The sequence below is a fragment of the Acetobacter sp. DsW_54 genome, assembly GCF_002153575.1.
GTDB lineage: Bacteria > Pseudomonadota > Alphaproteobacteria > Acetobacterales > Acetobacteraceae > Acetobacter > Acetobacter fabarum.
In genome coordinates, this window is record NZ_JOPD01000032.1 from 1 (window position 1) to 40,454 (window position 40,454).

The 40,454-nt window shown below is 59.4% G+C and carries 33 protein-coding genes, 1 tRNA gene, 1 pseudogene and 1 riboswitch; of the genes and pseudogenes, 26 read left to right on the top strand and 9 right to left on the bottom strand.

What is annotated here, in order from left to right:
• Positions 1 to 200 (bottom strand): annotated as a pseudogene (locus HK20_RS12880) (carbohydrate porin); the annotation flags it as partial.
• 130 nt (positions 201 to 330) lie between these two features.
• Positions 331 to 553: riboswitch (cobalamin riboswitch) on the bottom strand.
• A gap of 166 nt (positions 554 to 719) precedes the next feature.
• Here HK20_RS12880 and HK20_RS10855 point away from each other — a divergent pair.
• From HK20_RS10855 to HK20_RS10865, 3 genes are all read left to right on the top strand, one after another.
• A complete protein-coding gene (locus HK20_RS10855) occupies positions 720 to 1,670 on the top strand; it encodes a LysR substrate-binding domain-containing protein (RefSeq protein ID WP_086647106.1) in 951 nt (316 codons plus the stop codon).
• Positions 1,671 to 1,844: 174 nt separating this feature from the next.
• Entirely contained in the window at positions 1,845 to 3,131 is a 1,287-nt protein-coding gene (gabT, locus tag HK20_RS10860) for a 4-aminobutyrate--2-oxoglutarate transaminase (protein ID WP_086647082.1), read from the top strand.
• 418 nt (positions 3,132 to 3,549) lie between these two features.
• The gene (locus HK20_RS10865; protein ID WP_086647083.1) at positions 3,550 to 3,846 is read left to right on the top strand and encodes a hypothetical protein; all 297 of its coding nucleotides are present in this window, start codon (positions 3,550 to 3,552) and stop codon (positions 3,844 to 3,846) included.
• A gap of 102 nt (positions 3,847 to 3,948) precedes the next feature.
• On the opposite strand, the gene HK20_RS10870 is transcribed toward HK20_RS10865, so the two are convergent.
• Together HK20_RS10870 and ruvX are read right to left on the bottom strand one after the other, a co-directional pair.
• A complete protein-coding gene (locus HK20_RS10870) occupies positions 3,949 to 4,437 on the bottom strand; it encodes an endoglucanase (RefSeq protein ID WP_233129189.1) in 489 nt (162 codons plus the stop codon).
• An 89-nt stretch (positions 4,438 to 4,526) separates the two neighbouring features.
• Positions 4,527 to 5,006 (bottom strand): Holliday junction resolvase RuvX, encoded by a 480-nt coding sequence (ruvX, locus tag HK20_RS10875; protein ID WP_086647107.1) that lies wholly within the window; start codon positions 5,004 to 5,006, stop codon positions 4,527 to 4,529.
• A 79-nt stretch (positions 5,007 to 5,085) separates the two neighbouring features.
• Between ruvX and gatC the strand changes: the two genes are divergently transcribed.
• The 5 genes from gatC to HK20_RS10900 all read left to right on the top strand — a co-directional run bounded on the left by gatC (position 5,086) and on the right by HK20_RS10900 (position 9,565).
• Positions 5,086 to 5,373, top strand: coding sequence for an Asp-tRNA(Asn)/Glu-tRNA(Gln) amidotransferase subunit GatC (gene gatC, locus HK20_RS10880; RefSeq protein WP_025828657.1), 288 nt, complete (start codon positions 5,086 to 5,088; stop codon positions 5,371 to 5,373).
• Positions 5,373 to 6,860 carry an Asp-tRNA(Asn)/Glu-tRNA(Gln) amidotransferase subunit GatA gene (gatA, locus tag HK20_RS10885; protein ID WP_086647084.1) on the top strand — a complete coding sequence of 496 codons (1,488 nt, stop codon included), beginning with the start codon at positions 5,373 to 5,375 and terminating at the stop codon, positions 6,858 to 6,860. The genes gatC and gatA overlap by 1 nt, the downstream gene beginning before the upstream one ends.
• Positions 6,857 to 8,311, top strand: a complete 1,455-nt coding sequence (gatB, locus tag HK20_RS10890; RefSeq protein ID WP_086647085.1) for an Asp-tRNA(Asn)/Glu-tRNA(Gln) amidotransferase subunit GatB — start codon at positions 6,857 to 6,859, stop codon at positions 8,309 to 8,311. Before gatA ends, gatB begins: the two co-directional genes overlap by 4 nt.
• Positions 8,312 to 8,418: 107 nt before the next feature.
• Positions 8,419 to 8,511, top strand: a tRNA-Ser gene (locus HK20_RS10895).
• Positions 8,512 to 8,755: 244 nt separating this feature from the next.
• Positions 8,756 to 9,565, top strand: coding sequence for a phosphatase PAP2 family protein (locus tag HK20_RS10900; RefSeq protein WP_158093062.1), 810 nt, complete (start codon positions 8,756 to 8,758; stop codon positions 9,563 to 9,565).
• A 39-nt stretch (positions 9,566 to 9,604) separates the two neighbouring features.
• Here HK20_RS10900 and HK20_RS10905 read toward each other — a convergent pair whose 3' ends face one another.
• The gene (locus tag HK20_RS10905) at positions 9,605 to 11,398 is read right to left on the bottom strand and encodes an ABC transporter ATP-binding protein (protein ID WP_086647087.1); all 1,794 of its coding nucleotides are present in this window, start codon (positions 11,396 to 11,398) and stop codon (positions 9,605 to 9,607) included.
• A 435-nt stretch (positions 11,399 to 11,833) separates the two neighbouring features.
• On the opposite strand from HK20_RS10905, the gene nth reads away from it, so the two are divergent.
• Entirely contained in the window at positions 11,834 to 12,499 is a 666-nt protein-coding gene (gene nth / locus HK20_RS10910) for an endonuclease III (RefSeq protein WP_086647108.1), read from the top strand.
• Between the two features lie 105 nt (positions 12,500 to 12,604).
• Here nth and hemH read toward each other — a convergent pair whose 3' ends face one another.
• Together hemH and mutY are read right to left on the bottom strand one after the other, a co-directional pair.
• Complete coding sequence (gene hemH / locus HK20_RS10915) at positions 12,605 to 13,645, bottom strand: ferrochelatase (RefSeq protein ID WP_086647088.1); 1,041 nt, start codon at positions 13,643 to 13,645, stop codon at positions 12,605 to 12,607.
• An 80-nt stretch (positions 13,646 to 13,725) separates the two neighbouring features.
• Entirely contained in the window at positions 13,726 to 14,793 is a 1,068-nt protein-coding gene (gene mutY, locus HK20_RS10920) for an A/G-specific adenine glycosylase (protein WP_086647089.1), read from the bottom strand.
• Between the two features lie 10 nt (positions 14,794 to 14,803).
• On the opposite strand from mutY, the gene HK20_RS10925 reads away from it, so the two are divergent.
• The 12 genes from HK20_RS10925 to HK20_RS10980 all read left to right on the top strand — a co-directional run bounded on the left by HK20_RS10925 (position 14,804) and on the right by HK20_RS10980 (position 32,157).
• Complete coding sequence (locus HK20_RS10925) at positions 14,804 to 15,355, top strand: DUF721 domain-containing protein (protein ID WP_086647090.1); 552 nt, start codon at positions 14,804 to 14,806, stop codon at positions 15,353 to 15,355.
• 165 nt (positions 15,356 to 15,520) lie between these two features.
• Positions 15,521 to 15,745: a hypothetical protein gene (locus HK20_RS10930; RefSeq protein WP_086647109.1), complete on the top strand. Its 225-nt coding sequence runs from the start codon at positions 15,521 to 15,523 to the stop codon at positions 15,743 to 15,745.
• 71 nt (positions 15,746 to 15,816) lie between these two features.
• Positions 15,817 to 16,914, top strand: a complete 1,098-nt coding sequence (locus tag HK20_RS10935; protein WP_086647110.1) for a lytic transglycosylase domain-containing protein — start codon at positions 15,817 to 15,819, stop codon at positions 16,912 to 16,914.
• A gap of 141 nt (positions 16,915 to 17,055) precedes the next feature.
• A complete protein-coding gene (locus tag HK20_RS10940) occupies positions 17,056 to 19,071 on the top strand; it encodes a BTAD domain-containing putative transcriptional regulator (RefSeq protein ID WP_086647091.1) in 2,016 nt (671 codons plus the stop codon).
• A gap of 178 nt (positions 19,072 to 19,249) precedes the next feature.
• Positions 19,250 to 19,786, top strand: coding sequence for a DUF3576 domain-containing protein (locus HK20_RS10945; RefSeq protein WP_086647111.1), 537 nt, complete (start codon positions 19,250 to 19,252; stop codon positions 19,784 to 19,786).
• Between the two features lie 71 nt (positions 19,787 to 19,857).
• The gene (gene leuS / locus HK20_RS10950; RefSeq protein WP_086647092.1) at positions 19,858 to 22,476 is read left to right on the top strand and encodes a leucine--tRNA ligase; all 2,619 of its coding nucleotides are present in this window, start codon (positions 19,858 to 19,860) and stop codon (positions 22,474 to 22,476) included.
• A complete protein-coding gene (locus HK20_RS10955) occupies positions 22,476 to 23,171 on the top strand; it encodes a hypothetical protein (RefSeq protein ID WP_086647093.1) in 696 nt (231 codons plus the stop codon). The genes leuS and HK20_RS10955 overlap by 1 nt, the downstream gene beginning before the upstream one ends.
• Before the next feature lie 18 nt (positions 23,172 to 23,189).
• Entirely contained in the window at positions 23,190 to 24,203 is a 1,014-nt protein-coding gene (gene holA, locus HK20_RS10960) for a DNA polymerase III subunit delta (protein WP_086647094.1), read from the top strand.
• Between the two features lie 769 nt (positions 24,204 to 24,972).
• Complete coding sequence (locus HK20_RS10965) at positions 24,973 to 25,959, top strand: hypothetical protein (RefSeq protein WP_233129190.1); 987 nt, start codon at positions 24,973 to 24,975, stop codon at positions 25,957 to 25,959.
• 74 nt (positions 25,960 to 26,033) lie between these two features.
• A complete protein-coding gene (locus HK20_RS10970; protein WP_086647096.1) occupies positions 26,034 to 28,763 on the top strand; it encodes an aminotransferase class I/II-fold pyridoxal phosphate-dependent enzyme in 2,730 nt (909 codons plus the stop codon).
• Positions 28,764 to 28,858: 95 nt separating this feature from the next.
• Positions 28,859 to 30,547, top strand: coding sequence for an aspartate-alanine antiporter (gene aspT / locus HK20_RS10975; protein ID WP_086647097.1), 1,689 nt, complete (start codon positions 28,859 to 28,861; stop codon positions 30,545 to 30,547).
• Positions 30,548 to 30,879: 332 nt separating this feature from the next.
• Positions 30,880 to 32,157, top strand: a complete 1,278-nt coding sequence (locus HK20_RS10980) for an MFS transporter (protein ID WP_086647098.1) — start codon at positions 30,880 to 30,882, stop codon at positions 32,155 to 32,157.
• On the opposite strand, the gene HK20_RS10985 is transcribed toward HK20_RS10980, so the two are convergent.
• Complete coding sequence (locus tag HK20_RS10985) at positions 32,154 to 32,816, bottom strand: tetratricopeptide repeat protein (RefSeq protein WP_158093063.1); 663 nt, start codon at positions 32,814 to 32,816, stop codon at positions 32,154 to 32,156. The two genes, HK20_RS10980 and HK20_RS10985, sit on opposite strands and share 4 nt — an antisense overlap.
• Before the next feature lie 76 nt (positions 32,817 to 32,892).
• Positions 32,893 to 35,196, bottom strand: a complete 2,304-nt coding sequence (locus tag HK20_RS10990) for a TonB-dependent siderophore receptor (protein WP_086647100.1) — start codon at positions 35,194 to 35,196, stop codon at positions 32,893 to 32,895.
• A gap of 469 nt (positions 35,197 to 35,665) precedes the next feature.
• On the opposite strand from HK20_RS10990, the gene exbB reads away from it, so the two are divergent.
• From exbB to HK20_RS11010, 4 genes are all read left to right on the top strand, one after another.
• Positions 35,666 to 36,406, top strand: coding sequence for a tonB-system energizer ExbB (exbB, locus tag HK20_RS10995; RefSeq protein WP_086647101.1), 741 nt, complete (start codon positions 35,666 to 35,668; stop codon positions 36,404 to 36,406).
• A gap of 15 nt (positions 36,407 to 36,421) precedes the next feature.
• Complete coding sequence (gene exbD, locus HK20_RS11000; RefSeq protein WP_086647102.1) at positions 36,422 to 36,859, top strand: TonB system transport protein ExbD; 438 nt, start codon at positions 36,422 to 36,424, stop codon at positions 36,857 to 36,859.
• Positions 36,856 to 37,698, top strand: coding sequence for an energy transducer TonB (locus HK20_RS11005; RefSeq protein WP_086647103.1), 843 nt, complete (start codon positions 36,856 to 36,858; stop codon positions 37,696 to 37,698). Before exbD ends, HK20_RS11005 begins: the two co-directional genes overlap by 4 nt.
• Before the next feature lie 117 nt (positions 37,699 to 37,815).
• Complete coding sequence (locus HK20_RS11010; RefSeq protein WP_086647104.1) at positions 37,816 to 38,424, top strand: superoxide dismutase; 609 nt, start codon at positions 37,816 to 37,818, stop codon at positions 38,422 to 38,424.
• A 29-nt stretch (positions 38,425 to 38,453) separates the two neighbouring features.
• On the opposite strand, the gene HK20_RS11015 is transcribed toward HK20_RS11010, so the two are convergent.
• Positions 38,454 to 39,521, bottom strand: coding sequence for a nitronate monooxygenase family protein (locus HK20_RS11015; protein WP_086647112.1), 1,068 nt, complete (start codon positions 39,519 to 39,521; stop codon positions 38,454 to 38,456).
• Between the two features lie 260 nt (positions 39,522 to 39,781).
• Between HK20_RS11015 and HK20_RS11020 the strand changes: the two genes are divergently transcribed.
• Positions 39,782 to 40,153 carry an HdeA/HdeB family chaperone gene (locus tag HK20_RS11020; protein WP_086647105.1) on the top strand — a complete coding sequence of 124 codons (372 nt, stop codon included), beginning with the start codon at positions 39,782 to 39,784 and terminating at the stop codon, positions 40,151 to 40,153.
• The last annotated feature ends 301 nt before the right edge of the window (positions 40,154 to 40,454 follow it).

The following is a 40,454-nucleotide window of genomic DNA, read 5'->3' on the forward strand; positions in this document are numbered from 1 at the left end:
ATGCTGTCACGCACCGTGGCAGGGTCAACCTCGGACACCAGAGGGCCGGAATTGCCCAGACGCCGACGGTCCTGCTCCAGCTGCGTCTCCGCATTCTGCGCAAATGCGGCTGCGGGCAAAAGCACACCAGCGACACCTACGGACTGGCACAAAAGCGCCAGACGCCAGCGCATACGGGCTGTTTTTTGTAAAAAAATCATGGAATCAAGCCTGTTTTCCCCACCCCGGAGCGGGGCGTGCTGTTGAATGAAATGCGCGTATGGGAAAAAGGGCCGTCAGGGATAAAGTAGCATGGTCGAGCATCCATCTCCGGCACCCCCGTCCGGCGATCAAGGCATGAGCGGCAACGGCAGGTCTCCTGACTTGCGGATCAACGCATCGGGCCCAACCTTCCCGGTTGCGGGGCAACCAGTGGCAGCGATGCACAACACCGCTCGGGCCAGATACTCTCCGCCTACAGTTGCGGGGGCAGTCGCCGACTGATCTCCCACAGGGGAGAATACGGCATTCCCTTTTATTCCGCTTGCGCGGGACCGTTGGCTATAATGAACTGCGCAATAGCCTATATTTTAACCGATTTGCAACGCAAAAACCCCACCCGCGCCCCATACCGCCCCAACATGGCCAGAGGCAAACATGGGGCGGGTGCTTGCTTTTTGGGCCATTTACCCTCCAATGGCGGGCCAGCCACCCCGGACATGACCCAGCACACCAGACCCATGGACCCACGCTACCGTATTCCCCCCCTGTCCGCCCTGAACGCCTTTGTCGCCTTCGCCCGCACGGGTGGCATCCGGCGGGCGGCCACGGAGCTGCGCGTGGACCACGCCGCCATCAGCCGCCATATCCGCGACCTTGAACTCTCCCTGGGCATCACCCTGCGCGACAAGACCACTGGCGGGCTCACCCAGGCAGGCCAGACCTATTACGACCGCATAGCCCCCCTGCTGGACGGTTTGGCCACGGCCACGGCAGATATGCGCAACCGCGTAGCCCCCCTGACCGTGACCTGCGTGCACGGGTTTGCCTACCACTGGCTACTGCCCCGGCTTTACGCCTTTCGCAAACTGCACCCGCATATGGAGGTGCAGCTCCGCTCGGTGGATGCCAGTGCGGCCTTCCACATCAGCGGTGTGGAATCCACCAACCATGCCCAGATCGGCTATGTGCGCGATGGCAGCACAACACCAGAACCACGCACCATCCGGCATATGGCCATTGCCCGCCCGCCGGTTTTTCCCGTCGCATCTCCCCAGTGCATTCAGGCCCTTGGCGGCCAGCCCCACACAACCGAAGACCTGCTGGACGCCCCCCTGCTGCATGAGGAGGACGATACGGAATGGCGGCGCTGGTTTGCAGCACAAGGGGTTCAGGCCGCCACCATCCCCACCGCAGGCAGGTTATGGCAGGCCCATATTACGTTGGCCGCCGCCCGCGCGGGGGAGGGTATAGCCCTTGGCAACCCGTTTTTGCTTGGTGATGACCTGCTTAGCGGGCGGCTGGTGCGCGTGCAGCCCACACAAACCCCGCTCAAGGCCACACCGCTGGGGGCCTACGTGCTGCGCGCCTCCGAACAGATGTGGGAAAAACCCTCCCTGCGCACCTTCCGCACATGGCTGATGGAACAGGTTGCGCAGGAGGCGGACACCCCCCTGCCCCCTCCGGCGTAAACTGCCAGAAGAACGGGTCTGGCGCCGAAGGATCGGGTGTTGATTTTTCATCACCACCCACGCACCAAAAAAGCGCCTCCCCGCGTGCAATAAAACCACTTACGGAACGAACATGTTTGTCCCGCCCCAAACACGGGCCGGACCATATGACCGCCAACCGGAGCCAAACCTGACATGAGCACCACCAACAAAGACCTGCTGGCCCGCCGTAACAACGCCGTGCCGCGCGGGGTTTCCACCTCCACCCCCGTTTTTGCCGACCGGGCCGAAAACGCGGAGCTGTGGGATGTGGAAGGCCGCCGCTACGTTGACTTTGCAGGCGGTATTGCCGTACTGAACGTGGGCCACCGCCACCCCAAGGTGATGGCTGCGGTGGCAAAGCAGCTCGAACGCTTTACACACACGGCGTTTCAGGTTTCGGCTTACGAATCCTACATTGAACTGGCCGAAAAGCTGAACGCGCGCGCGCCCTTCTCCGGCCCGGCCAAGACCATTTTCTTCACCACGGGTGGGGAAGCAACCGAAAACGCGGTCAAGATCGCCCGTGCCGCTACCGGCCGTAATGGCGTGATCGCCTTTTGTGGCGGGTTCCATGGCCGCACGCTGCTAGCTTCGGCCATGACCGGCAAGGTACTGCCCTACAAGGCACCTTTTGGCACGCTGCCGGGCGAAGTGTACCACGTCCCCTTCCCCGACCATGACATTACGGTGGAAGACAGCCTGAAAATGCTGCACTTCCTGTTTGCTGCCGATATTGCCCCGAGCAATGTGGCCGCCATTATTATTGAACCCGTGCAGGGCGAAGGCGGGTTCCGTGTGGCCCCCACAGCACTGCTCAAGCACCTGCGCGCCCTGTGCGACCAGCACGGCATTAAACTGATTGCCGATGAAGTGCAGAGCGGCTTTGGCCGTACCGGCAAGCTGTTTGGCATTGAGCACTCCGGCGTGGAACCGGACCTGATCTCCGTTGCCAAATCCCTTGCAGGCGGCATGCCGCTCTCTGGCGTGATTGGCCGCGCAGACCTGATGGACAGCGTGCCCCCCGGCGGGCTGGGCGGCACCTATGCCGGTGCACCGCTGGCCTGCGCCGCAGCCCTTGCCGTGCTGGACGTGATTGACGAGGAAAAACTGCTCGACCGCGCCAACGCCATGGGCGAACGCCTGAAGGCACGCATTACCGCATGGCACAAGCGCACGGACATGCTGCCCATCAGCATGCCGCGCGGTCTGGGCGCCATGATCGCCTTTGACGCTCTTGAACGCCACGCAGGTGTGGAACAGCGGGCAGGCTTTGCCTCCAAGCTCTGCGCCAAGGCATGCGAAAAAGGGCTGATTCTGCTGGCTTGCGGCGTGCAGGGTGCAACCATCCGCATTCTGACCCCCCTGACCGCATCTGACGCGCTGCTTGATGAAGGGCTGGACATTATTGAACAGATCCTGATCGAAGAAGCCAAAGCCTGATCAGCTCCCCTTACGGGGCTGAACCTGCGGCAAAAGGCGGCTCTCCTTCCCCCACGGGGGCGGGGGAGTCGCCTTTTCTGTATGTCCGGTCACGGGCGGTTGCCTGCACGGGTCAGGCCGGGGGTCATAGTCAGGCCATGATTCCCCATTAGGTTAAAAAAGAATTTAAACCGATGGGGGTCACGCGCATGACCGCGTTTGCAGCCTACTGGCAGGCCGTAAAAACAGGGCTGGGCACGCTCCGCTCCGCGCACCGTACCTTCTGGCGGGTCCGTAACGCGGACCGTTAACGCACGGCCCGCACTCCGCCCTTAATGCTCCGCAGGGCAGGCATGGCGGATAAAGATTGACATCCCTTTCTCCCCGGATCGACAATACCCCGAGTTTTTAAAACCATCTGATAAGCGAGGCATCCCTTATGTCTTCTTCCATTTCAAATCTGAGCGGCAGCAGTGCTGTGAGCAGCCTGTTTGGCACGTCGTCCTCCTCCAGCACGGCTTCTGGCTCTTCCGCTTCGGGGAGCGGCAGCAGCAGCTCCTCCTCTTCTTCCTCTTCCACCACCACAAGCCAGACATTTAATGCCGATGGGTCCATTACAACCATCGTCAAGGATGCCAGCGGGGACATCCTTTCCAAAACCACAACGGGTGGTTCTTCCGGTTCGGCCTCCGATTCCGCACAGAACGACACCAGCGTGCTGGACACCTTCGCCTGATACGGGGCGGGCAGTTCCGGCCTGCCGTGCAGAGCCCATAAAAAAACCCCGCCCTTTCCATTCCGGAGGGCGGGGTTTTTTACAGGCCAGAGTTATCCGGCCTTATTTTTTGTCATCATCCGTAAAGCCGTTACGGATATCGTGCCCGACGGCGGTGCTGGTGTTGCCGATTTTCTGGCCCGTGCGTTCGCCCCACTTGCCTACGTCATGCGCTGCATCGGTGGTGCCGGTTTTGGTTTTGTCCCACGCTTTTTCGGTCCCGGACTTGGTCTTGTCCCAGACCTTTTCCGTGCCAGATTTGGTTTTATCCCATGCCTTGTCCGTACCGGCTTTGGTCTTGTCCCAAGCCTTGTCGGTGCCAGCCTTGGTTTTGTCCCAGGCTTCGGTTGTGCCTTCTTTTGTCTTGTCCCATGCCTCGGTCGTACCGGACTTGGTTTTATCCCACGCCTTTTCCGTTCCCTGACGGGTGGAGTTCCATGCTTTTGTCAGAGCACCATCTTCCGCATGCACAGGGGCTGCGGGCAGGCTTACAGCAAATACGGCGGCACCCACCATGGTCATTAAAGCGGTAGCAAACGACTGCTTGGTCATTGGGTATTCCTTCTCAAATATCTTGTAACGTCTCTTGTATGCCTAGGTTTGCGGGCCATTTGTGGCAAATGTAAGCCCCTAATCTGGAATCAGAAAGGCGTGATGGCGCTGGGCATGCTGTCCAGCGCTGCCTGCAAAATATAGGCAGCGGCCAGTTTATCCACCGCTTCCGCCCGCTTGGCGCGGGACAGATCGGCCTCCTGTATGAGCATCCGGTTAACCGCGGAGGAGGACAGGCGCTCGTCCCACAGGCAGGTGGGCAGGCCGGTCTGGGCCGACAGGTCCATAGCCCAGTCCCGGCTGGCCTGCGCCGCCGGACCAAACGACCCGTCGAGCGAGAGAGGCACCCCCACAACCAGCCCCGCCACCCCATGCTCCTGCGCAACAGCACGGATAAAGGTAGCCATCTGCCCCAGCTTGCCGCGCTTTACGGTCTGGAAGGGGGAGGCCACCATGCGGGACACATCGGACAGCGCCAGCCCCACCTGTTTGCGCCCGGGGTCTATGCCCAGAAGGCGGGCATGTCTGGGCAGGGTGGCAGCTAATTGGGGAAGAGTGAGAAGAGTCATGCCCATGGTATGTTGCCTTCCGCGTGATTATGCTAGGTGCAATTCTCTATTCAGACTGAAGAAAGAGGGGCCCACTCTCATGTCGCTAGACCTTGCGACCACCCGACGCATCGCAAAACTGGCCCGTATAGGGCTTGAGGAAAACGAGCTGGAGGCCACGCGCCAGAAGCTTAATGGCATTCTGGGCTGGATTGACCAGCTTGCCGAAGTGGATGTTACCGGTGTGCCGCCCATGGTGGGAACAGAAACCGAAACCCTGCGCCAGCGTGAAGACAAGGTGACCGACGGCAACTGCCGCGATGCCCTGCTGGCCTGCGCGCCCGAAACATCTGGCCCCTTTTATACCGTACCCAAGGTGGTGGAATAATGCTGACCGGTCTAACCCTAACCGAAGCCCGCGCCGGGCTTGCCGCCCGCAAGTTTTCCGCGCGGGAGCTGGCACAGGCTCACCTGGACGCCATTGGCCGCCTGAACACCGCCCTTAACGCCTACATTACCGTTCTGCCCGAAGCCGACGTACTGGCCAGTGCTGACGCCGCAGATGCCCGCTACGCAGCCGGCACGGCCGGTATTATGGACGGCCTGCCCATTGGCGTAAAAGACCTGTTCTGCACCAAGGGCGTGCGCACCACGGCTGCAAGCAAGATGCTGGCCGACTTTGTGCCCCCCTATGAGAGCACGGTCACCGCCAATCTGCTGAATGCAGGCGCAGTGTTCCTTGGCAAGACCAATCTGGACGAGTTTGCCATGGGCTCGGCCAACATCAATTCCGCCTTTGGCCCGGCCACAAACCCGTGGAAGCGCAAAGGGGACGAGGCCACCGCCCTTGTGCCCGGTGGCTCCTCCGGCGGGTCCTCCGCTGCGGTTGCCGCAGGCATGGCGCTGGCCGCAACGGGCACGGATACAGGCGGCTCCATCCGCCAGCCCGCAGCCTATTGCGGTATTGTTGGCCTTAAACCCACCTACGGCCGGTGCAGCCGCTGGGGCACCATTGCCTTTGCCAGCTCGCTCGATCAGGCTGGCCCCATGACCCGCAGCGTGGCCGATGCCGGGCTGATGCTGGAAGCCATGGCAGGTTTTGACGCCAAGGACAGCACAAGCTCCAACCGCCCCGTGCCCGCATTCCACAAAGCCGTGGGCAAAAGCGTTAAGGGCCTGCGCGTAGGCATTCCCGCAGAATACCGCGCACCCGGCCTTCCGGCCGAAATTGTGGCCATGTGGGAACAGGGCATTGCATGGCTGAAGGCCGCAGGCTGCGAAGTGGTGGATGTCTCCCTCCCCCATACGCGCTACGGGCTGACCACCTACTACATTATTGCCCCGGCTGAATGCTCCTCCAACCTTGCACGGTATGATGGCATCCGCTTTGGCCTGCGCAAGGACGCCCCCTCGCTGGATGGTGTGTATGAAGCCACCCGTGCCGCAGGCTTTGGGCAGGAAGTGCGCAACCGTATTCTGATGGGCACGTATGTTCTGTCCGCCGGATATTACGATGCGTATTACCTGAAGGCACAGAAGGTCCGCACCCTGATCAAGCGTGACTTTGAAAACGCGTTTGAAAACGTGGACGTGCTGCTGACCCCCACCGCCCCGTCCGCCGCCTTTGCACAGGGCGAAAACATGGACGACCCGGTGCAGATGTACCTCAACGACATCTTTACCGTGCCCGCCAGCATGGCCGGCGTGCCCGCACTTTCCGTTCCCGTAGGGCTGAACGATGCCGGGCTGCCGCTGGGGCTACAGGTTATTGGCAAGCATTTTGATGAAGAAACCGTGCTGTCCATTGGCGGCGCGCTGGAAGCGGCGGCAGGCTTTACGCACACGCCATCCGTCCATGCGGGAGCAGGCGCATGAGCTACACGATTGAAGGCCGCACCGGCACGTGGGAAATTGTGGTCGGGCTGGAAGTCCACGCACAGGTTATCAGCCATTCCAAGCTGTTCTCCGGTGCGTCCACCACCTTTGGGGGGGACCCCAACACACAGGTCAGTCTGGTGGATGCCGCATTCCCCGGCATGCTGCCCGTCATCAACCACGAATGTGTGGCGCAGGCCATTCGCACAGGGCTGGGGCTTAACGCGCAGATCAACCTGTTCAGCCGGTTTGACCGCAAGAACTACTTCTACGCCGATCTGCCGCAGGGCTACCAGATCAGCCAGTTCGAGCACCCCATTGTGGGCAAGGGCACCATCAGCATCGAACTGCAAAACGGGGATGTGCGCGAAATTGGCATTACCCGCCTGCACCTTGAGCAGGATGCGGGGAAGCTGCTGCATGATCAGGACCCCACAAAGTCCTTTGTGGACCTTAACCGCTCCGGCGTGGCGCTGATGGAAATCGTGAGCGAGCCTGACATCCGTGAGCCCGAAGAAGCCGGGGCCTACCTGCGCAAGCTGCGCCAGATTCTGCGTTACCTCGGCACCTGCGATGGCAACATGGAAGAAGGCTCCATGCGTGCTGACGTCAACGTATCGGTCCGCAAGGCGGGGGAACCCTTCCGCACGCGCTGCGAGATCAAGAACGTCAACTCCATCCGCTTTGTCATGCAGGCCATTGAGGTGGAAGCCGCCCGCCAGGTGGAAATCTGGGAAAACGGGGGCGAGGTGGACCAGGAAACCCGCCTGTTCGACCCCGCCCGGGGCGAAACCCGGACCATGCGCTCCAAGGAAGATGCGCATGACTACCGCTACTTCCCCGACCCCGACCTGCTGCCGCTGGTGCTGGAACAGGCATGGGTGGACGAACTGGCCACCAAACTGCCCGAACTGCCCGATGCCAAACGCGCGCGCTTTCAGGCCGAATACGGCATTGCCTTTTACGATGCCGGGGTGCTGATAGCCGAGCAGGCCGTAGCCGACTATTACGAGGCCGTGGCCCGTGGGCGGGACGGCAAGCTGGCAGCTACGTGGGTTATGGGCGACCTGTTTGCCGCCCTCAACCGCACCAGCAACGCGATTGAGACCAGCCCAGTCAGTGCTGATGCACTAGGCAAGATGCTGGACCTGATTGCGGACAAGACCATTAACGGCAAAATTGCCAAGGAGGTCTTTGAAGACATGGTGGAAACGGGTGAAAGCCCCGATGCCATCGTGGAAAAGAAGGGCCTGCGGCAGGTTACCGATACGGGTGCGATTGATGCGGCCATTACCGCCGTGCTGGAAAAACACCCCGACAAACTGGCCGAATACCGCTCCGGCAAAGATAAGCTGTTCGGCTTTTTTGTGGGGCAGGTCATGAAGGAAACCAAGGGCAAGGCCAACCCGGCCATGGTGAACGAAGCCCTGAAGACCCATCTGGACGCGTAAAAACGACCAGATAAAAAATAACACCAAATTACGCATCAGGGGGTTTGACGGAACGCGCCAAACCCCCTAAAAGCAGCGATGCAAACGTCGTGTCTGCACTCTTCGGCGGAGGGGTGGCCGAGAGGCTGAAGGCGGCGGTTTGCTAAACCGTTATACGATGTCAAGTCGTATCGAGGGTTCGAATCCCTTCCCCTCCGCCAAAGCCTTCCTGAAATCACATTTATTCTGCTGCAACGTTACTGCAGACCATAAACGTATGGTCTTGCTTAACCTGTCTGTGTTGGGCGGCAACGACAATGTATGCCCGCAGGTCGGCCTGATAGATTGGATTTTTCTGGCCTGCGACCTGTAGGCTCCGGCCTTTTTATGCCATTCAGGCTAGACTATAACACAATGGCATAGTTTAGATTCTGAATGTTTCTTATTCCATTCCTTATTCTGGTCATGGCGCTGACAGATATTGCAGGCTGCCACTTTGCCGGACTTGATTTTACCGGCTTTGCAAGACCTTTTCTTATTTGTCTTGTTTCTGCTCCCATCGCAATTTTTTATTCCTTTCTGCGACCTAGCAAAATTATTGTAGAAGCTATTCTTTATGTTCAGGCGTGGATTCTTTTTTCCTTATTGGGATCCATCCAGACCTACCTTGCTTGCACGGTAGGGGGGCCAACGATCGATAAAACCCTCATCACTCTAGACCGTCTTGCCGGGTTTGACTGGCCCGCCTGTTTTAGCTTCGTACGGTCTCATTCCATTTTATATAATTTTCTTGCCCTGTTTTACGGCACTCTTCTTGTTCAGATTGTTATCAACATTCTTATATTTTCTTTTTATGGGGACCAAAAAAGAAATAGAAGAATGCTATTGTCTGCTATTGCCGCGATATTTATTTCCAGTTTTATCGTGATAGTTTTTCCATCACTCGGACCATTTTATGCATTCGGATATTACAGCAAAGGTGTGCCGGGAAGTGAATATGTTTATACTTTTCTAGCACTTAGAGACAGCGTGGCACCCCATACATTCTCGCTCGACCACATGGAGGGCCTGTATAGCTTTCCATCTTACCATATTGTTCTTGCTATTATTTTTACTTATTACAACCGCGGGTTACGCAGTTTTTACCCTTTTGCTGCCGTAAATTGCATTATGGCCATATCCACAATTCCCGTAGGTGGGCATTACCTGATGGATGTCCTGAGTGGCGCTCTTGTGGCCTGTGTGGCCATTCCCCTAGCTAATAAACTTGCCTGAAATGACGAGCGCACACCTCATGTCATCCGGTTTTTCATTCTACAGACTTTGCAGGTTATAGAGCCGCTGGTACAGCCCGCCCTCCTGCTGGACCAGTTGCGCATGGGTGCCGTCCTCCACAATCTGGCCGTGTTCAAACACGAGTATGCGGTCCAGCCCTACAACGGTGGAAAGGCGGTGTGCTACAATCAGCACCGTGCGGCCTTCCATCAGCCGTTCCATGGCCTCCTGCACCAGAGCTTCGGATGCGGAATCCAGACTGGCCGTGGCTTCATCCAGCACCAGAATACGGGCATCGGCCAAAAAGGCGCGGGCTATGGCCACACGCTGGCGCTCCCCGCCTGAGAGCTTGATGCCCCGCTCACCCACCAGAGTTGCGTAGCCTTCGGGCAGGCGTTCTATAAAATCTGCCGCATTGGCCAGACGGGCCGCCTGCACAATCTGTTCGGGCGTGGCATCCGGCCTGCCATAGGCAATATTCTCGGCCAGCGAGCGATGGAACAGAACAGGCTCCTGCGGCACAAGGGCAATCTGGCGGCGCAGGTCGGCCTGACGCACGCTCTGCGTATCCACACCATCAACCAGCACACGGCCGCTATTTTGAGCATATAATCGCAAAAGCAGCTTGGTAAATGTGGACTTCCCCGACCCCGAAGGCCCGACCAGCCCCACCCGGCTCCCCGGTGCAATATGCACTGACAGGTCGGTAAAAAGGGGTGTCTGCTGCCCCGGATACTGGAATGTCACGTGTTCGAACGCGATTTCCCCATATGTTACATGCAGCGCAACCGGCTGTGCGGGGTCTGCCACCCCTGCGGGGGTGCGCCAGAGCAGAAGCAGTTCTTCCATCTCGTTCACCGAACGTTGCACAACGGAAACCTGCTGCCCGATCTCCCGCAGGTAGCCCTGCACCAGAAAGGTCATGGTCAGCACATAGGCTACATCTCCCGGCCCTGCCCGGCCCTTGCACCACAGCCAGATAGCCGCAGCCGCCAGAGACAGACGCATGACCACCACGGCAGCGGCCTGAATATTGGCGCTATCCGTGCCGCGTATCCACATCCGCGCGGTTGCGGTGCGCCACTGGTCCAGTATCCGGGCCAGATGGGCTTCCTCCCGCGTTTCGGCCCCGAATGCCTTGACCACGGCGTTGCAGGTCATTGCATCGGCAAGGGCTGCGCCGACCTTGCTGTCCCCCGCATTGGCAGCCTGTGCGGAAGGCGCCACATAATACAGCGTCAAGGTGCAGGACAGCGCCACAAACAGCACCGACAGAACACCAAGCAGCACCCCCATGGCAGGCCAGTGCCAGCCCAGCACAAGGGTTGTCAGCACCAGCAGGCAGAACTCGGGCAGCAGCATGAGCAGGAGCGTGTCGTCCAGCATGTCCACCGCCCACATCCCACGGGTGAGCCGCCTGACCGTGGAGCCTGCAAAGGTGTTGGCGTGCCAGTCGGTGCTCAGGCGCTGCACATGCGCAAACGATTCCGTGCCGATTTTCTGCATGACCCGCGTGGTCAGCCGCGTAATACCCAGATAGGCGTAGCGTTTGGCCAGCACGCTGCCAAAGCCGCAGGCGGCAAGGGCTGCCAGCATCCACAGCGCATCTTCCAGCCGGGTGGGCTGGCTGGCGGGTTCGGCCACATCGGCCACAAGCCGGCCTGCGGCAAGGGGCATGAGCACATCGGCCAGCGTAGCCAGCAGCACCGTGCCCACAGTAACCGCCAGAGGCCGGGGAAAAGCCAGCCACAGGCGCATGACAAAGCCCAGCACATCCACAAACAAAGACGTTTTGCGCGCGACAGAGGCTGTGCTGGAAGCAGAAGTGACCATGGACCCAAAAACCCGAAAAAAAGCGTGTGCACCCACGCCAACAGCACAGGTGTTTAGCCTGTAGCGTGATGGCGCGATATTGCGCAAACCCGCTACGGCTGGAAAAATGGCCGCCCCAGCCCATTTGCAACAAGCAGCCCCATGCCCCCCAAAGCCCCCCGCAAGACCACCCATAACAGGGTCAGCACACAGCCAGCCCCAAAGCAGGATGCCCCCGTGCGACGTACCGTCGGGCAAAAGGCCCCTCTGCCGGGCCATACGCCTGAACCTGCACCGGCAGAAGGCACACCGGCACAGGCCACACTGGCGCCACAGGCCAGCGGCAGGCGCACGGCAAAACCGGCCAGCACCCCGCGTGCCCGCAAACCGGCCCCCGGAACCACAGCCAAACCCCGCGCCAAAGCCCAGACTGCGCCCCAGACCGCCTTGCGGGACATGACAAAGGCGGAGGTACAGCAATTCCTGACCGACCTGTCCCGCGCATGGCCCGATGCCCAGACGGAACTGCACTACACCACACCCTTTACGCTGCTGGTGGCTGTTGTGCTGTCTGCTCAGGCGACCGATGCCTCGGTCAACCGCGTAACCCCGGCCCTGTTTGCCGCAGCCCCCACCCCGCAGGCCATGGCCGCACTGGGGGACGAGCAGGTGGGCCAGTTGATCCGCACCATCGGGCTATGGCGCAACAAGGCCAAAAACGTTGTGGAACTCTCCCGCCAGTTGCTGGCCGAGCATGACGGGCAGATCCCCCACACGCGGGAGGCGCTGGAAAAACTGGCCGGTGTTGGCCGCAAAACCGCCAATGTGGTGCTGAATGTGGCCTTTAACCAACCCACAGTACCCGTGGATACGCATGTGTTCCGGCTGGCCAACCGCTCGGGCCTTGGCCGTGGCCGTACGGTAGAGGCGGTGGAAAAAAAGCTGGAAGCGCGTATCCCGCTCCCCATGGTGCGCGACTCCCACCACTGGCTTATTCTGCAAGGGCGGTACGTGTGCAAGGCGCGCAAGCCCGAGTGCTGGCGGTGCGCGGCACAACAGAGCTGCCTGTTCCCCGACAAGACCCCTCTGCCACGCCCCAAAACCCCACGCGCCACGCCATAACGCGAAAGCCCCACCTGCACGGCTAGCCCGTGCGGAGAACCCCGCAGCCACGCCCGGCAAACCACCACACCCCGGCCTTGGCAGGGGCGCGGGGGCAAACCCTCGCTACAGCCAGCCCTGTAGTTCGCGCCGGACCAGTTTTTCCAGCAGGCTGATGCTGGCAGGGCTGTCGTTCAGGCAGGGGACAAGAGTAAAGGACTCGCCGCCCGCCTTCATGAACTCCTCGCGCACTTCGTGGCCGATTTCATCCAGTGTTTCCAGGCAGTCTGCCATAAAGCAGGGGGTTACCACCGCAATACGCTTGATGCCCTTTGCAGGCAGGCCCGCAATAAAGGGTGCGGTGTAGGGTTCCAGCCATTTGGTTGGCCCAAAGCGGGACTGGAAGGTCATGGGCAGGGTGGCTTCATCCATCCCCAGTTCGGCACGCAGGGCGGCCACGGTGCGGGTGCATTCCGCCAGATACGAATCGCCCTTATCCACATACTGGCGCGGCAGCCCGTGGAAGGAGGCCACCACCATCTGGAACGGCTGCTCCGCGTGTATCTGCTCCTCGCGGATGGAGGAGGCCACGGCGGTAATAAAATCCGGATCATCGGGGAAGGAGGGCACCGTGCGGATGGCAGGCTGGTTGCGCAGCTTCATCAACACCCGGAAGAGCTGGTCATTGGCGGTGGCCGTGGTGGTTGCACTGTACTGCGGGTACAGGGGCAGGCACACAATGCGGTCACACCCCTGCTCCATAAGCGAGCGGAGCGCCTGCGCCACACTGGGGCGGCCATAGCGCATGCCCCATGCCACCGGCACGCCATCGGCCTCGAACTGTCTGGCCAGTTTTTCACCCTGATGGCGGGTGTAGGTGCGCAACGGGCTTTCATTCCGTTCGGCATCCCACACACGGGCATAGGCGCGGCCACTGCGCGTGGGACGGGTGGTGAGAATAACGCCCTGAAGCAGAGGCTGCCAGAACAGGGGCGAGCCCTCGATCACCCGGCGGTCGGACAGGAACTCGGACAGGTAGCGGCGCACGGCGCGGTACCCCGTGCCTTCGGGCGTGCCAAGGTTAAGCAGCAGCACACCCGGCCTGCCATATGGAGGCTGGCCCTGAGCGGGCAGATGGGCCTGTGGCGGAATATGGTGGAAAACCATGCAACCTCTTTTTTCTTTTTTACGGCCCGACCCGCACGGGCCGCCCTACCGGGTGCTGTGCGCCAGAACACTCCGTCTTTTCATGCACGATGCAGGAAGTTGTACCCTGTTGACATACATTTTTGCATAATTGATGGCAGCGATGCGGTTTTGGTCTGTGCCGCAGGCAACAAAAACCCCTCCCCCACATCCTGATTGGAAAAGCGCTCCACCTGCGCGGCATACACAACCACGTTCAGCGTAAAATGCGTAAACACGTGTTTGACCGCGCCCGCATTGCTCCACTGCGCGGCAACGGGGGCATGGGCCAGTGCTTCGGCCTCAGTCCATGGTGTTGCGCGCCATTCGGTGCCGGGCAGTTCGGTCATGGCGGCCAGCAGGCCTGTCTCGGGGCGTTTGCGGAGCAGCACGTTCCCGGCCCGGTCCATGACCATAAAATGCACACCATACCGCACGGGGCGTTCGGCCTTGGGGGCCTTGCGCGGCAAGGTGGCCGCCGTACCCTGTGCATACCCTTCGCACACACCCTGCCACGGGCATAACCCGCACGCAGGCTGGCGGGGGGAACACAAAGAAGACCCCAGATCAAACAAAGCCTGTGCAAAATCGGACGGCCGGGTCCGGGCCGGGGCATCCGTATTCAGCCCGCTGGCCAGTTGCGCCAGCGTTTTACGGGCAGCCGGCAGCGGGTCCTGCACATTGTACAGGCGCGCCGTAACACGCTCCACATTGCCATCCACCGGCACAACCGGCACGCCAAAGGCTATGGCCGCCACGGCGGCAGCCGTGTAGGCTCCAATGCCGGGCAGGGCGCGCAACCCCTCTACCGTGCGGGGGAAGCTCCCAAGGGCCGCAACGGCCTGTGCGCAGGCATGCAGGTTGCGCGCGCGGGAGTAGTAACCAAGCCCGGCCCAGGCGGCCAGCACATCATCCCTTGGGGCACTGGCCAGTGCCTGAACTGTTGGAAATCTTTCCACAAATCTGAGATAATATGGCCCGACAGCCTTGACCGTTGTCTGCTGAAGCATGATCTCGCTCAACCAGACACGATACGGGTCTGGTGCTTCCCCCTCCGTGCACCGCCATGGCAGGGTGCGGCGGTGTCGGTCGTACCAGTGCAGCAGGGCGTGGGCGGGTGGCGTAATCACGGAGGCTGTTATGGCGAAGGAACTTCATTCGGGCAAGGCGGGTACCCCCGCACGGCAGGCCAGCACCCCCCGCAAGCCCGCCGCACGCACGCGCGCAAAGGAAGAAGCACCACCACAGCCCCCCCGCCGTGTGATGCAGGCCCGCACCCTGGGCGCCCTGCTCCCCAATGTAACAGCGCCCGCCTTCCGCCGCCGCTCCCCCACAGGGGCCATGCTGTTTGCCCGCTGGGCCGATGTTGTTGGCCCGGCCCATGCGGCTGTTACCTCCCCGCGCAAACTGAGCGCCGCCACGCTGACCGTGGCCTGCACCGGCCCCGCCGCCATGGAACTGCAACATCAGAGCGACATGCTTGTGGCGCGGATCAACACATGGTGCGGGGAGCCACTGGTTGCCCGGCTGCGCTTTGTGCAGGACCCCACGGCAGGCACACGCCGCAGGTTGCCCCCCCGCAGGGAAGCCACCCCCACCTGCACCCTGCCCGACATGGGTGATGAGTCGCTGCGCATGGCGCTGGAACGGCTGGGCACGGAAATTTTACAAAGCCCGATAAAAAAAAACTAACAAATATAACGGGTTATTTCTTTTATTGTCATGGTTTTATGACAAAACCGCTTAGCGCTTGAAATTGACACATTGTGGGTGTTCTAAGGCCCCGCACCCGATGCGCAGTGGCGCACCTGTGCAACAGTCAAGAGCAGAGCAGCCTAACTAACAGGATTTATGATTATGTTGCGTAAACCCGGCACCACGCCAGGGATTACTACCCCAGCCGCCCTGAAAACACTGCGGCAGCATGGGCCAGAAACCCTGTCTGATCTCCAGTTTCTGGAAAACTGGACAACCCGGCCGTGCTACACCGCAGCCAGCGTGCTGCGTGCAGGCCAGATCCGCCGCACAAACCCGGCCCTTATGAACGACATAACCGCAGGCATGCGCCAGCACGGCAAATAGCATCCGGCAGGGCGTACCCCGGCCAGCATGACCATTTGCATCTGCCCGCCTGAACGGGCACCATGCGTGCCATGCTGCCACGTGTTTTTACCTGTGCGGACCAGCGCATCTGGCGCAGGGCCTTCTCCCTTATCGCTCTAGGCGGGCTGGCTGTGCTGTCCGCCTGCGCGGGGCCGGGTAAAACATCGTATAATGCGCCGGGGTCGGCCCTTAATCCGTGGGGGCCTTATATTCACGAAGCCTCGGACCGGTTTTCCGTTCCCCAGTCCTGGATCCGCGCTGTGATGCAGCAGGAATCGGGCGGGCACCAGTACATGAACGGGCACCTTACCCGTTCCGTGCATGGTGCGGTCGGGCTTATGCAGATCAAGCCAGATACATACGCCCAGCTTGCGCAGCGTTACCGCCTTGGCTCCGACCCCTATAACCCGCACGACAATATTATGGCCGGGACCGGCTATATTCGCGAATTATACGACCACTTTGGCTCCCCCGACTTTTTGGGCGCGTACAATTGCGGGCCACAATGCATGGAAAACCACCGCTCACGCGGGGCTCCCCTGCCCGGTTACGCCCGCACCTACATGGCGGCCATTACCCCCCACCTGAACGACCCCGTGCCCCCCAGCACCCTGCCTGTGCAAACCGAGCCCAACCTGGCACCGCAGCAGATTGCCCCCGTGCAGGTGGTCCAGAACACCGCCCAGCCCTATGGCCCGGCCAGCGCGCCACCGCTGGAGGATGAGACACTCCCCCCACCCTCCGCCGGAGCGGACAGCCCTGCCCAGCAGGATGACAGCTCCACCATGCAGCTTGCAGGCGACTCCACCCCGCAGCCCGCAGGCTACCAGCCCGCCGCTTACCGGAGCGTGAGTTCCACCCCTCTGGCCGGTCCGGGTATTGTCTGGCGTTCTGCGGGAAGTGGGGGCAATGCCATTATCCAGATCGGGGCTTTTTCCACCCCGGCACGGGCCATGCATGCCATTGCACTGGCACGGCAATCCTCCCCCGCACTCAGCCATGCCCTTAACCGGGTGGAAAAGGTAACGCCCACAGGCCGGGCACCGGTATGGCGCACCCGGCTGGCGGGGCTTCCCTCCGGGCAGACAGACACCATATGTTCTGCCCTGCGCCAGCAGGGGCTTTCATGTATTGCCATAACGCCCTAGAATATTACACCACTGTTAAATTTACTGTTTGCTAAAACCTTCTTTTTACAGGGAAATACAAAAGCATTTTTTTCTGACCGGCAGGAATAACTTTAATGTTCGTGATCGGTGTCTTACTGGTAATTAACGGACCTTCTGCCCATGCACGCATCCCCCGACACCACAGGCGCACCACCAGACAACCCTTTGCTCCATATTTTTCTGCTCGGGCATATGCGCGTCCTGTCCAGTACGGGGCTTTCCCTTTTACCTACGGGCACCAAAACCAAGGCGCTGCTGGCCATTCTGGCACTTTCCAACCGGCGGCCCGTGGCCCGCACCCGGCTGGCCGAGCTGTTATGGAGCAAGCGCGCCCCAGAGCAGGCGCGCGCCTCCCTACGGCAGGAAATCCACAGGCTGATGGATGTCCTCCACCCCCTTGGGCCGGAGGTGCTGGACGTTCAGCGCCACACACTGGCCATACGCCCCAACCTGACCGATATTGATACCGAGCGCGTATTCCGCGCCACGCCACAAACGGTCATGGACCTGCCCGACCCCCTGCCCCCGCTGCTGGAAGACCTGAGCGCGGTTGACCCCGGCTTTGCCACATGGCTGGAGGAAGAACGCAACCGCCTGCTCGACTACAAGACCGCACAGCTCGAAGCCCTGCTGGCCAGCACAACCGAGCCTGCCACAGTTATGGCAGCAACCCGCAGGCTGCTCCGCCTGAACCCGCTGAACGAAGGCGCATGGCGCGCACATATTCAGGCCGCCATGTACAGCAAGGAGGAAGGTACCGCCCTGCTGGGGGCCGAAAACTGCCTGCGCACATTCCGCCACACCATTGCCACCACACCGGGGCAGGAAACCATGCGCCTGATTGCAAAGGTGCGTGCCACACACCAGCAGAACACGCAGGGGGCCCAAAGCACGCTCCCTCCGCTGCCCCATGCCTCTTCCGCGCTCTCCCGCTCCCCTGTGGCGGATGACCCGCTGCGCATGCTCAGGGCCACGGTGTTTCTGGCCTGCCCCACAGCCGGCAGCACGCCAGAAAGTGTGGCTCTGGCCGAGCGGTTCCGTGATGAGCTGGGGCTGGATATTGCCATGCACGGCGTGCTGGACATAAGCGTGCAGACCGAGTGCTTTGCCGCAACGCCCTTCCAGTCGCTCCCCAGCCGCGGGCAGTGGGATTTTCTGATCGGGATTACCATAACCGGGGTATGCGAGGGCAAAAGCACTTGCCTGTTACAGGCGTTTGACACCCGGCTGAACGACACAATCGTATGGGGCCACAGGATAAGCCTGACCCTCACAACCCTACGCGCCCTGTCCAACCGGTTTGCCTCGGTGCTTATTCTCAGCCTGTTCAAGGCGGAAGCGCGCAGGCTGGCCAGCGTACCCGTGGCGGCCCTTTCCCCCTTCGGGATGGGCCTGCGTGCCTTAACCTTAAGCATGCGCGCCGACCCACGCCTGTATGACACGATAGAACGGCTGATGGCGGAAGCGGAACAACGCGCGCCTGAAAACCAGTTTCTGTTTTTTGTGCATGCGCACTACCTGCTCATCCGCATGTATGATGAATGGCACATGCCCGTGGCTGACTACATTCAGCCCATGGTCACCATGCTCAAGCAGAACTTCACCCTGTTCCCCAGCAACATTGCCACCCGCTACCTGCTGACCGCTGGCCTGTTTTACGCCAACCAGCCGGATGAGGCGCGCTTTCTGCTGGCCCAGATGCACGCAGCCCTGCCCACCGATTCCCCCGCAAGCATGCTGGCCCTGCCCGATGGGCTGGACGCCCTGTGCCGGGGAGACGCCGTAACCGCGGCCCGCATTTACACGTCATTTTTTGGCATGGCCCCCAGTGTGCCGCTTTTTAGCGCCCCTGATCAGGAATTTATTCTGTCGTGCTTTTTAGCCGACCAGTACGAGGAAACCCTGCTCCACGCCCGCGGCATTCTGGCCACCTCGCCCGACCGTTCGGCCATTCTGGTCCCCGCCCTTGCGGCGGCCAACATGCTGGGGCACCAGTCTTTAGCGCAGGATTACCGCCAGCGGCTGCACCGTTTGCACACCCCGCTCTGCGCTTCGGCCATAGAAGGGCACTATGCTTATCTGCCCGCGCACCTGCGCCAGAAACTCTGCCACGCACTGCACCTGACCCTGCCCTGAGCACGCGCCCCACCACCACCACCAGAGCAGACAGGCCACGCAGACGCTTGGCGGAAAAGAGTTGAAAGGATATGAAGACGGACAGGACCACCTGTGCCGCCAGCCAGACCTGACTTCTTTTTTATCCGGCGGACCGGGAAAGACGGATACCCACGTGCCAAGGAGCCACATCAACGCCATGCTTCGCCGTCTCATGCCCAGCCATGCCGCTGCCAGCCGCCCCCATCCCATGCTGCTCCTTAAATGGATGAGCGCCGCAACAGCCGTTGCGGGGATCTGCCTGTTAAGCGGCTGCTCCAGCTCCGACCGGACCCGGACCGGCCTTGCCGCCCCACACAACCACCTGCTGGCCGAAGATCGCGGGGCCTCTGGCGGGGAAGCCAGCCTTAAAGGCGGCGTAAATGCCTATCTGTGGCGCGCAGCACTGGACACACTCTCCTTCATGCCCGTGGCTACGGCCGATGCGGAAGGCGGGATTATCCTGACAGACTGGTACACGCCCCCCGCCACGCATGACGAACGGTTCAAGATTACCGCCTTTGTGCTGGACCGCCGCCTGCGCTCCGATGCGCTGCGCCTGAGCGTGTTCCGCCAGCTCAAGCAGGACGGAACATGGGTGGATACTCCCCCCGCCCCCAATACCGCGTCCGACATTGCCACGCGCATTCTCTCCCGCGCGCGCAAACTCCGCGCCGATAACGGCAATCAGGACTGACTCACCCGGCTCTGGCCACGGTGTTCGTCCTTATTTTTTCCTTATAGCCTGCAAGCGTAGATTCTCATTCCATGCCCCAGCCTTCCAGCCCATCCCCCTCCTATGACTTCAACGCAGTCGAGCCAAAATGGCAGAAGGCGTGGGAAAAAGCCGATATTTTTACCGTTCCGGATGTCCCCCCGGCGGACAAGCCCAAATACTATGTGCTGGAAATGTTCCCCTACCCATCGGGGCAGCTCCACATGGGGCATGTGCGCAACTACGCACTGGGCGATGTGATTGCCCGCTACAAGCGCGCCCGTGGCTTTGCCGTGCTGCACCCCATGGGGTGGGATGCCTTTGGCCTGCCAGCCGAAAACGCAGCGCGCGAACGCGGCGTGCACCCGCAGGAATGGACGCTCAACAACATTGCCGCCATGCGCGCCACCCTGCAGCGGCTCGGCTTCTCCCTCAACTGGGACCGTGAAATTGCAACCTGCCTGCCCGACTACTACGGCAAGCAGCAGAAGCTGTTCCTCGACTTTATGCAGGCCGGGCTGGTTGAACGGCGCGAAAGCTGGGTCAACTGGGACCCGGTGGACCAGACCGTTCTGGCCAACGAACAGGTGGTGGATGGCAAGGGCTGGCGCTCTGGCGCACCGATTGAAAAGAAAAAACTCTCCCAGTGGTTCCTGCGCATTACCGACTTTGCCCAGGACCTGCTGGACGGGCTGAAAACGCTCGACCGCTGGCCCGAGCGCGTGCGCACCATGCAGGAACGCTGGATTGGCCGCTCCGAAGGGGCCAAGCTCACCTTCTCGCTGCATGAACCCCCCACGGGGCTGGATACCAACCTGAACGCGGTGGAAGTGTTTACCACCCGCCCGGATACGCTGTTTGGCATGTCCTTTCTGGCCATTGCCCCGGACCACCCGCTGGCCCAGTGGGTTGCCGAGCGCAACCCGCAGGCTGCGGAGTTTGTGGCTGAATGCCGCCGCCTTGGCACCTCGGTCGAAGCGGTGGAAACAGCCGAAAAACGCGGGTTTGACACGGGCCTGCGCGTGAACCACCCGTTCATGGACAAGAGCTTTCCCATCTGGATCGCCAATTTTGTGCTGATGGACTACGGCACGGGTGCGCTGTTCGGCTGCCCGTCGGGGGACCAGCGCGACCTGGACTTTGCCCACAAATACAACCTGCCCGTAACCCCCGTGGTGCTGCCAGAAGGCAAGGATCAGGCAGACTTTGCCATTACCGAACACGCCTTTACCGGCGATGGCACCATGATCAACTCCGGTTTTCTGGACGGGCAGAGCACCGAACAGGCCCGCAAATCCGCCATTGCACGTTTGCAGGACCTTGGCGTGGGCCAAGGTGTTGTCAACTGGCGGCTGCGCGACTGGGGCATTTCGCGCCAGCGGTACTGGGGCTGCCCCATACCGGTCATTCATTGCGACACCTGCGGCGCGGTGCCGGTGCCCGACGAGCAGCTCCCCGTCAAACTGCCCGAGGATGTCACCTTTGACAAACCGGGCAACCCGCTGGACCACCACCCCACGTGGAAGCACACCACCTGCCCATGTTGCGGCAAGCCCGCCACGCGTGAGACCGATACGTTTGACACGTTCGTGGACAGCTCGTGGTATTTTGCCCGCTTTACGGCCCCCCATGCCGCAGCCCCCACCGTGCGGGATGCCGCCGATGGCTGGCTGGCCGTGGACCAGTATATTGGCGGGATTGAACACGCCATTCTGCACCTACTTTACGCACGCTTCTTTACCCGCGCCATGCACCGCACCGGCAACCTGAACGTGGACGAGCCATTTGCAGGCCTGTTTACCCAGGGCATGGTCAGCCACGAAAGCTACAAGGATAGCGCAGGCCACTGGCTCTACCCCGAGGAAGTGGAACGCACGCCCGAAGGTGTGGTCAAACGCGGCACCACCGACCCCGTGACCGTGGGCCGGGTGGAAAAAATGTCCAAGTCCAAGCGCAACACGGTTGCCCCCGTGGCTATTATCGAGCGCTTTGGGGCCGATACCGCACGCTGGTTTGTCCTGTCCGACAGCCCACCCGAGCGTGACATGGAATGGACCGAGGCCGGTGTGGCCGGGGCTGCGCGCTTTGCCCAGCGCCTGTTCCGCACGGTTTGTGGCGTTGCCGCCAGCGTGCCCGCCACCACCACCTGCCCCGCTGATATTGACCGCAAGGCCGATACGCTGCGCCGCGCCACGCACCGCACGCTTGCCGCCGTGACCGAAGCGCTGGAAAGCTTTGCCATTAACGTGGCCGTTGCGCGTATTCATGAACTGACCTCCGCTCTGGCGGATGCGGAAAAAGCGGCCAGCGTTGCGGGCATGGACTTTGCCCGGCGCGAAGCAGCGCATAGTCTGTGCCTGCTCTGCGCCCCGATGATGCCGCATCTGGCCGAAGAAATGTTTGCAAGCCTTGAGCCCACCGCTGGGCTTGCGGCAACGCAGGCATGGCCTGCCCCCCAGCCTGACCTGCTGGCGGCAACGCAGGTCACCATAGCGGTGCAGATTCTGGGCAAGCTGCGCGGCACTGTAGAAGCGCTCCCCGATGAGGACCCCGCCGCCGTGCTGGCACGGGCAGAAGCCGAACCCAACGTGGCGCGGCTGCTGGAGGGCAAGCGCATTGTCAAACGCGTGCATGTGCCCAACCGCATTGTTAACTTTGTAACGGCAGGCTGATGACCCGGACCCGCTCCCTTTTTTCTCTCTGCAAGGCCACACTGGCCGCCACAGCCCTTATGGCGGCTCCGCTGCTGCTAAGTGGCTGCGGCTTCAAGCCTTTATACGGGGAGGAAAAAGGCGCGGTTGATGTTACAGCCGAGCTTAAAGATATTTACGTTGCCAATATTCCGCAGCGCTTTGGCCAGCAGATCCGTCTGGCGCTGCAATCCCAGATGGCGGGTGATGGGCCAGAAGACCCGCGCAAATACAAACTGGTGGTCCAGCCCACCATTAGTGGTGAAGCCATTGACATTCATGGCGACAACACCACCGGGCGGACCCGTATGCTTGCCACCGCGCACTGGCAGTTGCTCACCATTGAGCAGACCCCACAGCTGATCACGCAGGGATACGCCCAGACGCTGGATGGGTACACCAACACCTACGAACAGTATTTTGCCCAGACCCTAAACATGGAAAGCACGATGGGCCGCATCGCGCAGGCATTGGGCGAGCAGATTACCCAGCAGGTGGCCACCTGGTTCAAAACCCACGCCACCCCGGCGGATGTGCCCGATAACCAGCCCAAAGCACTCTACCCATCTCCCAACCTTATTCCCGATTCCGATCAGGGCACCCCCATGGAGCAGGAAGGCCCGGACGCCATTCCCAACATGGCCACGGGGCGTGCCCCCATTGATACCAACTTCTAGCCACCGGGCGGGCTGGTCATGAAAATAGACGCCCGCGGCACTGCCCGTGTTCTCAACGACCCCGGAGCGTGGCGCGTGATCCTGCTCCATGGGGAAGATACGGGGCTGATCCGCGAACGGGCCTTACAGGCCACGCACCGGCTGGCCGGCACGCTGGACGACCCGTTCCGCATTGCCCTGCTGGACCGCGAAACCCACAACAGGCTGGAAGAGGAAGCCACGGCTCTCTCCCTTATGGGTGGCCGCCGGGTTGTGCGTGTGCGGGATGCCTCGGACGCGCTGCTCAAACCCGTAGAGCATGTTCTGGCCCAGAACACGGACACACTGGTTATACTGGAAGCTCCGGGCCTTGCCTCCCGCTCCAAGCTGCGCCAGCTCATGGAAAAACTGCCCGTATGCGCCAGCATTGGCTGCTACCCCGAAGAAGGGCGTAATCTGGAATCCTCCATTACCCAGATGCTGGGCGCCCACCACGTACAAATTGACAGCGATGCCCTGCACTGGCTGGCAGGCCGCTTGGGGGCGGACCGTGCGGCAGCCCGCAGCGAGGTGGAAAAACTGGCCCTTTACGCGGGGGACACCGGCACTCTGGCGCTGGAGGACGTGCGCGCCTGCATTGGCGATGCCGGGAGCGTATCGGTTGAAGATGCAGCCTTTGCCGCAACAGAGGGCAACCGGACAGAAACCGATACCGCGCTCGAGCGTGCACTGGCCGAAGGCACTGCCCCCATTGCCATTATCCGCGCCTTTATGGGCCACATGCACCGCCTGCGCAGGGTGCGGGCCGCCATGGCGGCGGGGCAGAGCCGGAGTGACGCGCTTAAAACCCTGCGTCCTCCCGTGTTTTTCAAGCGCACGGCCAGTTTTAGCCGTGCGCTGGAGTTCTGGTCCTTACCAGCGTTAAGCAAAGAGCTGGCAGAGCTACAGGCACTGGAGTTGGCCTGCAAGCAGACCGGGGCCCCCGACCTGCTGCTCTGCCGCCGCCACATTGCAACATTGGCAGCCCGCGCAGCGCTGTACAGCCGCCGCTAGCGCCTGCTTTTCCCCTTGTCCGCTCAGGGGGCATTCAGTATACAAAAGCGGTGTGTCCGCGTAGCTCAGTAGGATAGAGCACAGGATTCCTATTTAATTGGGCACCATAACTGGAAACATTATGGTGAATCCGCTCAAAGTCGGGGAACGCTACGGCCTGCAAGGGCCTTGCCAATCCCGAGCCAAGCCGTTCCACAGGAACGGAAGGTGTAGAGACTGGACGGGCGGTGCCTAAAGGCCTGTTGTTTACAGGTCTATGGTAAAGGGACAGTCCAGCCCACAAACGCTTCGGCAACGCAGCGGCAGTGAAAACTGTAGTGGGATGAATCCTGGGGCCGTGGGTTCGAATCCCGCCGCGGACACCAACACACACTCCCCCTTTCCCGGTCAGCCTGCATGCCCCTGTGCGTTATGCTTTGATCAACGCACGTGCCCTGCCGCATGGCCAGAGGCATACTGCGACCACCCACAAAGTAATGTTTAGTATTAAATAACAAGTTATAAAATACTAAACAAAATACATTTGAAAATATCGTCACAAAAAAGTTATTCTTCCATTCCACCTTGCCGGGTAAAAGAAATAATGCTCTAAAAAAGTCCATTATATCTTAGTCATAGAATGTTTGAGACCATCCAGCATTCTGAAAGGTGACACATGAAACGTGTAGCTGAAAGAATATTGTGTTGCTCTCTTATTTTATTCACAAGTGGCTGTTATAGTATTGGTAGCTATAAGCTCGGAAAAGATCAGGACCAGTATGCAAGTTCCATGATCGAAGCCAGTAAACGGCAGACACTCTCCAACCTTGTGCGCCTGCGTTATGCAGATACACCCGGATTTTTGGACACAACACAGCTTATTTCAGGCTACCAGTTGCAGCGCAGTGGTTTTCTTGGTGTTGCATCAGACACTTTTCCCATTCGCCCCAATGGGGGCATAGCCGCACAGTTGCAGGAAAGCCCGACCTTTACCTTTCAGCCCGTAACGGGTGATGCCTACGCCCATAATTTTTTACGCCCGCTGCCCCCCGCCAGCCTTTTGCCGCTGGCCATGGGCGGGTTGCCTATAGATGTCCTGTTGCGGCTTTCCGTGCAGTCCATTGATCTTTTCAGTAATAACCGTCCATTTTCACGCAATGCGGGGGATATTGATGCCGAGGTTGATGCCCATAGTGCAGATTTTTTCAGCCTTCTGCATGACCTGCGTCTTCTACAGGCAGCGGGCCTGCTGAACATTCAGCTCCAGCAGGCATCTGGCACAAATGGTAAAGAAATTGAAAACAGCCGTGTTTTCATGAGTATTTCATCAACAACAGACCCAAACCTTACAGCCATTGCGGAAAAAACCAAAAAACAGCTTAACTTTTCGCCTAAATATGAGCGGATGGAAGTTGTATATGGTGTCGGCGCCCCCAGTCCGGGGCAGATCAAAATGCTGACCAGAAGCATGCTGAGTATTCTTGGCCAGATTGCCTACCAGATTCAAATCCCTGATGATGAGGTTTCCTCCGGTAATACCCGCAAATCCGTTGATGTGGCGGGCAATAATGGGGCCAAACCCCTGATGAATGTACATTCGGGGCACAAGCAGCCTGATAACGCGTTTGTATCCATTCTGTACGACCATTATTATTACTGGATTGATCGCGGGGATTTTGAAAGCAAACTGGCGTTTACAATTACCCAGATGCTTCTGGAACTGTCCAAAACAACCCTGAACCCCGGAGCCGTGGTGACCATTCCTGTCAACAAATGACAGGACACCCTGCCCCACCCCCCACAAAATAAATCCATTTTTCTTCAGTTTTTTACAAAACAGGAAAAATCTGCATGACCTCCAGCACTCCTTGCGATCAGCCTGTGCGTTCGCTTATCAGCACCACACTGGCAACTCCTGCCCTGCGCGCGGACCGGTGGCTTCTGGTCCTTGATCTGGCCCGCAAATGGTCCACGACCAATGCAGCAGATATTAAAAAAAGTCTTTCCAGTTCATTGGAAAAACTGGATGAGGTTGAACGGTTTTTTGCCTATCCGGGCGCACAACTGCTTGAGCGGCTGAAAAGCTGCCTCAGTGATGACGACAACAAAGCCTTCCTGCGCCTTGCCCAGCGCATTTCCACCACCATTGTCTCGCGCAAATACCACCGCGATGCCTCTGCGTGGAACATGGATGACCATGATGATGAACCCCTTAACCGCCTGCCGCAGGCCATAACGCACCTGAAAAGCACACCTTATTTTGAGGTCCTGAGCGTGGTGCCCCATGCCCGCTCGCGCTGGCCGCTTATTCAGGAAGAAGCGCGTGGTGTGCGCCGTGCGGAAGACGACTTTATTTACCAGCCGGTTATTGTGGGCAACGCACAGGACGCCCTGACAGGGATCCTGCTGAACCCCGATATTGGGGCCGTAGTCCTTTACGAAGGGTTTACCGCGCAAAGCCTGACCGAAAACCCGCTTCTGGCGGCTTTTCAGAGTGTGATCGACTTCTCGACCATTGGGGATGACGAAACACTGGTGTTGCAGCTTGCGCAGGCCATTAAAAAAATCCGTCCGGAAATGGACATCTACCTGCTGAGCGACAGAAATATCGAAACACTGGCAGGCAAGCCCGAGAGCCGGTTTTTCAACCGTATTTTCTACCAGATGGAAGAACCTCTGGAACTGCACCTGTCCATTCTGGAAGGCATACGCAACCGGTATAAAACGCCGTTTTTTGACAACCTCAAACGCTATGCCCAGCGCCCCATTGCCACCTTCCATGCCCTGCCCATAGCCCGCGGCAAGTCGGTCTTTACGTCCAACTGGATCAGCGACATGGGCGAGTTTTACGGCCCCAACCTGTTTTTGGCCGAAAGCTCCGCCACCACCGGCGGGCTGGACAGCCTGCTGGAGCCGACAGGTAATATCAAGGATGCGCAGGCCATGGCGGCGCAGGCTTTTGGGGCCGACCACGCCTTTTTTGTAACCAACGGCACGTCCACCAGCAACAAGATGGTGCTTCAGGCCCTGCTGGCACCGGGCGACATTGTTATTCTGGACCGCAACTGCCACAAATCCCACCATTACGGGTGCGTGCTGGCAGGCGCACAGCCTTATTATGTGGAGGCCTTCCCGCTGGTGGAATACTCCATGTATGGGGGTGTGCCGCTGCGCACGATCAAGCAGGCCCTGCTGGCCCTTAAAGCGCATGGTGATCTGGCCCGCGTAAAAATGGTGGACCTGACCAACTGCACGTTTGACGGCCATGTGTACGACACCCGCCGGGTTATGGAAGAATGCCTTGCCATTAAACCCGACCTGATCTTTTTGTGGGACGAGGCCTGGTTTGGCTTTGCCCACTGGTCACCCCTGCTGCGCCAGCGCACGGCCATGGGCGCCGCTGCGGCCCTGACCGAATCCCTCACCCGGCCAGAGGCCCAGCAGGCATGGGACAAACAGGCCAGCACACTGGGCAACGCCCCTGATGATGAAACCCTGCTGAACACACGCCTTGTGCCCGACCCGCGTGCGGTGCGGCTGCGGGTGTACCAGACCAACTCGGTGCATAAATCCATGTCCGCGTTGCGGCAGGGCTCCATTGTGCTGGTCAAGGATGTGGACTTCGAACATGTGGAGTCCCAGTTCCATGAGGCCGTGTTTACGCACGCCTCCACCAGCCCCAACCTCCAGATTATTGCATCACTGGATGTTGCGCGCCGCCAGATGCAGCTTGAAGGTTACGGGCTGGTCAGCAACGCCTTGCAGATCGCGCTGGAAATTCGCAAACAGGTCAACAGTCACAAGCTGATTTCCAAATACTTCCGGGTGCTCAACAGTGCGGAAATGATCCCCGGAGCGTTCCGCCAGTCCGGGCTGACGGATTACAATGACCCCAGCATAAGCTGGGACAAGGCTCTACAGTCCATCAAGACCGATGAGTTCCTGCTTGACCCCACACGCATGACCCTGTCTTGCGGGGCGGCGGGCTTTGACGGCACGACATTCAAGAACATTCTGGCCGACAAGTTCAATATCCAGCTCAACAAAACGTCACGCAACAGCGTTCTGCTTCAGTCCAACATCAACAACACCCGCTCCGACATTGCCCTGCTGATCCGGGTTCTGGTGGACATTGCCACCGACATTGACAAGAAAATTGCCGATAACGACGAAGGGTATCAGAAAACGTTTGAAAACAGGGTGCACGCGCTGGTGGATGACCTGCCCGAGCTGCCCAACTTCAGTCATTTTGATGACCGCTACCGCGACCAGCCCAAAGCCCCCACCCTGCACGGGGACATCCGCCGCGCGTTCTATGATGCGTATAATGAAGCCGAGTGCGAATACATACCGCTCGACAGCCCAGAAATTGCCAAACGCCTGCAATCTGGTCCGGCTCTTGTTTCCGCCAACTTTGTTATTCCCTACCCTCCGGGTTTTCCCATCATGGTGCCGGGGCAGGTTATTACGCAGGGCATTGTGGATTTCATGCGCAAGCTGGATGTGAAGGAAATCCACGGCTTTAACAAAGCTCTGGGCCTCAAGCTGCTCAAGCGTGTTCCCGGCAAAAACAAAGGCTGATCCCCCTAACCTGCCCGCTCCCGCACCTTACGTGCGGGAGCATGGTTTTTTGCACAGGCTCTGCAAGGCGCACTTGCGGGTAAAGGAGCTTACACATGACAGTGCACTGGATTGCAGAGACGCTACGCGCCTCTCCGGAGCTCGCAATCTTTCTGACACTGGCGATCGGCTTCTGGGTCGGGTCGCTCAAGTTCGGCAGTTTCAGCCTTGGGGCCGTTACGGGCACGCTGCTGGCCGGGGTGCTGGTCGGGCAGTTGGGCATTGCCATTTCGCCTCAGGTTAAGTCCGTCTTTTTTATCATGTTCCTGTTTGCCGTAGGCTTTGGCGTTGGCCCGCAATTTGTGCGCGGCATTGCCAATGACGGTTTGCCACAGGCTATTTTTGCCATCATCATTTCCGCCCTGTGTCTGGTGTGTGTGTATGTGGCGGCTATTGTCTCGGGCTATGGGCCGGGTATGGCGGAAGGGCTTTTGGCCGGTTCGCAAACCATTTCCGCCTCCATTGGTCTGGCGACCGATGCCATAAACCGCAGCGGGCTACCAACAGAGCAGATTCAGGCTGAACTGAACGCCATACCCGTTGCCTACGCGGTCACCTACCTGTTTGGCACGGTGGGCACGGGCTGGATGCTGGCATTTCTGGGGCCCAAGCTCCTGCGCATCAATCTGGCGCAGGAGTGTGAGCGCTATGAGCGCGAGATGAACATCCGCCCCGTAAACGAGAATGCCGATACCGCATGGCACAACTATATTATTCGTGCTTACAGGCTAAAAACCACCGGCCTGATTGCCGGCAAAACCGTAGCGGAAGCAGAACAAGCGCAGGATACACGCATTTTTCTTGAAAACCTGCGCCGGGACGGAAGGATTATTCCCTTCACGCCCACAACCCTGCTGCGTGAGGGCGATATTGTTGCCGTATCCGGCCCGCATGATGCACTGGTTTACTGGTCCAACCATGCCGAAGAAGTGGCTGACCAGGAACTGATTGAAATACCGGTGGAAACGGTGGATGTGGTGGTTACCAGCAAGCAGCTTGGCGGCCAGCGCCTTGTTGACCTGTCCACCGCCCCGTATGCGCGTGGCATTTACATTAACGCCATCCGCCGTGGCTCCATGAATGTGGAAATACCCGTTCTCTCCCAGACGGCCATCAACCGTGGGGATATTATCAACATTACCGGCAGCCGCAGGCACGTGGCCGACGTGATCGCGAATGTGGGTTATGCCGACCGCCCAACCAATGCCACCAGCATGGTACTGGTAGGGGGCGGTATTTTTGTAGGGGGGCTTCTGGGCTCGCTTGTGCTGCCTGTTGGCGGCGTGCCCATTACCCTGTCCTCCTCCGGTGGGGCGCTGATCGCGGGGCTGGTGCTGGGCTGGCTGCGTGGTGTTACCCCAAAGCTGGGGAACGTGCCTTCAGCCTCCGTATGGTTCATGAACACGGTGGGCCTGAACATCTTTATTGCGGTTGTAGGCATTTCCGCCGGTCCAACCTTTATCAAGGGGTTGCAGGAGGCCGGGGTTAGCGTGTTTTTCTGGGGTGTGTTTGCCAGCGCCATGCCCATGCTGCTTGCCCCGCTTATTGGCAAATACATCTTCCGCTTTGACCCCGCGATCAATCTGGGGTGCTGTGGGGGCGCGCGCACCAGCACCGCCTCGGTTGCAATGGTGGCCGACGTGGCCAAAAGCAACGTGCCCATGCTGGGCTACACAGTACCTTACGCGGTCAGCAACACCTTGCTGACCATGTGGGGACTGGTCATAGTACTCCTGCTTGCCTGAGCATATTACCCCCATACCGCGCCGCACATAATACGGCGCGGCACAGGCGGGCGCGCTTTGTACGCGCCAATCTTTTTGTGTCTGGCTGGCCCATACTGGCCCCCATACGGGCAGAGCACCCCCTTACCGGCCAGACACCTCCCCCCGATAAAACAAAGCTGCCGCAAGCACGCAGCCCTTGCGCGCGCACCTGCCCGTGCATCGCCCGAAGTTGAGTTGCCCCCGCCGGGCCGATGGGGGCAGCGTGCCTTACCTTGTAAAAGCCCGGGAAATCCTTTTTATAAGTGCGCCACAAAATACTTAATTTAAATATGAATTAACGGAATAATCGCATGCCCTCGGCCCCGCAACCGGTTCCTTCCCCCACGCACAAACCCGCCATAACCAACCAGAACGCCTATGTTGTCGCGTGGTTTTTGTGCCTGGTATTTTACTGGTTGCAGTATTCCACCCGCTCCGCCCCCAGCGTGATGGTGGGCGAGCTTGTGTCCGCCTTTGGGCTGACAACCGTCGGGCTGGGCTCCCTGCTGGGACTTTACTATTACACCTATTCCCTGTGCTCCATTGTCTCGGGTGCCGCGGTGGACAGATGGGGAGCCAAATACACCATTTCCTTTGGGGCACTGGTGCTGGCAACGGGCACATGCCTGTTTGGCTGGGGCAATGAGTGGATGGCAGGTCTGGGCCGGCTGATGCAGGGTGCGGGCTCGGCCTTTGCGTTTGTCGGGGCCGTGTACCTTGCCGCGCGTGGCTTTTCCAAACAGCATCTGGCAACTGCCGTGGGGGTTACCCAATGCGCGGGCATGATGGGAGGTGCCATGGGCCAGTCTACCGTGGCATGGCTGATCCATGGTGTGCTCAACTGGCATTTTTTCTGGATTGATACAGGCGGGCTGATCGCCCTTGTGGCCGTGTTCATTTTTTTCCTGACCCCGGGCGAGCGCAAGAGCGCCACCGCAGCGCACCGCCCGGCAGGGTCCATGTTCGCGCCTTACAGGAGCGTGCTCTCCAACCCGCAATCCTATTTGTGCGGGTTGTGTTCTGGCCTGCTGTTTTTGCCAACAACCGTTGGCAGCATGACATGGGGCATAACCTTTTTAACCCAGAGTTGGCACATTGGGTACCATGAGGCCGTGATGCGTGCCGCCATGGTGCCGGTTGGCTGGATGGTGGGCTGCCCAGCCCTTGGCTACCTGACCGACCACATAGGCCGCCGCAAACCCGTGCTGCTGGGTGGCATTGTGGTTATGGCGCTGACAGTTGCTGCCATTATTTACCTACCGGGCAACACATTCCCCCCTTATGTACTGGCCTTTATGCTGGGTGTGTCCTCCGGTGCCGCCATGATCCCCTATTCCATTATCAAAGAGGTCAACGCCGACGAGGTAAAAGGCAGTGCAACCGGAGCCATTAATTTTCTGGTGTTTGTCATGAGCGCCATTGCCTCCCCCCTGTTTGCCGCCTTTTTGCAACATCTGGGCCACGGGCAGGCTTTGACTGGCGTACAGTTTTCGCAGGCGTTCAGCTTTGGGCTGGCGGGTATTGTGCTGGCAGGGGTGCTGACCTTTTTCCTGCATGAAACGGGGCCACGCCGCCGCACCAGCCGCTAGGGCTGCCTGCGCAGGCGCTGGTTGGTGCGCTCCATCAGGTCCGCTCCGTAGGGGGCGGGCATGAAGGGCAGAAGTTTCTGCATGGCCATAAAACACGCATCAAACCCGGTTTCGAGCGTTTGGCAAAAAAACGCCTGTGCGGCTGGAATATCGCCTGCCTGCAAGGCCAGCCGGGCCATGTTCAGCGCCCCCCAGCAATCCCCCGCCTCTGCCGCCGCCATGTAATACTGGCGGGCTACGGCTATGCTGGGCGGGTTATTATCCTCATGCAAAAGTCCAATCATGTTCAGGGCTTTTGCAACACCGGCCTGCGCTGCCCTCACGTAAAGGGCATAAGCCCGCTCCACGTCACGCGGCAGGCCATGCCCTGCCATGTACAGATCCGCCATATTAAAAAACGCCCAGCCGTAATTCTGCTGTGCGGCCATTTCAAAATACTGCATGGCCAAAAGCGGATTGGGGGTTACCCCCCAGCCCCGCTCATAGGCGCGGCCAAGCATGTTCAGGGCCGGGGCAAAGCCACTTCTGGCAGCAACTTCAATCATGCTGAAGGCCGCCTGCATCTGCCCACGGTCCAGATAAATCTGTGCCAGCACAAGCTGCCCCATAGCGGGGGAGGACGGAGTTCCCCCACCCGCGGGCCTTATGGTGGCCGGCACCAGGGGCCTGCCGGGGGTATTCACCCCAGCATGTGGCACACCCCCAGCACCCTGACCTGCACGTTCTGGCATAGGGTTAGAACGTAACACCAACGTTGCCAATAAAGGTGCGCCCGGCAGCCGGCACGGCCCGACTACCCGAGAAGGACGACGCGTAGTTCAGATGATTGGTAATGTTGTTGGCATTGAACGAAACACGATAATGCCTGTATTCCCATGACAACATCCCGTTAAAATTGAAGTTGTGCGGCATGCGTGCGGTGTTGGTCGTATCCGGGCCAGCCCAGTAACCTGATGCATACTGCACCCCGCCCCCAACCTTGAGGTCACCCCAGTTCGGATTAAGGAGTGCGCGGGACAGGTCGTACGAACTCCAGACCGACATGGTGTTATGCGGCACCTGCGGCGCGGTTTTGCCATTGGAAGTTGCGCTGTGGGTCACCTTGCCATCCATATAGGAGTAGGATGCAAAAACCTGCCAGTCGTCGGTAATTTTTCCGGTTGCGCTCAGTTCAACACCACGGATACGGCGGCCACTCCCGGCATCCCCGAAGCCGGTCGTCAGGTCCCCATTGACGTCGGTGTACTGGGAGTTGTTTTCACTGATCTGGAAAAAGGCCAGTGTTGTACCGAGCTTTTTGTTCAGGAAATCTGCCTTGCTGCCAAACTCGAACAGGTCACTCCGCTGGGGGGAAAGATCAACCCCCTTTTGCGCCACGTCATGCGTGGTGGCCCTGAGCGTGACCTGAGAGGACACATCCGTGCCAACCGGCTTATACGAGCGGGCAAATGTGAAGTAGAATGAAGCAATTTTGAAAGGTGAATACACAATACTGCCCGATGGGCTCCAGCGGTCGGACTTCTGCTCCGCACGGCCATTCGCCTGTGTGGCGCGGGAATAGTACGTGCTGGCAAAGGAATCCCACCGCCCGGTGCCAAACAGGGCAAGCTGTTTGGTCAACTGGATTTTATCGGCAATAAACAGGCCAAGATCACGCGCATTGGCGTTGCCATACCCAGCATCGGGGAAGCGGAGCGTTGTGCCGCTGGCCTGATATTGCGGGTTGCGAATGCTCTGGTCGTTGCTGCGGTTGGCATAGCTGCCCGGCCAGCGTGAATCGCTTGTATAGTTTATATCCACCCCGGCTTTAAGGTCATGTTTGACAAAACCGGTGTTAAAGCGTGCCCGCCCCATAAACACGTTCTGCACCCCCCAGCCCTGCTGGCGGTAAGCGGCACCGCCACCCGCACCATAAGGCAGGGTCGGGTTACCACCATTAAGGAATGCCGTTGCACACGCCCCACTACAGGCGGCGGGGGTGGTGGCGGCATAGTCACGCTCGTACAGACTAAGCCGCGTATCGTTGCTGATGGTCAGCCAACTGTTGACCTCGGATTTCAGCACCGAAGTAATGGTATGAATATTGGACTGGTCGCGGTCAAAACTGCGGGTGTAGCTGGTATTGCGCGGCAGGCCGTATTGGGTAATCGGGCGGTAAATGCCGTTTACCTGCAACATGCTAACCCCGTAATCCGGGTTGCTGTCACTCCCCAGCCACTGCCATGTCAGATGCCACGAGGTTTTACTGCGCAGGCCAACACCAAAATCCACCGCTGCACCATAGCGGTTGGCGCTGACGTTATTCCGGTCCACAATATCCTGCCGGTTGAACATGCCGTTCACCCGAATGGCCATGTCATTATTGATCTGGTAGTTGATGTCCCCTTCCCCGCGGAAGAGGGGGCCGCTACCAAAAGACTGGTCATAGCTAAAGGACTTGCCCAGATGGGCGTGCTTCTGGGTCTGGTTGATCACCCCGCCCACATTGCCCGCACCAAAATACTCACCCGACGGCCCTTTGATGACCTCTACACTCTCGGTATTGAACATATCGCGCGTGTAGGTGCCAAAATCGCGCAGGCCATCGGTGTACATATCACCCCGCGCCTGCAAACCCCGGATGCGGAACTGGTCACCGTTAAGCCCGCCTGCGCCCTCACCGGTAGACATGGTAATGCCCGGCACGTTGCTAAGGGCCTGGTCCAGTGTAAAAGCACGCTGCTGCTTGATCAGCTCCTGAGGGACAACACTGATCGTTTGCGGCGTATCCCGCACACTATCTGGCATTCTGGAAATATTGAGTATCTGGCTGTTGGTATTGCCAGACTGGTATCCGTTCTGGTCATCCTGCGTGGCGTGGCCACCAACGCGCACGGCTGGCAGTTTGATGGCATGATCAGACGAGGATGGCTCCGCCCCACCTGGCAGGTCCTGTGCCTCGGCCTCCCCTGCGGCAAAACCAAACCCCACCGAAACACCAATGGCCATGGCGGTGCGCAATGTTTTGCCCTGTGCTGGAGGCCGCTGTGAGTAACCCATGCACTATACTCCCCGTTCCGCCCTTGGGATGAGGCGGAACGCTTTCAGAATCTGATTGAAACACACCGCCACATAATTTTAATCAGGTCTGATATGCAAATGATTATCAATAACGATAATTGCCTTGATATGATGATTGTGTTAAATTTACCACAACCAATGCATACCAATCCGGTGCTGTTTTTTTGGTTCCCCCTTACATAATCAGGATAAATGCAAAACGCCATTTTTTGGACCAGACGGCCTAATTCTGGATTTTTCCAGTTTGATAAAGATTCTCACTTGCAATTAAAATCGCGTTTAGGCATTGCTCAGGCACCGCGCGAGGCCTCATCCGCTCAGGGGTGAGCTGCGCAAAAACCATAGTCCCGGTACGCTCGGGGACAGAAAAAACGCCATAACTACAGAAAATAAAAGGCGTTTTCCCCTTACTGCCAATATCTGGATTGTTACTGAACAGGTAGGAACCATGCCCTCTGCCCCGCAACTTTCGCAGAATTTTTCCCCGTGGGAGATGTTCCTTGGCGCAGGCCCCATTGTGCAGGGCGTTATGGTCATTCTGATACTGGCCAGCCTACTCAGCTGGACAGTACTGCTCGCCAAATCCATCGAACTCATCCGCACGAAAAAAGGCCTGACACAGGCTGAAACCATTCTGGAAGAAGCCGACACGCTGGACGGGGCCGAAGCCCATACGCGCGACTGCCGCATTGCCCACACGCTGGTTATGGCAGCCGAAACAGAGCGTGCCCGCTCGCAGGATATTCCTGACGATACGGAAGGGCTGAAAGAACGCATTGTTCTGCACCTTGAACGGCTGGAAGCGGCAGAAAGCCGCCGCCTGCTGCGTGGCACCGGCCTGCTGGCCACCATAGGGGCAACTTCCCCTTTTGTGGGGCTGTTTGGCACGGTCTGGGGGATCATGACATCCTTTACCGGCATTGCCGCCAGCAAGGCTACCAGTCTGGCTGTGGTAGCACCCGGCATTGCAGAAGCCCTGCTGGCAACGGCTCTGGGGCTGGTTGCGGCCATTCCCGCCGTTGTTATTTACAACCATCTGGCCCGCCAGTCGGCCGCATGCCGGGCTCAGGTGGGGGATATTGCCTCCCTTGTCATGCGTCTGGTCTCGCGCGATCTGGGGCGGATGCAAAGCCTGCTGGACAAGGGCCGCGTGGTGCGCTTTGGCAGCCGCGCGACCGGCGCAGAGTAAAAGGGAGCCACAGCCATGGCCATCCGCCTGCGCCATACAGATGACACTCTCCATGAGGCGCACGAAATTAACGTCACCCCGTTTATTGATGTCATGCTTGTTCTGCTGATCATTTTTATGGTCACGGCCCCGCTGACAACCGTAAACGTACCCGTGGACCTGCCATCGTCCACACAGCAGCCCGCCCCCCGGCCAGACAACCCTGTGTTTGTCACCATAAAAGCCGACCAGACTCTGGCTGTAGGGGAGAACAGCGTTGCTCAGAATGACCTGCCCACCGCCCTGAATACCGCAGCAAACGGGAATAAGGACGAGCGGATTTTTTTGCGCGCTGACAAAACCGTGGATTACGCAACCCTTATGAGCGTCATGGACAAGCTGCGCACGGCCGGGTTCCTCAAGGTGGCTCTGGTCAACCTGCAAGGGCAGGAAGAAGGCGCACAGGTTCCATGAGCGCCTCGGCTTCCCCCCTCCCATTCTCTTTCCACCACTGGAAGGCCGAGCGACTACGCAGGGAGCAGCGCCGTGAGGCACGGTTATGGGGGTTTTCCCTTCTAGGGGTCAGCACCATTGGCGGGGGTGTTCTTGGCTGGTTCCTGCTGCTGCCAGCACCCACCGCTCCTATGCAGGATGCGGCTCCCCCCGCTATTGCCATGGACCTGGCACCCAGCCCGCTCTCCATTCCCGCCCCCCCGACAGATGCACCACCGGGGCCGCAGCAGACCCTCTCCCAGCCCGATCCGGCACCCGAGCTGCCGCCGGAAGTTTCCGCCCCGCCAGCACCGGCCCCCAACCCGCCGGTGCCCGTGCCGATGCCGGAAAAACTCCACAAGATTGTTAAAAAGCACACACCTGCACCACGCCTGCCCACACCCGCCCCAGACCTGCGCAAAACAGCGGAACAAACCACCGCCCCGCCAGCCTTTGCTGCGGCCCCGGCCAGTACGCAGGCAGCCCCCCCGCCCGGGCTGGCCTCTGCCCAGAACACGCACGAGCCTGCCACATGGCAGGGCCTGCTACTGGGCCGGCTGGAAAAATACAAACGCTACCCCGCGCAGGCACAGGCCAACGCTCAACAGGGCACAGCACTGCTGACTTTTACAATGGACCGCAAAGGCCGCGTGCTGTCCGCCAGACTGGCTGGCAGTTCCGGCCATGCCCTGCTGGATGCGGAAACACTGGCCCTTGTCCACAGGGCAGAACCCCTGCCCAGCCCGCCAGAGAGTGTACAGGGCGAGCGGATTACCCTGACCGTTCCCGTAGAGTTTGACCTCAAACAGAATAGTGACTGAAACCAGCCGCCGGGGCGGGAGTTACCAGACAGGAGCAGCTTTGCGCCACACAGGGCGCAAACGCCACGCCGCCCACATGGCAGCGCACCCAAAACGCGACATAAAAGGAAAACCGTTATGGCTTTTGAACTGCCAGCTCTTCCCTTTTCCTATAACGCCCTTGCTGGCAAAGGCATGTGCCAGGAAACTCTGGAACTGCACCACGACAAGCACCACCAGGCCTATGTTACGGCGCTCAATGGCTTTGTGGACAGCAAACCGGAGCTACAGGGCAAATCACTTGAGGAGATTATTCTAGCCGCCAAAGGCAAGGCCGATCTGGCTCCGGTCTTTAACAACGCAGGGCAGCACTGGAACCATATCCTGTTCTGGAACAATCTCTCCCCCAACGGTGGTGCCATTCCCGGCGCGCTGGAAGCAAAAATAAAGCAGGATCTGGGGAGTATCGAAGCATTTAAGGAAGACTTCAAAAAAGCCGCCATCTCGCAGTTCGGGTCAGGCTGGGCATGGCTGGTGCTGACCCCGTCGGGCAAGCTGGCCGTAACCAAAACCGCCAATGGCTCCAACCCGCTGGCCGAAGGGCAGGGGCAGGCCCTGCTGGGGCTGGATGTGTGGGAACACGCGTATTATCTGGATTTCCGCAACCGCCGCCCGGATTACATTACCAACTACCTCGACAAACTGGCCAATTATGAGTTTGCCGAAGCCCAGCTAAAAGCGGCCTGAACCTTCACCTTCCTCTGGCGCAGGCTCACTCACCCACACGGCGTGCGGGCCTGCTCCAGTTCGGCCTTTAGGGTGCTGACCAGCTGGGCGGCGGGCATAGCTCTGGCCAATGGTGCGCCCTGCCCTGCCCAGTGCGCGCCAAACCCTGCTTCCCCCCCAGCTCTGGCTACGGTGTTCAGGGCTTTGGCGGCAGCGTAGGCAATGGGGTAAGCAGGTGGCAGAGGAGCATTTTCCTGCTCAAGCCAGGCGCTCAGGCGGTTAGCCAGCCCACGCGCAGGTCTGCCGGAAATACCCGTGATCAAGCGGGTGTGGTATGCGGCTGGCCCCAGCAGCGCCTGCCGGTAAGCTTGGTCCGCGGCAGATTCGGGGCAAGCCACAAACGCCGTACCCATCTGGGCCGCCACGGCCCCCAGTGCCAGCACTGCGGCCACACCTGCGCCATCCATAACGCCACCAGCGGCCACCACAGGGCAACACCCCTGACGGGCTAGAATACGCGTTAAGGCAAATACTCCCAGAGCATCATCCGGCGCTTCGGCATCAAACACCCCTCTGTGGCCGCCTGCTTCCACACCTTGGGCAATTACGGCATCCATACCCGCCTTTTCGGCCAAGCGGGCTTCCGCCAGACTGGTCACGCTGGCCAGCAGAATGGCGCCAGTGCTGCGCAAAGCCTGCACTTTGGCTGGAGTCGGCAGACCAAAATGAAAACTGATGACCGGCGGCCTGAGCGCCAGCAACATGGCCAGCATATCCGGGTCATCTTCAAAACTGGTATAGGGTGCAGCCAATGCCGCAGGCGCGGGGGCCCCGTACTGTGCAAACAAAGGGCGGAGCCAATCCAGCCAAACGGCCTCCCGCTGCGGGTCGGGCTGTGGCGTGGCATGCACAAACAGGTTGACGTTAAAAGGCCGCTCGGTCCGTGCGCGCACCTGTTCAATCATGCCTCGTGCGCCAGCTGCATCCGTTGCGCCAAGCCCAATGGCCCCCAACGCCCCGGCATTGCTGACTGCGGCCGCCAGAGCTGGTGTGGAAACACCGGCCATAGGTGCCTGTAACACCGGAACACTCAGGCCAAGCTGGTCGATAAAAGACATATCTGCCCTCCTTTTGCCGCGCGCCGGGCCACTCCGGCTTATCCTGCGTAACCGCACCATAAGCACGGTCCAACAATCATCAGAAAAAAATCGATAGAATAATTACCTATGTATAAAATGTATGAGCTTTCTTTCTAAAGCAGAAAAAACCCTGACCTGACCCGGCTCTGCATTATGAACATAGAGATTTTTTAACATAAATATGCCATAGGGCACACTGCAAAGCCCAACAGGCATATTAGCACCAGAAGGAAAGAGCCATGATGCTACGGAATAACACCGTAAAAACCGTTTTTCTTTTAAGCCTCGCGCTATTTGTCTCGCATCCGGCAAAAGCTGAAACCAGTATTATCGGGCTTGGCAATTTTTCTTGTGAAAAATATCTGAAGCTTCTGGATATCAACCCCCGCTCGGACGAAAAGTTCATGGCCTGGGCGCAGGGTTATATTAGCGGGCTGAGCAACGATCTCTCTCAAAGCAACCCCAATTCCAATCCGAACGACTTTGTCAGCAACATGACTTACGGATCCGAGAAAATAAAACAGTCCTGTATCGAAAACCCGGAATCCAAGTTCTACACGGCCGTGGAAAGCGCCTTCCACGACATTGAAAAACATCAGGGCGCGGAATAATCACCGCGGGTGGTCCTTTTCCCCACCCCGGCCGGCGCTGCGTTACTGACCTGCGGCTACCACGCGCAGCGCTTTTCAACCTGACTCACACCCAGGGTACATCCCCCGTGAATAACCCTGTGGATAATGTGTATAAACCAAAACGGGAACGACTCCGCATATTCCTATAAATGGCGGAAATCCGGTCCCATATCCCTTTTTCCACAAGCTTGTAGCCTGAGTGGCACAATCCCCCGGTCTATGGCCTGCCCCCCCGTCTAGATTTTTTCTGGTGCCTAGCTGAGGAGGCTGGGATGATTCC

Coding starts and splice junctions, on each gene's coding strand:
- HK20_RS10855 (WP_086647106.1), top strand. CDS start 720: ATGGACCCACGCTACCGTATTCCCCCCCTGTCCGCCCTGAACGCCTTT.
- gabT (WP_086647082.1), top strand. CDS start 1,845: ATGAGCACCACCAACAAAGACCTGCTGGCCCGCCGTAACAACGCCGTG.
- HK20_RS10865 (WP_086647083.1), top strand. CDS start 3,550: ATGTCTTCTTCCATTTCAAATCTGAGCGGCAGCAGTGCTGTGAGCAGC.
- HK20_RS10870 (WP_233129189.1), bottom strand. CDS start 4,437: ATGACCAAGCAGTCGTTTGCTACCGCTTTAATGACCATGGTGGGTGCC.
- ruvX (WP_086647107.1), bottom strand. CDS start 5,006: ATGACTCTTCTCACTCTTCCCCAATTAGCTGCCACCCTGCCCAGACAT.
- gatC (WP_025828657.1), top strand. CDS start 5,086: ATGTCGCTAGACCTTGCGACCACCCGACGCATCGCAAAACTGGCCCGT.
- gatA (WP_086647084.1), top strand. CDS start 5,373: ATGCTGACCGGTCTAACCCTAACCGAAGCCCGCGCCGGGCTTGCCGCC.
- gatB (WP_086647085.1), top strand. CDS start 6,857: ATGAGCTACACGATTGAAGGCCGCACCGGCACGTGGGAAATTGTGGTC.
- HK20_RS10900 (WP_158093062.1), top strand. CDS start 8,756: ATGGCGCTGACAGATATTGCAGGCTGCCACTTTGCCGGACTTGATTTT.
- HK20_RS10905 (WP_086647087.1), bottom strand. CDS start 11,398: ATGGTCACTTCTGCTTCCAGCACAGCCTCTGTCGCGCGCAAAACGTCT.
- nth (WP_086647108.1), top strand. CDS start 11,834: ATGACAAAGGCGGAGGTACAGCAATTCCTGACCGACCTGTCCCGCGCA.
- hemH (WP_086647088.1), bottom strand. CDS start 13,645: ATGGTTTTCCACCATATTCCGCCACAGGCCCATCTGCCCGCTCAGGGC.
- HK20_RS10925 (WP_086647090.1), top strand. CDS start 14,804: ATGGCGAAGGAACTTCATTCGGGCAAGGCGGGTACCCCCGCACGGCAG.
- HK20_RS10930 (WP_086647109.1), top strand. CDS start 15,521: ATGTTGCGTAAACCCGGCACCACGCCAGGGATTACTACCCCAGCCGCC.
- HK20_RS10935 (WP_086647110.1), top strand. CDS start 15,817: ATGCTGCCACGTGTTTTTACCTGTGCGGACCAGCGCATCTGGCGCAGG.
- HK20_RS10940 (WP_086647091.1), top strand. CDS start 17,056: ATGCACGCATCCCCCGACACCACAGGCGCACCACCAGACAACCCTTTG.
- HK20_RS10945 (WP_086647111.1), top strand. CDS start 19,250: ATGCTTCGCCGTCTCATGCCCAGCCATGCCGCTGCCAGCCGCCCCCAT.
- leuS (WP_086647092.1), top strand. CDS start 19,858: ATGCCCCAGCCTTCCAGCCCATCCCCCTCCTATGACTTCAACGCAGTC.
- HK20_RS10955 (WP_086647093.1), top strand. CDS start 22,476: ATGACCCGGACCCGCTCCCTTTTTTCTCTCTGCAAGGCCACACTGGCC.
- holA (WP_086647094.1), top strand. CDS start 23,190: ATGAAAATAGACGCCCGCGGCACTGCCCGTGTTCTCAACGACCCCGGA.
- HK20_RS10965 (WP_233129190.1), top strand. CDS start 24,973: ATGATCGAAGCCAGTAAACGGCAGACACTCTCCAACCTTGTGCGCCTG.
- HK20_RS10970 (WP_086647096.1), top strand. CDS start 26,034: ATGACCTCCAGCACTCCTTGCGATCAGCCTGTGCGTTCGCTTATCAGC.
- aspT (WP_086647097.1), top strand. CDS start 28,859: ATGACAGTGCACTGGATTGCAGAGACGCTACGCGCCTCTCCGGAGCTC.
- HK20_RS10980 (WP_086647098.1), top strand. CDS start 30,880: ATGCCCTCGGCCCCGCAACCGGTTCCTTCCCCCACGCACAAACCCGCC.
- HK20_RS10990 (WP_086647100.1), bottom strand. CDS start 35,196: ATGGGTTACTCACAGCGGCCTCCAGCACAGGGCAAAACATTGCGCACC.
- exbB (WP_086647101.1), top strand. CDS start 35,666: ATGCCCTCTGCCCCGCAACTTTCGCAGAATTTTTCCCCGTGGGAGATG.
- exbD (WP_086647102.1), top strand. CDS start 36,422: ATGGCCATCCGCCTGCGCCATACAGATGACACTCTCCATGAGGCGCAC.
- HK20_RS11005 (WP_086647103.1), top strand. CDS start 36,856: ATGAGCGCCTCGGCTTCCCCCCTCCCATTCTCTTTCCACCACTGGAAG.
- HK20_RS11010 (WP_086647104.1), top strand. CDS start 37,816: ATGGCTTTTGAACTGCCAGCTCTTCCCTTTTCCTATAACGCCCTTGCT.
- HK20_RS11015 (WP_086647112.1), bottom strand. CDS start 39,521: ATGTCTTTTATCGACCAGCTTGGCCTGAGTGTTCCGGTGTTACAGGCA.
- HK20_RS11020 (WP_086647105.1), top strand. CDS start 39,782: ATGATGCTACGGAATAACACCGTAAAAACCGTTTTTCTTTTAAGCCTC.